Source organism: Acidovorax sp. GW835-FHT14G06 (genome assembly GCF_058793595.1).
Genome location: NZ_JBXAGA010000002.1, coordinates 112,444 through 165,927 on the forward strand (window position 1 = coordinate 112,444; position 53,484 = coordinate 165,927).

Below are 53,484 nucleotides of genomic sequence, written 5' to 3' on the forward strand. Positions count from 1 at the left end.
CCCGATGGCCGCGCGGATGAGCCGCAGCGTGGGGTGGCCCACGGCAGCCGTCATGCGGCGCACCTGGCGGTTGCGGCCTTCGCGGATGATGAGTTCGATCCAGGTGGTGGGGATGGCCTTGCGCTCGCGGATGGGCGGGGTGCGGTCCCACACCGCAGGGGCGGGCTCCAGCAACCGTGCGCGGGCGGGCAGGGTGGGGCCGTCGTTCAGCACCACGCCACTGCGCAGCGCGGCCAGCGCGGCCTCATTGGGAATGCCCTCCACCTGCACCCAGTAGGTCTTCTCCATCTTGAAGCGCGGGTCGGCAATGCGGGCCTGTTGCTTGCCGTCGTTGGTCAGCAGCAGCAGCCCTTCGCTGTCGGCGTCCAGCCGCCCGGCCACGTACACGCCGGGCAGGTCGATGTAGTCCTTCAGCCCCTGCCACTTGCCCTCGGGCGTGAACTGGCTCAGCACGCCGTAGGGCTTGTTGAAACGGATCAGGCGCGGGGTCATGGGGCTGGTTTCAAACAAAAAGGGCCGGATGCGCTAGTGCAATATGCACTGGGTGCTATCAATTGCATAGTAATGAAGCCCTGCGCCATCAGGCCGGCACGAACAGCGCCGGGTCCACCATGGTGCGGTTCAGCATCACGCCCCAGTGCAGGTGCGGGCCGGTCACGCGGCCGGTGGCGCCCACCTTGCAGAACTCGTCGCCCGCCTGCAGCACATCGCCCACGCGCACCTCCATGCTGCTCAGGTGGCAGTACATGGTGAGCAGGCCCTGCCCGTGGTCCAGCCACACCGTGCCGCCGTTGAAGAAGTAGTCGCCCACGTCTATCACCCGGCCCGGCAGCGGCGCCACGATGGGCGTGCCCGTGGCAGCGGCAATGTCCATGCCGCTGTGCGGGTTGCGCGGCTGGCCGTTGAACACGCGGCGCAGCCCGAACGAGCTGGACCGCCGCCCAGGCACGGGCACGCGCATGCGCAGCGATGCCAGCGCCACGCCGGCGGGCTGCTCGGTGAAGGTGGCTATCACCTGCGCGTGGTGGTCGCGCTCGCGCTCGTAGCGGGCCTGGTCCTCGGGCGAGAGGTCCACCGTGCGGGGCGACACCTTCAGGTGCTGCTCCTTGTACTGCTTGGGGGCCACGCTGTAGTGCACCAGGCGCGGGCTGCCGCTGCCCTCGGGCAGCACGCTGATAAAGGCGTCACCCGGCGCTGCCGCCAGCGGTATGCCCACGATGGCCGTCCAATCGATGGCATCGCCCACCACCCGCAGCGGCACATCCACCTCGCCCTGGCGCACCTGCGCCCCCGGCCGCGTGGCCGACGGGCCCAGCGAAAGCCGTGCCACGCCGCCCGGCACCTGCAGCGCCTGGGGCCACACCGTGGGCGAGGGTGGCACAGGCTTGGCATGCAAAGGGGCCACCAGGGCAGGCTGCACGAGCAGGCCCGCCGTGCCGATCAAGGCGCTGCGGCGGGTGATGGAGGGGGCGGGGCGGGCGGGAGCAGGGCGGGCAGATTCAGACACGGCAGAGGAAGGCATGAACAAAAACAAAGGGACTGCGCAAGGGGCTGGTGCGCGCGCAAAGCGCCCCGCTGTCGCGGCCGACAAGGGCGATTGTGCCCCCGGTGTTGGCGGCGTCCGCCTACATCGCGCCTGCATGTCGGCACCTACCATCGCGCCATGTCACCCGCCGCCCCTCGCCGCCGTTCCACCATGCTCACTGTCTTGCTCACGGCCCTGGCCACGGGGGCCCTTGTCTTGTTGGCACTCAACTTCACGGCGGGCGAGAAAAAAGTGCAGCAACAGCTGCCGCGCCTGTACAGCGCCGCCCACCCGCAGTTCGAGCGCGCCCTGGGCAGCCTGCTGGGCCCGGGCATCGTGGGCGGCAATGCGGTGACGGAGCTGCTCAACGGCGACCAGATATTTCCGCCCATGCTGGCCGCGATCAAATCCGCCCAAAAAAGCGTCACCTTCGAAACCTACATTTACTGGTCGGGCGACATCGGCAAGCAGTTTGCCGACGCCCTGAGCGAGCGCGCCCGCGCCGGTGTGCCCGTGCATGTGCTGCTCGACTGGGTGGGCAGCGCCAAGATGGAAGAAAGCTACCTGGCCGAGATGAAGGCGGCCGGGGTGTTGATCGAAAAGTTCCACAAACCCCATTGGTACAACCTGGCCCGCCTGAACAACCGCACCCACCGCAAGCTGCTGGTGGTGGACGGGCAGGTGGGCTTTACCGGCGGCGTGGGCATTGCGCCCGCGTGGACGGGCCACGCGCAAGACCCCGACCACTGGCGCGACTCGCATTACCTGGTGCGCGGCCCCGCCGTGGCGCAGATGCAGGCCACGTTTCTGGACAACTGGCTCAAGGTCACCGGCAAGGTGCTGCATGGCGAGGCGTACTTTCCGGCCATCGCACCGGCGGGTGGGCAGAAGGCGCAGATGTTTTCCAGCTCGCCATCGAGTGGCAGCGAGAGCATGCAGCTCATGTACCACCTGGCCATCACAGCGGCCGAGCGCAGCATCGACCTGTCGGTGGCCTACTTTGTGCCCGACGACCTGACCCGCAAGCTGCTGATGGATGCGCTGGCACGCGGCGTGCGCGTGCGCCTGGTCACCCCCGGCGAGCACACCGACACCGAGACCGTGAAGGCCGCATCCCGTGCCACCTGGGGCGAGCTGCTGCAGGCCGGGGCCGAGATCTACGAATACGGGCCCACCATGTACCACTGCAAGGTCATGATCGTGGACCAGTTGCTGGTGTCGGTGGGCTCCACCAATTTTGACAACCGCTCGTTCCGCCTGAACGACGAGGCCAACCTGAACGTGTACGACGCTGCCTTTGCACAGCGCCAGACGCAGGTGTTTGAAGACGACATCCGGCGGTCACGCCGCGTGACCTACGAGGCCTGGCGGGACCGCCCGCTGCGCGAAAAAGTACACGAGACCTTGACCGGTTGGATGCGGTCGCAGCTGTGACGATGTTTGAATGAAATCAGCCGCTGGTGCCAGTGAACAATGCGCCAGGCGCTATCAAAAGTGTAGTTTCAGGTAGTGAATGCGCGGCGGCGGTTGCGGTGCGCCGCCGGGGCAGTTTTTGCCCTGGTGGGCATCTCCGCCGTGCTTGTGGATCAGTGCGTCACGAACTCGTAGGTCACGGCTTCGCTGTCCACCATGTCGAGGATGTCGTCCAGCACGTCTTCGTCTTCGGTGCTGGCCCACAGGTCTTCGGGGTCTGTGGCAAACAGGGGTTCGATGGCGATGTCCATGAACTTGCCATCGGGCAGCTTGATGACCGGCGTGCCCTCAGAGGTATCGACCAGCTCCCAGTTGTCGGGCACGGTCATTTCGAGCTGGATGGTGACGTTGAGTTTTTTCATGGCGAATCCTTGTTGCAGAACCGGTCAGGGTAACCCAGTTTGGTGCCAGATGGATGTCTGGCGCCGAACGGATATGCCTAATGCGCTATAAAAATTAGAGCATCCGAAGAATTTGTGGCTGCAGGCGCTCATGCCTGCGCCGGGCGAACTCCGTGCTCTCGCGTCTGGCATGGGCTTTGCGTCATGCAGGGCGCAACGTGTCGCGATGCGGACCGTGGGCCGCCGATGTGCCCTTGTACTGCGCGCCGTTTGTTGTAACGTGTCTGACCCAAGCCCCTGTGCGTCCGCATTTGCTGCGGGCCACGGAAATGCCTGTTCTTGTCCCATCTTCTGAGCTACTGGAGAACCTGCCCATGATCATCAAGAAAACCCTGGCCCTGGCCGCAGCCGCCGCCGTGGTCGCCAGCCTCGCCTTCAGCCCGGCCGCGCAGGCGGGCCCCCGGCTCGACAAGATCATGGAGGCCAAGGTCATCCGCGTGGGCACGCCCGGCGACTACCGCCCGTTTGCCATCAAGACGGACGCGGGCTACAGCGGCCATGACATCGATGTGATCGAAACCATGGCCAAGGAGCTGGGCGTGAAGATCGAATACGTGCCCACCACCTGGCCCAACCTGGTGAAGGACCTGCAGGGCGACAAGTTTGACGTGGCCGTGGGCGGCATCACCCGCAACGTCAACCGCATGCGCATTTTTGACATGCTGCCCGGCTACGCCCCGTTCGGCAAAGTGGCCCTGGTGCGCGCGGCCGACAAGGCCAAATACACCAGCGTGGACGCCATGAACCAGCCCACCGTGCGCGTCATCAAGAACCCCGGCGGCACCAACGAAACCTATGTGCTGGCCAACCTTAAGGCCGCCCAGGTCAGCACGCACGACAAGAACGCCGAGATCCCCGCGCTGATCGCCGAGGGCAAGGGCGACGTGATGATCACCGAGACGTATGAAGCCCTGCACTACGCCAAGGCCGACCCGCGCCTGCACGCCGCGTTTGTGGACGCACCGCTCACGCCCAAGAACTACCTGGGCTTCATGCTGCCCACCGACGACGCCGACTACGTGCGCGTGATGGGCTTTGTGTGGGGCCTGGTGGACAGCCGGGGCACCATCAAGCAAGCCGATGACAAGTGGTTGAAGTGATGGCTTTGAAGTAACGTGGGCCTGGCGCGGGGCAGTGGGTTACTCGCCCGGAATCTCCGGCTCCACCAGCAGCGCCAGCAACTGCAGCGACTCCTGCCAGCCCAGGTAGCACATCTCGGTCGGGATCACGGCCGGGATGCCCGCCTGCACGATGGACACCTCGGTGCCCGTCATCACCTTCTTGAACTGGATGGTGGTGCGCATCTCGCCGGGCAGGTTGGGGTCGTCGAACCGGTCGGTGTGCACGATGCGCTCGCCCGGCACCAGCTCCACATACTCGCCGCCAAACGCGTGCGTGCCGCCGCTGCTCAGGTTGGTGAACTGCATGCGGTAGCTGCCGCCTACGCGTGCATCCAGGCTCAGTACCCGGCCGGTGAAGCCATGGGGCGGCAGCCATTTGCACATGGCATCGGCATCCAGAAACGCGCGGTAGATGCGCTCGGCTGGGGCGCGCAGCACGCGGTGCAGGGTGACGGTGCCGGTAGTGGTGGTCATTCGGGGGCTCCTTGAGGGTGGACATCAGGGGGGATGAAAGCGTGAACCGCCGAACGATATCGCTCATTCAACGTGTTCATACCCCTACGACGAACGGGCCTGCGCGTTTTCGACAACCTGCCGTTGCCACGGCAACTTTTTGTCTCAGGCTGCCACCGTGCGCACCGCAAAGCTCTCACTGCCCTGCGCCCAGGCCAGCAGCTGGTCGATGTTGGGGTGCTTGCCCGGAAAGGCGCGCGCATCCGCCACATGCTCCGCATACCACTCCAGCCCCAGGCTGGCGGCTGCAGGCGTGATCTGCCCGCCATACAGGGCCGCCAGTGCGGCATACACCACCAGCGACCCGGTCTGGCCGGGCTTGTTCTCGATGGTGGCCAGCACCTGGCCGTCTGCGCCCAGCAGTTGCAGGGCGGCGAGGTGGCTGGCGGAGGGGAGTTGCTTGAGGCGGTCTGCGAAGTTCATGGCGGTCAAATTCAAGTGAAATGAGCCGCATGCGCCAGAAGATCATGCGCGAGCAGCTATAAAAATGTGAGTAACGGAATCAGCGGGGTGGAATCTTAAAGGATGCGCGAAGGGGTCAAGACTTTGAACAGGCTCTGACTTTTGAACACACGCTCACGCCTGCCACACCCCAAACCCGGCCGAGCGCAGGTCGATGCCGATCTCGATCTCCCGGTCCACGGCCTCCTCGTAGGTCATGGGGTTGAAGCCCTCGTACAGGTCTGGCAGCAGCCGCAGGCCGTACTGCGTCACAAACCGGTTGGCCTGGATGCCCGCCTTGTGCTTGTCAAACCGCACATCCGGGTCCAGCCCCGTCATGCCCACGTACACGCAGGGCTTGCCGTCGATGTAGCCGGGGTTGCACTTGCGAAAGCGCGGCTCCAGCAGCACGTCTTTGGAGAGCTCGACCACGTAGACGTGGTGGTGGGGCTTGCGGCGGCGCATGGGGGCTGGTGGGGTGGGGCGGTGTGGGGTTGGGCAGCTTTACGCAGTCCGTCTGGTGGCCTACTCGTCGTCCTCATCCGCCAGCCCGTCATCCCGCAGGCGCCGGTCCAGCTTGCCGCGCAGCGCATCGGTGTCTTGCAGGAACTGGTCCACCGGCACCGCAGGGGCCACGCGCAGGGCGGGCGGGAACAGGCTGCTCATGTACAGCTCGTTGCCCAGCCGCATGCGGTTGAGCCACTGCGCGCCCAGCCACGACGGCACGCCCAGCAGCACCACAGCCGCCATGGCCCAGGCCAGGCCCACGCGGCGGCGGGGCAGCACGGTGGCCAGGTGGGTGTACAGCGCGCCGGCCAGCACCAGCACCATCAACACTGGGGCAAACCGCGACAGCGACTCCAGCGAGAACGTGAACGCCGTCAGATAGCTCAGCAGCTGCACTGCGTCGGCCACCAGCACTGCGGTGCACGCGATGCGCACGTGGCGCCAGAACCGCAGCTGGCTGCCAAACAGCTTGTTGGCCACGGACCACAGACCCGCCCAGGCCCCCACCACCGCCAGCGTGGTCAGCAGCAACAGGGGCAGCGACTTCAGGTATTGCGCGGCGTCGCGGGCCTCCAGCCACGACTCTCCCAGCCCGGCCAGCAGCACCAGCACCGCCAGCGCGGCCGTGGTGCCCACCGTGCGCCACGGAAACTGCGGCAGCGCCTGCTCCTCGGCGATGGGCGCATCGGCCAGGCGCAGGTGGATGTGGGTGTGGCCCAGGTCGATGGGCATGCCATCGGGCCAGTCAAAGCGTTCGCCCTGGGCATGCTGCTTGCGCTGCAGGCGTGCGCCGTTGCGTGTCTCCAGCACCTCGACCTGCACGATGCGGGGCTCTTCCACCGCGCGGTCAATGCGCAGGTGCCGGGGCGCCACAAACGGGTCGTCCAGCACCAGGTCGCAGTCCAGCGCGCGGCCCACCGTCACGGGCCAGCGGGTGATGGGCGCACGCGCCAGCAGCGCGCCGTGGCGGTCAAACGCCTCGATCAGCCCCAGGGTGGTGGTGGTTGGCATCGCGCTCATGGTGCTGCCTCCCAGCGAAAAGCCTTGAGGTAGTGGCTGGCCAGCTTCATGCCGTTGTCAAACGCAATGCCTTGCACATCCAGGCGGCCCAGCACGCCCCGTGTGGGCTGGTTGACCGAGGTGGCCAGCACCGTCATGTTGTACAGGCCGGTCAGCTTGCGGTAGGCCGACAGGCACACCACCGCACGCAGCGGCACGGTGCCGGGGTCCACAAACCGCTCGGTGCACTCGGCCGCCGTCTGGTGGCGGTTGCCGCGCACGGGCAGGCGCTCGTTGGCAAAGCTTTGCGAGTACATGCGGGCAAACCGGGCGGCGCCCAGCGTGGGGGCGTTGTAGGCCTCGTAAGACAGGCGCACTGCGCCGGTGCTGAAGTCACCCGCCACCACATCGCTGTCGGCCTGGCACTGCGTGCGCTCCAGGTTCAGACCCGGGAAGGCCGGGTCACGCCCCGATCCCCAGCACCGCGCCAGCGCATCGTCGGGCACGGGCAGGCGGTAGTTGCCATGGCGCTGCTCGCGAAACGGCGCTTTCAAGAACCGGTCCGTCAGCAGTTGCTGGTGCTCCATCAGCTGCCGGGTCATCTCGGCATGCGCGGCCTGCGTGATGGGCTGGGCATTGGCTGCGCGTTGCACCAGCGCCTGCGCAAACTCGGCCGGTATCAAGAAGCTCACCTGCTCGCCGTCGAGCCGCTTGGCTACGTTGACGCCCAACACCCGGCCTGCGTCGTCCACTGCGGGGCCACCGCTCATGCCGGGGTTGAGCGCGCCGCCAAAAAAGATGCGCGGGTAAAAGCTGCGCTTGACCAGCCCGTTGTAGGTGCCCTCGGTCACCGCAAAGCCGATGTCCAGCGGGTTGCCCAGCGAGTAGATGCGCTCGCCCTGCGCCAGCGCGTCGGTGGAGGGCCGAAAGCTCAGCACCGGCGTAGCGGCCGTGCGCCCCTTGGCGCGCAGCACGGCCAGGTCGCGCTGCACGTCAAACGCCAGCAGCTCCACCTCGCCCTCCTGCCCCTCCATCGTCACGTACACGCCCCGGTAGCGCTCGGGCTCCAGCGCGAGCTGGCTGGCCACGTGAAAGTTGGTGACGATCAGCCCATCGGCCGACACAAAAAAGCCCGAGCCAATCGACGCCTGCGTGTTGGCGTTGCGCAGCAGCGTGCGGATCTGCACCAGCTTGTCGCGCGACAGCTCATAAATGCGCCGCGCATCGCGCGACAGCAGGGCCGCATCGGCGGCTGTGGGTGCGGCGGCTGCAGCGCCCCCCGGTGTGGGTGTTGTGCCATCCACAGGGGCACTGCCTGCCGGGCGCGTGGCCGGGGTGTTGGCAGTTGCGGGTTGGGGGGCGGGCTGTGCGTGCGCCAGCGCACACAGCAGCAAAAGCAGCGACGAGGTCGCCAGCCGCAAGGGCCGAATCAAAGGGAGGGGCATCGCGGTATTCTATGAACGCCCTGCGACAAGCCGTTTGACGTTCTCCTTTCCGTCGGCCCCGTTTGCAACCATTCACCCGCCACTCCATCCCACGCACCCATGCAACCCACCCACACCTATCCCATCGGCACGCCCGGCCAACCCTGGGGCGCCGCAGAGCGCGACCAGTGGCGCGCACGCCAGGTGCGCCAGCGCAGCTACGCCGAAGACGTGCTCACGGCCATCGAGGCGCTGCGGGGCCGGTTTGACGTGGAGATGTATGGCGACGTGATTTATGCCGATGCCCAGCACCCGGCAGAGCGCTTTCCCCTGCGGGCCCTGCGCAGCCGCGATTGGCAGCCCGGCCTGCCCACCGTGCTGGTGACCGGCGGGGTGCACGGCTACGAGACGAGTGGTGTGCACGGCGCGCTGCGGTTTGTGGACACGCAGGCCGAGCGCTTTGCAGGCCGCGTCAACCTGCTGGTGGTGCCGTGTGTGAGCCCCTGGGCGTACGAGCGGTTTCAGCGCTGGAACTTTGACGCCATCGACCCCAACCGGTCGTTCCGCGAAGGCTCACCCGCGCAGGAGTCCGCCGCGCTCATGCGCCTGGTGGCACCGCTGCACGGACAGTTTGCCGCCCACATCGACCTGCACGAAACCACCGACACCGACGAATCCGAATACCGCCCCGCCGTGGCCGCGCGCGACGGCAAGGTGTTCGAGCCCGGCAGCATCCCCGACGGCTTTTACCTGGTGGACGACACCGACAACCCGCAGCCCGCCTTCCAGCAAGCCATCATCGAGGCCGTCAGCCGCGTCACGCACATTGCGCCAGCGGACGAGAAGAACGAAATTATCGGCACGCCCGTGGTGGCGCCGGGCGTCATCCACTACCCGATGAAGCAGTGGGGCCTGTGCGCGGGCATCAGCGGCGCGCGCTACACCACCACAACGGAGGTCTACCCCGACAGCGCCCGCGCCACGCCCGAGCAGTGCATTGAGGCGCAGGTGGCGGCGGCCTGTGCGGCGGTGGAGTTTGTGCTGGCCGACGCGCAACTCTGAGGGTTGCGGCCCTGTGCGGCGCGGCTTCGTATTTTTTGGTGCTTTCTTGGCGCTCGTTACCCAGCGCTTCCCAACGCGCCCAGCAGCCGGGCACTCACCTCGGCCTCATTGAGCGCCGCGAACGCCATGTTGTGCTGCTCCGTCAGCGGCCCATGGCCCGGCTCCATGCGGCCTGCGGCGTCGTAGCCCATGGCCTTGAACTTCCAGACCCCGCCCAGCTTCTTGAGCGAGCCCACATGCGCACCCGTGGCCGTGTGTACGGCCATCACATCGGCGTTGACAGGCAGCAATTGCAGCGGCTCCGCCAGCGGGCCGGGCGGCACGGGGCGGTAGGTGGGGGTGAAGGTGGGCGGCAGGGGTGGGGTAGTGAGCATGGCAGTGTGTAGCGCAAACGGGGTAGCGCTTGCAGCCGGGTAGATCACCCCGTGTACGGCGTGCAGCGTGTTGTGGGTGCTTTTTCGGTCGATACAAGGCTCAGCTCTGTACCCCGTGGGAGACTAGGGGCGGTTTGCATGGATCATGCCATTTGCCTCTAGCGCTTATCTTTATCTATCTCCTGCGGCCTAGTGCAGGCGGTGGCTGCTGGCTGGTGCCGGGCCGCAGGCTGGACCGCCCTCAATCCTTGAGGCTCACCCCCAGGTTGTCCATTTTTTTTGCAAACGAGTCCCTGCGTTTTACGGCCTTTGCAGCCGTTTCCGTCGCGGCTTGGACTGCCTTGGGGCCCTTGTTCGCAGCCGCTTTGATCAATCCGAGCTTGTGAGCGGCATCTGCCTGCGCCCGTTTGAAGGTGGCGATAAGTTCAGCATGGGCAACGGATGAATTCACAGGGACTTTCCTATCAATCAGCGTCCTCACCCTTGAAGGGTGACATTGGTGCGAAGCAAGGCGGTCCTTAATTCGCGAGTAGCAGGTTTTGAAATATCCACCTTTTGAACAGCCAGGTCGAACGGTGAACCCGGCCTGATGCTGGTTGGCAGTATCTTTTTTGTGGGATTCTTGGCGGGGTACGTGCCCTGACCTGGACACATGCGAACGGAAAACCCGAATTCTTCGAGCGCACCTTTTGCATACAACTCTGCCAGTTGTTGAAACGTCACGAAGGTTGAACGTTTAACGTCTTTGAATCCTGGCTGGCTGATGTCACGAACGATCTCGAATTTACCAAGCGAATCTCGCTGTGTATCGGTAAACGGATGCAGCAAGAAAGTCTGACGAACTCCATTCTTTTTGGACACCAGGGTGTGCTCGACGGCGATATCGGTTAGCAGCATATTTTTTCCTCGCTTTTCAAGCTGCAGCTTACACAGCAGCATCATTCGCCATTCCACCCAAAGTCGCAGACCGTGTTTTCCAACCAAGCCACTGGGGAGCGAATACCGCTCGAGATGCGAAGTGCTTGACCATGGCAAACCTCACTCAGAGGGCGGGGGCTTTAACTGAGTGGCAGCAAATGACAGATCCATATTGCACTGTGGCAGACCGCTTCGGGTCGAAAGCTGTTGTCGGTCCAATAGAAAACGGCCAGCAAATATAAAAATCTGCTGGCCTTTTTTCAAACAGGAGGTAATCACTTCCCCCAGGAATCCTTCAACCCCACGGCCAAGTTAAACACCGGCTTCCCTGCTTTGTGGTCAATGCGATCCGCCACAAAGTACCCATGCCGCTCAAACTGGAACTTGTCATCCGGTTGGGCATTGGCCAATGACGGCTCCACGATGGCAGTAACCACCTTCAGGCTGTTCGGGTTCAGGCTTTCAATAAAGTCCTTGCCACCCGCATCGGGATGCGCGTCCAGGAACAGGCGGTCGTACATGCGCACTTCGGCGTTCACGCCGTCTGCCACGCCCACCCAGGTGATGGCGGCTTTCACTTTCACGCTGTCGGCGCCGGGGGTGCCGCTCTTGGTGTCGGGCACCACGGTGGCCAGCACTTCGGTGATGTTGCCGTCGGCGTCTTTGTTGGCGCCCGTGCATTCGATGACGTAGCCGCCCTTCAGGCGCACCTTGTTGCCGGGGAACAAACGCTTGTAGCCCTTGGGGGGCACTTCTTCGAAGTCTTCGCGTTCGATCCAGACTTCCTTGCCGATGGTGAAGTGGCGCACGGGTGACTCTGTTCCTTCGGGCGGGTGGGGCAGGGCGGGCAGGCTGCAGGGCTCCAGGTGGCCTGCGCCCATCACGTCGTCCCAGTTGGTCAGCACCAGCTTGACGGGGTTCAGCACGGCCATGCCGCGGTGGGCTTTCAGCTCCAGGTCTTCGCGCAGGCAGCCTTCCAGGGTGCTGTAGTCGATCCAGCTGTCGGACTTGGTCACGCCGATGCGCTCGGCAAAGGTCTGGATGGCGGCGGGGGTGTAGCCACGGCGGCGCAAGCCCACGATGGTGGGCATGCGGGGGTCGTCCCAGCCGCTGACCTTGTGGTCGTACACCAGCTGGGCCAGCTTGCGTTTGCTGGTGATGACGTAGGTGAGGTTCAGGCGCGCAAACTCATACTGGCGGGGGGGCGGGCTGGCCAGCAGGTTGCCTTCGGTCAAACGCTCCAGCAGCCAGTCGTAGAAGGGGCGCTGGTCTTCAAACTCCAGTGTGCACAGGCTGTGGGTGATCTGCTCCAGCGCGTCCTCGATGGGGTGCGCGTAGGTGTACATGGGGTAGATGCACCAGGTGTCGCCCGTGTTGTGGTGCGTGGCGCGGCGGATGCGGTAGATGGCCGGGTCGCGCATGTTGATGTTGGGGCTGGCCATGTCGATCTTGGCGCGCAGCACCATCGATCCGTCTTCGTGCTGGCCGTCCTTCATCTCGCGGAAGATGCGCAGGTTCTCTGCCGGGGTGCGGCTGCGGAAGGGGCTGTCCACGCCAGGCTTGTTGAAGTCGCCCCGGTTCACGCGCATTTGTTCGGCAGTTTGCTCGTCTACGTAGGCGTGGCCAGCTTCGATCAGGTATTCAGCCGCGCGGTACATGAAGTCGAAGTAGTCGCTGGCCTGGTAGGGGGCGGCGTCGGGTGCGCCGTTCCAGTCAAAGCCCAGCCATTTCACCGCGTCGATGATGCTGTTGACGTATTCGGTGTCTTCCTTCTCGGGGTTGGTGTCGTCAAAGCGCAGGTGGCAGATGCCGCCGTAGTCGCGCGCCAGGCCAAAGTTGATGCAGATGCTCTTGGCGTGGCCCACGTGCAGGTAGCCGTTGGGTTCGGGCGGGAAGCGGGTGCGGATCTTGGCGGGGTCGGGCTCGCCCTGGGCGTGGTGGGCGGCGTCGCCGGGGGTACCTGCCCAGCGGCGGGTGGCGTAGGTGCCTTTTTCCAGGTCATGCTCGATGATCTGGCGCAAAAAGTTGCTGGGCTTGACGGTTTCAGGGGCCGCAGAAGTTGCAGTGGCGGCGGTATTGGCGGGGGAGGGGGTGCTCATCCAGCCATTTTAGGCGGCGGTTTCGTGACGGTTTACGCATTAAAACGAGCACGTGTACGTTCAGACACAACGTAAAGACGGTTTTATGCCATCCTTTTAGGTACTTGGTGCGTTGTGTACCGGTGAGGTGCGTCCTTTTGGCTGGGCGCCCTCATTCACTAGGAGATTTCCATGACGAAAACCCGTTCTGTTTCTACTGCGGCCGCTGTGGCGGGTGTGGCGCTGGCCCTGTTGGCCGGTGCTGGCTCCGCCCAGGCCCGTGATGTCAATTGGTCTGTGGGCATTGGCGTGCCCGGCGTGGTGGTGGGGGCCAGCAATGGCTACTATGCCCCTGCCCCGGTATACGTGGCACCGCCCCCACCGGTGTACTACGCGCCCCCTCCACGCCCTGTGTATTACAACGCCCCGCCGGTGTACTACACGCCACCCCCACCGGTGTATTACGGCGGTTATGGCTACGGCCATCGCCACCACGGACACGGCCACGGTCGCCACTGGGACCGTTGATCAGCCCCGGCGGCTGGTCTGTCACCAACCTCTTGGGCGCGAGTCGCTCACAGGCAGCGTTGCACAGGCTGCCTTTTACAGCGGTCCCTCGGGGCCGCTTTTTTATTGGGGCGGCCCCTTGCGCTGCGGCGCCGCATAATCCCGCACTCTGGCCTGCCAGCGTGGCAGGCGCATTGCCCCGGAGACCTTGTCTGTGACTGCCAATAAAACCGTTTTTGTCCTCAATGGCCCCAACCTGAACCTGCTGGGCACGCGCGAGCCCGCCGTATATGGTGCAGCCACCCTGGCCGATGTGGAAAAGCTCTGCACCGACGCCTGCGACCGCTACGGTTTTGCGCTGCGTTTTCACCAAAGCAACCACGAAGGCGCGCTGGTGGACTGGATTCACGAGGCGGGCCGCCTGCATGCGGCGGGCGAGCTGGCGGGTGTGGTCATCAACGCCGGGGCCTACACCCACACCAGCATTGCGCTGCACGACGCCATCAAGGGCACAGGCATCACGCTGATCGAGCTGCACATCAGCAACGTGCATGCGCGCGAGGCCTACCGCCACCATTCGTACATGGCAGCAGCCGCCAAGGCGGTGATGTGTGGCTTTGGCGTGCTGGGCTATGGCCTGGCGATTGAGGGGCTGGCGCAGTTGCTGGCCCAGCAGCCTGGGGCCTGAGCACAGGCGCGCGCGGTTCGCACCTCATGGTCCCGCTGCCCCTGCAAGTCTCCGAGGACGAGGTCGAAATCACCGCCATGCGCGCGCAGGGCGCGGGCGGACAAAACGTCAACAAGGTTTCCAGCGCCGTCCATCTGCGCTTTGATGTGTCTGCATCTTCGCTGCCCGAAGGCGTGAAGGAGCGCTTGCTGGCCCTGCGTGACACCCGCATCACGCAAGACGGTGTGGTGGTCATCAAGGCACAGCAGTACCGCAGCCAGGAGCAAAACCGCAACGATGCGCTGGAGCGCCTGAATGCGCTGGTCAACAGCGTGGCCGCGCCGCCCCGCGTGCGCCGGGCCACCAAGCCCACCTATGGGTCCAAACAGCGGCGCTTGCAAAGCAAGACGCAGCGGGGCGAGACCAAGGCGCTGCGGGGCCGGGTGCGCGACGGCTCCTGAGGCTTGAGCGTCGGGAGGGGCGTGCAGGTGTTGCCCACCGCGCGCCAACGGCCTGTCAATGTTTGATTGGCATCATCCATAGAACAATCTGTCTGCCATGCAGGGCTTGGTATCACGGGCCATCAGTCCTACATTCATGGTGTCCCTTGTTGGAGTTGTCATGTCTGCGTCTGCCCAAGCCCCCGCCGCTGTCTCTGCTGTAGTCCCCGCGCTGTTTGTGTCGCATGGTGCGCCATTGTTTGCACTGGACGCTGGCACCACCGGCCCTGCGCTCACGCAATGGGGCCAGAGCCTGAAGGCTCAATACCCCGGCCTGCGCGGTGTGGTGGTGATGTCCCCGCACTGGATGGCGCGGACCGCCCAGGTCATGACCGGGCCGCAGCCCTCCACCTGGCACGACTTTGGCGGGTTTCCGCCCGCGCTTTACCAGCTGCAATACCCCGCCTCGGGCTCGCCCGCGTTGGCGCAAGAGGTACTGGGCCTGCTGCAGGCGGCCGGTGTGGCGGCCCAGGGCGATGCGGCCCGTCCCTTCGACCATGGCGCCTGGGTGCCGCTGATGCATTTGTTCCCGCAGGCCGACGTGCCTGTGGTGCAGGTGGCCCTGCCCGTGGGCGCGGGCCCGGCCGATGTGTATGCACTGGGTGCCGCGCTGCGCAGTCTGCGCAGCCACGGCGTGCTGGTGGTGGGGTCGGGCAGCATGACGCACAACCTGGCCGAGTTTTTTGGCGGCGAGCGCGCGCCCGCTCCCTATGTGCTGGAGTTCAGCCGCTGGATCGAGGACGCACTGGCCCGTGGTGACATGGCAGCACTGCTCAACTACCGCAGCCAGGCGCCTCACGCCCACCGCGCGCATCCGACCGAAGACCACTTTTTGCCGATCTTCTTTGCATTGGGTGCAGCAGGCGACGACCTGCACGCAAACTACTTGAGCCGCGAGGTGATGTACAGCATGCTGTCGATGGACGCCTTTGCCCTGGAGCCGGTGCACTGACCTCCATTTGGCGTGCCAATTTTTGCCCTGAAACTGACTGAGGTGCACATATATGCTTACCTTGCCGCTCACTTTTTTGCAGCGCCCCGCTGCCGCCACCACGCCTCGCCCCTGGCTGCTGGTGCTGATGCATGGCGTGGGCAGCAACGAGCAGGACCTGTTCAGCCTGGCGCCGCAGATCCCTGACCGGTTCCATGTGCTGAGCCTGCGGGCGCCGTTTCGCATGGGGCCGGGTTCGCACGCGTGGTTTGATTTTTCTATCGAACCTGGCGGCGAGCGCACCATCAACGAAGAGCAGGAGGCGCAAAGCCGCGCCCTGGTGGCCCAGGCGGTCGAGTCTGCCGCCGAGCAGCTGGGCATTCCGCCCGAGCGGGTGGTGGTGGGCGGCTTCAGCCAGGGCGGCATCATGGCGCTGTCGCTGTTGCTCACCCGGCCCGCGTTGATGCATGCAGGCCTCGTGTGGCACAGCCGCCTGCTGCCGCAGGTGGTGCCGCTCACCGCACCTGCAGATGCGCTGCGCGGCAAGCAACTGTGGCTGAGCCACGGTACCCACGACAATGTGATCCCGCTGGCCAACGCCCAGGCCATCGCCCACCACATGGCGCCACTGCCGGTGACGGTGACGTACCGCGAGTTCCCCAGCGCGCACGAAATTCGCCCGTCCGAGTTGGCGGCTACGGTGACCTGGCTGGAATCGCTGTCCACCACGCCGACGGCGTTTTAAACAGGTCTTTTGTGGTCGGGCCAACCCGATGCTGGCTACATCGCGTTACCAGGTCGTGGGCGTGTGGCGATCCAATCGGGCAAGTCGCCCTTGGGGGACTGGCAGGGAACGCCTGACGCTGTAGAGGCTCGGACAAGGGTTGTTCCTGTGTTGAAGGAGAGCCCATGCCCGATCAAGACACTGCAGAATTCCGCCCCGCACCAGAGCGCACTTCCCCCGCACTCTGGGTGGTGCTGGTCACGCTGGTATGCACCGTGGCGGCTGGGGTTGCATGGTGGTTCTGGCTGCGGCCCGTGGCACCTGTGATAGCGCCGCCCCCTGTGGTTACGGCCCCTGCAGCACCCGCTGCGCCGTCTACCGCCCCCGAGGCGTCGGGGCAGCAGAACCCTGTGGATGCGCTGGCGCCGCCCGATACCGCATTGCCTGCGCTGGCCGAGTCCGACCCTCGGGTTGCAGAGCTGTTGGCCGACCTGCTGGGCCGCGACAAGCTTGCGGTGTTTCTGCAGACCGATGGTTTCGTCCGCCGTGTGGTGGCCACCGTGGACAACCTGGGCCGCGCCCATGCGCCATCGCGCATGTGGCCCGTGCAGCCCACGGCGCAGCGGTTTGCAGTGGACGGCACTGGCAATGCGCCCACCACCATCGCTGCCGCCAACGCCGCGCGCTACGGCGCCTTTTTGACGTTTGCCGAGGCGGTGCCGATGGAGCCCGCCGTGGCGCTTTATGCGCGGCTGTACCCGCTGTTTCAGCAAGCGTACGAAGAACTGGGCTACCCCCGGCACTACTTCAACGACCGCCTGGTGGCGGTGCTGGACCAGCTGCTGCTGGCGCCCGAGCCTGCAGGCCCGTTGCAGGTCAAGCTCACGCCCGTGAACACCGAAGTGCCCAACCTGCGGCCCTGGGTGCGCTACGAGTTTGTGGACCCCGCGCTGGAGGCGCTGCCCAGCGGTCAGAAGATCCTGCTGCGCATGGGCCCCGCCAACGAGGCGCGTGCCAAGGCGCTGATCCGCGAGCTGCGCAAGCGCCTGGCCACGAGCGGCGTGGCGCGCAAGTAGCGTGCGCTGCGCTGCTTGCCGCAGCGTGCATGCTCAGGCGCAGGGCAAAGGCAGGGCGGTCTTGTAGCGCACCTGCTTGAGTGCAAAGCTCGACCGGATCTTCTCGACGCCCGGAATGGGCGACAGCTGCTCCAGAATGAAACGCTCCAGCGCCCCAATGTCGGCAAGCGCTACGCGGATCAGGTAGTCGCTGTCGCCGCTCATCAGGTAGCACTCCATCACCTCATCGTGCTCGGCAATGCGGCGTTCAAAATCGGCCAGGGCTTCCTTGCTTTGCGCCTTGAGGCTTATGCTGATGAACACATTCAGGCCCAGCCCCAGCGCCGCCGCATTGGCCAGCGCCACATAGCGACTGATGACGCCTGCTGCCTCCAGTGCCTTCACCCGCGCCAGGCAGGGCGAGGGCGACAGGTGCACGCGCCGCGCCAGTTCCACGTTGGACAAAGATCCATCGGCCTGCAGCTCGGCCAGAATGCGCAAATCGAGGGTATCCAGTTTCATATGCCGCAGTTTATGGTTTTGGCGGCATAAAGTGCTATAGGCACACGTCGCGAAAGGCAAAACGGCAACTCATTTGGAGCCAGCCTCGCTACAGTGGCCTCCATGAACGCCCTCACACCCCACGCCCTGTTGCAACAAGCCACCGGCGCCCCCCTGGACGCCGACCCCGAAGAAACCGCCGAGTGGCGCGATGCCTTCCTGGCGCTGGTCGCTACCGAAGGCCCCGAGCGGGCGCGGCACATGCTGCAGGAGCTGGTGCGGGTGGCGCGCGCGCAGCGCATCGGCTGGCACCCCGACCTGAACACGCCGTATGTGAACACGGTGGCCGTGCAAGACCAGCCTGTGTTCCCCGGCGACCTGGCGGTGGAAGAGCGCGTGGCCTCCATCGTGCGCTGGAACGCGCTGGCCATGGTGGTGCGCGCCAACCAGGCCTATGGTGAGCTGGGCGGCCACATCGCCAGCTATGCCAGCGCGGCGGATCTGTTCGAGAGCGGCTTCAACCATTTCTTTCGTGCCCGTGAAGGCCTGGGCGAAGGGCAGCACCGGGGCGATCTGGTGTTCTTCCAGCCGCACAGCGCGCCGGGCGTGTATGCGCGGGCGTTCCTCGAAGGCCGCCTGTCCGAGCAGGACCTGATGCACTACCGGCAGGAACTGACGGCGCCGGGTGCAGGCGCGCAGGGCCTGTCGAGCTACCCGCACCCCTGGTTGATGCCCGACTTCTGGCAGTTCCCCACGGGCTCGATGGGCATCGGCCCTATCAGCAGCATCTACCACGCGCGCTTCATGCGCTACCTCACGCACCGGAACCTGCTCAACTGCGAGGGCCGCAAGGTCTGGGGCGTGTTCGGTGATGGCGAGATGGACGAGCCCGAGAGCATGAGCGCCCTGACCCTGGCCGCGCGCGAGGGCCTAGACAACCTGGTCTGGGTGGTCAACTGCAACCTGCAGCGCTTGGACGGCCCCGTGCGCGGCAACGGCCGCATCATCGACGAGCTGGAGCGCCTGTTCGCCGGCGCGGGCTGGAACGTGGTGAAGCTCGTGTGGGGCAGCGACTGGGACGGCCTGTTCGCCCGCGACCTGACCGGCGCGCTGGTGCGCACGCTCGAAGGCACGGTGGACGGCCAGATGCAAACCTTCGCGGCCAAGGATGGCCGTTTCAACCGCGACAACTTCTTCGGCCAGAACCCCGAGCTGGCCGCCCTGGCGCAAGGCATGACGGACGAGCAGATTGATCGCTTGAAGCGCGGCGGGCACGACCTGGTGAAGATCCACGCTGCCTACGCCGCCGCTGCCGCCCACAAGGGCCAGCCCACGGTGATCCTGGCCCACACCAAGAAGGGCTACGGCATGGGCACCGCCGGCCAGGGCAAGATGACCACGCACAGCCAGAAGAAGCTGGACGAGACCGACCTCATCGAGTTTCGCAATCGCTTCAACCTGCCGCTCAGCGACGAGCAGGCCACCAGCCTGGCCTTCTTCAAGCCCGCCGAAGACAGCTCGGAGATGCGCTACCTGCGCAGCCACCGCGACGCACTGGGCGGCTACCTGCCACGCCGCGACACCACCTGCGACGCGCTGCCGTTGCCCGCCATCGAAAGCTACGCGCAGTTCGCGCTGCAGGCCGATGGCAAGGAGATGAGCACCACCATGGCCTTCGTGCGCATGCTGGGCACGTTGCTCAAAGACGCCACGCTGGGCCCGCGCATCGTGCCCATCGTGGCCGACGAGGCGCGCACCTTCGGCATGGCCAATCTGTTCAAGCAGGTAGGCATCTACAGCAGCGTGGGCCAGCGTTATGCGCCCGAGGACATCGGCTCGGTGCTGAGCTACCGCGAGGCGCTGGACGGCCAGATCCTGGAAGAAGGCATCAGCGAGGCCGGTGCCATCGCCAGCTGGACGGCTGCTGCGACGAGCTACAGCGTGCACGGCCTGGCCATGCTGCCGTTTTATATCTATTACTCGATGTTCGGCTTCCAGCGCGTGGGCGACGCCATTTGGGCTGCGGCGGACCAGCGTGCGCGGGGCTTCCTCTTGGGCGCGACCTCGGGCCGCACCACACTGGGCGGCGAGGGCCTGCAGCACCAGGACGGCAGCAGCCACCTGGTGGCCGCCACTATTCCCAACTGCAAGGCCTACGACCCAGCCTACGCGGGAGAAATGGCCGTCATCATCGACGCCGGTATGCGCGAGATGGTGACCGAGCAGCGTGACGTCTTCTACTACGTCACGCTGATGAACGAGAACTACGCACAGCCCGACTTGCCCGCCGGTGCGGCAGAGGGTGTGCTGCGTGGTTGCTATGTTTTCAGGAGCTATTCAGGCAATATGCACCGGCGCGACAGCGCGATTTCGTCCAAAAGCGTCACCCTGATGGGCTCCGGCGCCATCCTCACCGAGGTGGTCAAGGCCGCAGAACAACTCGCCAGCGAAGGCCTGGATGTGACCGTGCTCAGCGTCACCAGCTGGAGCGAGCTGGCCCGCGACGGCGTGGCTTGCGAACAGCGCGCGCTGGCAGGTGAAGAAGGGGTTGACCCCGGTACCCCCTGGCTTGCTGCCCAACTGGCAGCCACCAGTGGGCCCGTGGTGGCCGCCACCGACTACGTGCGCGCCGTGCCCGAGACGGTGCGCGCCTTCATCCCCGAGGGCCGCAAGTATGTGACCCTGGGCACGGATGGATTTGGACGCAGCGACACGCGGGCTGCGCTGCGCCAATTTTTTGGGGTGGATGCCGCACACATCGCCCGTGTGGCGCGGGCCGGGCTGCGGTAGCAGCGGTCCAGGCAGCATCCCGCAAGCGCAACAGAAAAGCCCCCGGACGCCGTGCCATCGCATAGCGTCCGGGGGCTTTCGACTTCCTCTCTCCTCCGTCAGGGGAGCTTGACCTGCAGCACCGCGTTCGGGACGGTGATGTACATCATCGAATCGCGAATGCCTATGCCCATCGGTCGGTTGATGATGCCAGGCAGATCGCCCGCAGCAAAGCCCTGGCGCCATGCCTGCCCCACGGGAGTGGTGACCCGGCCGTCGGGGGTGATCTTGCGGATGACATGGTTAATGGGGTCGGTGACATACACATTGCCATTTTTGTCTGTGGCGAGGCTGGCAGTCGGCTGGTTGCTTCCGAACTCATGGTTCACAGTGAACACAGCGGCTGCACCCGAGCCATCCGCATATCCTTGCGCGGCAGCGGGGTTGCCTGCCAGGGTGGTCACCGTCCCGGTCGAGGTGATTTTGCGGATGGTGGGGCCTATCTTGGTTTTATCCTGGAAGAGCCCATCGACCACGTAGAGGTTGCCCGCTGCGTCGATGGTCATGTTGCCCAGCACTGAAAACTGCGCCGCTGTGCCTTGCCCATCCAGGTGCCCCACTGTACCCACACTGCCCGCGAAGAGGGTAGCCTTTCCCTTGGCGTCGATCTTGAAAATGGCGCCCTTCAAGGTGGATACAAAGATGTTGCCGACGCTGTCTGCAACGATGCCTGAGGCAGCGCTGCTGAAGAGTGTCGGGACTTTGTCCAGCGCAGGAGTGAGGTCCGTCAATAGGGTGGCTTCGCAATTCCTTGTTTTCAGGATGCGTCCTTCCTGGATGGTGTAGAGGTTGCCCGCGCTATCGGTCGCCAGGGGCGCGAAGAAGCTGGACAAGACCTCGTCGCCCATCCCTGTGACCGCTGTGCAATGCCCGTCTGGTTTGCCCAGTGTGCGCACCAGGCCATCCGTCTGTACTGTGCGGATGGTGCGATTGAGGTTGTCTCGCACATATAACGTACCCGCAGGGTTGAAGGCGAGTGAGCTTGGCGTGTCGAAGCGCGCAGTGCCGCCCTGGCCATCGCTGCTCCCTGCGGCAGACGGAAGCCCGGCGACCACGGTAGATGCGCCTTGCACGGTATAGCTGCGAAGCTGCGAATAGTGGTTCGATTGACTATTGCCGATGCCGACCTCGGCCACCAGGAACTGGCCCCCGGCCTTGGCCACCATCTGGGAAGCTGTGCACAGGGTGCCGGGCACAAGATTTGTTGGGATGCTGCAGGATGAGGCGCGCACCAGCGTCGTGGCGCTACCGTCAGAGCCAATCTGGCGGATGGCAGGGCGTCCGTTGTTGTCCAGAACGAACAGGCGATCCGCCGGGTCAAAGCTGATGGCCTGGAGATCGCCGAACTGGGCCACAGAGGCGGGGCCATCCGTGCTGCCCTCGTTGCGGGGGGCCACGGTGCCCGACAGCACGCTGGCCTGGCCATCTGCCGCGTATTTTCGGATCACATGGTCGTTGGGGTCGGCTGCGTAGAGGGTTCCAGCCGAATCGGTTGCCAGGAGCACAGGGTGGTACCACTCGACAGCTGGACCCGAAACGTATCCCAGCGATGGGTACTGACTGGCCTTGCTGGTGAGCGTGCTCACTGTACCGGTTGCTGTGATTTTGCGAATAGGATTGGCCACGGACATGGCAGTCTGTGGTGACCGCTTGATTTCTGATACGTACACCGTTCCCGACTTGTCCACTGCGATGCTGGTAGGTTCGCACAACGTGGCGGCGCTGCCCACGCCATTGTCGTTGCCACACACGCCTGCCCGACCCGCGAGGGTGGTCACGGCTCCCGATGCGCTGATCTTGCGCACCAAGTGGTTCCTGGCATCGGCCACATAGGTATTGCCTGCTGCATCTACAGCGACTGCCTGCGGATTGTGGAACCTTGCGGATGAACCTGCGCCGTCGGCGTAGTTCGGGGATTGACTGCCGGGGGCCACCCCGACCCCGCTGCCGGCCAGGGTGCTGAGTTGTTCGTGGTTGGTGCTGAGTTTTCGGATGCGGGCGTTGCCGATGTCTGCAATGATCACTTCGCCCGTACTGGTCAGTGCCATCCCCCCTGGGCTACCGATGCGTGCGGTGGTGCTGGTGGGCCCATCCTGATTGCCAGGCCCGTCAGTATTGCCAGCAAGGAATGAGAGCGTGGTAGTTGGCGCTGGTGCGGGTGGAGGGGGCGCAGGTGTTTCAGCCGAGCCGCCAGAGCCTCCTCCGCAGGCGGTGAGCATCGGGGCAACGAGTGCGGCCAGTAGGCTGATGCGTCGCATTCGTTCATTGAATGCAGTGTTTGACATGAATCTCCCTCGGAACGGTGTTGGTTGTTGCGCATGGGTTGCGACGCAACGAGTTTATGTAGGCGGCATGTACTTTTACTGAGTGGTAACTCACTGTTACCGTGCAGAAAGACATGCGCACCGACATGCTCTGCCTGAATCACCGCAGCCCGCTTGTCGGCGAATTTCGGTACGGTCTGGCAAGGCGGCGTGGTAACTGCCGCAGTGGGTTCACGAAGCCTCGCCGGGCACCATGCCCTGCACAAGCACTCCAAGCGCTTCGCGCGCCTGTCGAGTGGCTGCTTCGCCTGGCCACTGTGCAACGGCATCGGTGGAGGCATCCGCACTGACATCTGCATCGGGGTGCTGGCCCAGCAGGTGCCCGCCTTGCAGCAGCGCCAGGCTGTGGACCATAGCCCAGTATCCATGGGCTAGTGCGCGTGGGTTGCCTGTGCGGAAACTTCCGTGCTGCTGGCCCTCGGCCACCAGGGTCTGCAGGTCATTGAACAGATCGGCCGCCACGGCCAGCAGGCGCGGTGGCGCGGTGGCCCGGGCTGCCGCGCCGAACATATGGGCCAGTTGCCGGGGGTGCTGGCGCCCGAATTGCACATAGGCGAGGCCGCTGGCCAGCAGTCGGTCTGGGCTGCCCTGGGCGGTCGCTACCGCCTCGCGGCTGGCCTGGCGCAGGGCCTGGAAGCCTTGTTCGGCCATGGCGTCCAGCAGGGCCTGCTTGTCGGCAAAGTGGCGGTAGGCCGCCGTGTGCGACACACCCACCGCCTTGGCAATCTCGCGCATCGACAGGCCGTGGAGTCCGGCGCCCTCCAGCTGCCTCAGCGCCTGCTGGATCGCCTGTGGTGGCCGCGCCTGCACAAGCTGGCGGGGCTGGGGCTGGCGGCGCTGCTGGTGTGTGTGGTGGTGGCCAACGTCCATGTGGCGCAGCAGGGCCAGCAGGTGCATGGCCTGCCGTTTGGTGCCTGGTATTACTGGGTGCGGCCTTTACTGCAGCCGGTGTCCATTTTATCGGCGTTGTATTGTTCGGGCGTCTGGGTGGGGCTTGTACGGGAGGCTGTGGCCGCCGGTGGGGGAGAGGGACGTTAGGTCCATCTCTCCACATCAGGTGAAGTCGGATACGGGGTGGCGAACGAAGCTCTAATGTGACGGTTTTTTGCTACATATTTTGTAGCTATCAGTGAATATTTGATAGTGACAAAGTCTGTTTAAGCTCTGATTTTTTTCACCATGCGCTTGTCCACCTGGTCACCGCGCGGCCCCACCTGTCTCCCCTGGGGTCGAACACATTGCCCAGCCTGTAACAGCTTCCTAGAATGGGCTGTAACCGAGCAACTGCTGGAGGGCGCCATGGCACATGTCAGCTGGGACAACAACCTGCCTACCACCTGGACTGCGATGGTGGACGGCCAGGCTATCTGCGCCGTCAAGCGCAAGGACATTGGGGGGTGGACAGCCGCCTGGGCAGATGATCGCCTGTGGCCGGCGCCCGCCCATTTGCCCAAGGCGATGCCCCAATCCACGCGGTTTTTTAGTAGCCTAGAAGAGGCCCAGGCGGCGGTGGAACAAGCCCTGTCGGCGTGACAGCTTTTCCATGCGCATGGGCTGGGTGGCCGCCTATCACCTTTCCACCAAGGCGCAAAACCGTGCTAGGTCCACGTTGCCGCCGCTGACGCGGACGCCCACGCGCTGGCCCTTGAGCTCGCTCTGCATCGCCCGCGCCGCAGCAGAAACCAAGCAACCGGTGGGCTCTACCACCAGCCTCATGCGCTGGGAAGATAAGAGCGCATGGCATCCACCAGCTGCTCGTCCGTCACCGTAAGGATGTCGTCCACATCGCGGCGGATGATGGCGAAGGTGATGTGGCCCAGGTACTGGGTTTGCGCACCATCGGCAATGGTGGTTGGGGTGTCGATGTGCACGATGGAGCCGCTGCGGAACGACTGCTGTCCATCGTTGCCCGCTGCAGGCTCCACGCCATAGAGTTTGGTCTGGGGCGAGAGTGCGCGCGTGGCCAGGGCCGAGCCTGACAGCAACCCGCCGCCGCCCAGGCACGCAAAGAATGCATCGAGCGGGCCCACCTCCTCGAACAGCTCCTTGGCAGCCGTGCCCCGGCCGGCCAGCACATCGGCATGGTCGTAGTGCGGGATCAGCTGGATGCCATTTTGCTGCGCTAGGTCGGGGGTGATCTGCTCGCGGTCTTATGGGTAGCGGTCGTAGAACACCACGGTAGCACCGTGGCCCTGCCTGGCCGCCACCTTGGTGGCTGGCGCGTCTTGCGGCATGACGATGGTGGCCGGGATGCCCATCTCGCGCGCGGCAAGCGCAATGCCCTGTGCGTGGTTGCCTGAGGAGAACGCTATCACCCGGGCCTCGCGCTGCGGGACGTTGGGGGCTGAGGGGCGAAGAAAGGCGTGCGGGCGTCTGTCCAATTTGTCCAAAATTAGACGAAATATCAAAATAATGCGATGAAGTGCAAACCCTACGGCCAGCCGAGGGCTGCACGTTTGTCAAGGCAGCAGAGGCTGCATTGCGCGAGCTTGCCTGGCGATGCTGCTGGAGGTAGAGAGCTGCGCAGCCATTTTCTTAAATGGCCGTGCGCTCACTGCTGGGTTGTGCAGGGGCCAGCTGGGTGGGCTGGCGAATACGAATGAAGAGGGCCGAGTCAGGCTCGGCTACATCCGTATGGCCGAAGACCTGTAAGTGCCCATGTGTGAACGATGGCGCGTCCGCACATGAAGGGGGCGAAGTTGCTTCAGACGCATTGCATTGCTGCTTTGCGTCTCGTCAGCCTCATCGTCAGGGCAGTCCGACCTGCAGCACCGCGTTCGGCACGGAGATGTACATCGTGGAGTTGCGCACTGCAATCCCCGCAGGGCGGTTGATGATGCCTGGCAAAGCACCCGCGGCATATCCGTACTGCCACACTTGGCCCACCGGCGTGGTGACCTGGCCGTCGGTGGCAATCTTGCGGATCACGCTGTTGATGGGGTCGGTGACATACACGTTGCCTTTGTTGTCCACGGCGAGGCTGGCTGTTTCTCCGGACGAGATGCCTCCCACCGTGAACAACGCGGCAGCAGCGGCGCCATCGGCGTAGCCAGACGCAGCGTTGGGGTTGCCCGCCAGGGTGCTGACCAGTCCGGAAGGTGTGATCTTGCGGATGGTGGGGCCCACCTTGACGGTGACGTCAGACAGGCCATCGACCACATAGAGGTTATCGGCCGCATCGATCGTCATATAGCCTGGTGCTGCAAATTTTGCCGCCGCGCCCTGCCCGTCTGCGTGCCCCGCCGGCGTCACACTGCCCGCAAACAGCGTGGCTTCTCCCTTAGTGTCGATCTTGAAAATAGCGCCCTTGAGGGTGGACACATAGACATTGCCCTTGCTGTCCGCCGCAATACCCGATGCGTTGTTGGGCATAAAGACGTAGGTGGACGTTGTCAGCAGCGGTTTCAGGTCCGCCAGGAGCGTGACTTGGCAATCCCTCATCTTGAGGACGCGCTCTTCATTGACGGTGTAAAGGTTCCCGGCGCGGTCAGTGGCCAGCGGGCCATTGTTGAATCTCAGCGATCCGCTGTTCGGGCCCGATAGAGCCAAGAATTCGCTGGCCATGCCGGTGACCGCCGTGCAATGCCCGTCTGGCTTGCCCAGGGTGCGTACCAGGCCGTCTGCCTGCGCCGTGCGGATGGCGCCGTTGCCGTTGTCACGCACATATAGAGCCCCCGAGGGATTGAAGGCCAGCGCACCGGGCCTGTCGAACCGCGCGCCGCTGCCCTGCCCGTCGTCTGCGCCCTCGGCGGAGGGCATTCCGGCAACCACGGTGGAAGTGCCTTGCGGCGTGTAGCTGCGCAACTGCGCGTACTTGTAGGAGCCGCCGTAGAAGCCATACTCGGCCACGAGGAAATCGCCATTGGCTTTGACCGCCATCTGGTTTGCAGTACACAGTGTCCCGGGTTGACCTACAGCTAGGCCATTTTGTGTAGTGCAAGACCGAGCGCGAACAAGGGTCGTTGCAGTCCCATCGTTGCCAATCCGCCGGATGGTCGGGTAGCCAGAATTGTCGAGGCCAAGAACGTGCAGGCGGTCTGCCGCGTCGAATGCCATGGCGCGGAAGGTGCGGAACTGTGCGGCAGAGGCCGTGCCATCCGCATCCCCTTCATTGTTCGGAGATGGCGTGCCGGACACCACGGTGGCTTGGCCGTCGGCTGAATACTTGCGGATCACGTGATCGTTGGGGTCTGCTGCATAGAGCGTTCCCGCCGAGTCCACCGCCAAATGCACGGGGTCAAAGTTGTAGCTTGTGCTCCAAATCATTGAATACGCCGTAGGGTACAGGCTGGCTTTGCTGACAAACGTGCTCACTTCGCCAGCCGATGTAATTTTGCGGATGGGATTGGCCGTCGTGGAGCCCTGTGAGACATACACGTTCCCAACCTTGTCCACGGCGATGCTGGTGGGGGCGCAGAAGGTCGCGGCTTCGCCCGTGCCGTTCTGGGTCCCGCACACCCCTGCTTTCCCGGCCAGGGTTGTGACGGTTCCTGATGCGCTGATTTTGCGCACCAGGTGGTTCGCTGTATCCGCCACATAGGTGTTCCCTGCTGCGTCCACAGCCACGGCCTTGGGGTAGGAGAACCGTGCTGCAGAGCCGCTTCCGTCCGCATAGTTGGTGAGGGCAGAAGTCTCCATCTTCCCGCCGCCCGCCAAGGTGCTGACCTGTTCCTGGTCAGCGCTGAGCTTGCGTATCCGGTGACCGTCTGCAATGACGACTTCGCCTGCGCCGGTCACCGCCATTCCACCAAGGCCGAGGCTGAAGCGCGCGACGGTGAGTGCTGCACCATCCTGGCTACCCGCCCCGTTGGTATTGCCCGCAAGGAGGGATATTGTGGCTGTCGGGGCTGGGGAAGGTGGGGCGGGCGTCGGTGTCTCGGCGGAGCCGCCAGAGCCCCCGCCACAGGCAGTAAGCGCGGGGACAACCAATGCGGCCAGCAGGCCGATACGTCGCAGTCTTTCGTTGGATGCAATGTCTGACATGAAACTCCCTTGGATGAAAAAAGTAGCCGTTGTGCACAGCGTGTGGCGCGAAGAGTCTATGTGGCGTGCGCTACAACTGCCAAGTAACTTTTGGTTACTGCGGCGTGGGTGCAGAGACCAACTTGGTTCCATCAGGGAGTGTTTTATGCGCCGCTTGAGTCAGCGCAAAGGCGGGCGAAAAAACGCATCCAGCACCGGCATCAACCCGGGAAAATCCTGGGCAAGCCGTTCGCGGTTCACAAAGTACGCCTCGCAGGCTACGGCAAAGAACTCGGAGGGCGAGGTGGCGCCGTACGCGTCCAGCCAGGGGCGTTCGGCGCCGAAGCGCTCTGCAAGGATGACGCGTTCACGGAACTGCTCGTAAGCAGGTTCCCAGGCTGCCCACCACGCTTCGTATGCTGCGCGGCCGGTGCGTGTGCCCATGAAGCCTGCAGGCAAGGGTGGGCAGCCGTTGGGCTGGCCGTTTTTCATGTCTAGTTTGTGCGCAAACTCGTGCACCACCACGTTGTGGCCGCGCGCCGTGTTTTCGGTGGCGTTGGCTACGTGCTGCCAGCTGAGCATGATGGGGCCGCGCTCCATGGCTTCGCCCAGCAGTACCTGGGTGTGTTCGTGAACCACACCCGCTTCGTCCATCGTCTGGCGGCGTGCGACGGCTTCGCCGGGGTGCAGCACGATGCCCACAAAATCGTCGTACCAGTCGAGCGCCTTGGCCGGGTCGCCCCAATGCAGCAGGGGCAGGCAGGCCTGCGCGGCAATATCGATGGCCATGTCGTCGGTCACCGTGAGCCCATGGGCGCCATGGAATTCCTTGTGGTGCAAAAACAGTGCGCTCAAAACGCGCAGTTTGGCCTGATCGTGCAGCGACAGCGCGGCCAGGAACGGGTAGCGCTGGATGGTCTGCAGCCACAACGTGGCAGAGATGTCGGGCACGGGGGTCACGGTGGCGCGAACGTGGCGCCAGAGGCGGTTGAGCAAGGGGGGCATGGCGATCGGGCTGCGGGAGGCGGGCCCGCTCAGTTCATGACCGCTGTTACTTGGGGGCCAGGGGCAGCCGTTCCAAGCCCGCGCTGGACAAACGCAGTGTTTCCAGCCGCGGGGGCAATGCGGCGGCGTCCCAGTCGCTCAGCACCACGCGTTGCAGACCCGGAGCCAGCACATGGTCGGCTGGCCGGTGGGTGTGGCCGTGGATGAGGGTGTGGGCGCCTGCGGCCTGCATCCAGGCGATGGCGGCGGGGCTGTCCACATCGGCGTACGTGGCCCCCGATTGCTTGCGCGCCTCGCTTTCCTGGCGGATACCGCGCGCCTGCACGCGGCGCGCGGCCAGAGGCTGGGTCAGAAACTGCTGCTGCCAGGCGGCGCTGCGGGCCTGCAGGCGAAAACGCTGGTAGTCCACATCGTCCAGGCACAGCAGGTCGCCGTGGCTCAGGACATACCGCTGGCCGCCAAAGACCAGGACTGTGGGGTCTGCCAGGCCGGTGATGCCGCACCCAGCCAGGAAGGCAGGGCCCGCCAGGAAGTCGCGGTTGCCATGCATGAAGTACACCGGCAGGCGCCGCGCGGCGGCCCGAAGGAGGGCGCAGCCCTTGGCCTCGAAACTGCCAGGTTCGCCCATGGCATCGTCGCCCACCCACACCTCGAACAGGTCGCCCAGGATAAAGAGGGCGTCTGCCGTGGTGCCTTCCAGATACTGCTGGAATGCGGCCACCGTGGCGGGCTCGCTGGCCTGCAGGTGCAGGTCTGAAATGAAATCGACCGTGCGCCAATGCGAGGGAGCGACAAGCTCCTCGAACCGGGGCACGGTCGGGGTCACGGGGGTGGCTGGGTGGTTCATCCCTTGCGCTGCGGCCTGCAATGGGCGGCCGACATGGGCGTGGCCTCAGCGGGGCGCGCAGCGCCACAGGGGGATGCCATGCTCAGAGGGCGACGGCCTTCTCGATGATCACGTCTTCCTTCGGCACGTCGTCATGGAAGCCCTTGCGGCCCGTCTTCACGGCCTTGATCTTGTCCACCACGTCGGTGCCCGACACAACCTTGCCGAACACGGCATAGCCCCAGCCCTGGGCCGAAGGTGCGGTGTGGTTCAGGAAGCCGTTGTCGGCCACGTTGATGAAGAACTGGGCGGTGGCCGAGTGCGGGTCGCTGGTGCGGGCCATGGCCACGGTGTAGTTGGCGTTCTTCAGGCCATTGTTGGCCTCGTTTTCGATGGGCGCATCGGTGCCCTTTTGGGTCATGCCGGGCTCAAAGCCGCCGCCTTGCACCATGAAGCCGGGGATCACGCGGTGGAAGATGGTGTTGTTGTAGTGGCCCTTGTTCACGTAGGCCAGGAAGTTCTCGACCGACTTGGGTGCCTTGGCGGCGTCGAGTTCGAGGGTGATGACACCGTAGCCGGTGATGTGCAGTTCGACTTGGGGATTGCTCATGGCTTTGCTTCTTTCAAAAAATGGTCTGCTTCACTTCACCACAGTGGCGGAGTTGATGGTGATGGGTGTGGTAGGCACGTTCTGGTAGGGGCCCTTGTTGCCGGTGGCCACGGCCTTGATCTTGTCCACCACGGCGGTGCCTTCGACCACCTTGCCGAACACGGCGTAGCCGTGGCCGTCGGGGTTGGGGGCGTTGAGCATGCCGTTGTCCTTCACGTTGATGAAGAACTGCGAGGTGGCCGAGTTGGGATCGCCGGTGCGGGCCATGGCGATGGTGTAGGTGTCGTTCTTGAGGCCGTTCTTGGCTTCGAGCGTGATGGGGGCCTTGGTGGGCTTTTGCTGCATGTCGGGGGTGAAGCCGCCGCCCTGGATCATGAAGCCGTCGATGACGCGGTGGAAGATCGTGCCGTCGTAGTGCTTGCTGTTCACATAGGCCAGGAAGTTCTCGACCGTCTTGGGGGCCTTGGCGGCGTCAAGCTGCACGACGATGTCGCCCATCGACGTGGCCAGCTTGACCTTGGGGGCATCTTGGGCCTGCACGGGTGCTACTGTAAACATAGCAGCCAGGGCAATACTTGCCAGCGCTACCGTCGAATTTCTTCTGGAAATCATCCAATCACTCCTTCGAAAAAGATCTGCCATTGTTGGCCGCGGCGCGTCCAGTACTGGCGCTTGACCGGGCCTGTGCGGGCACCTTCGGCGACTTCGCCGAACGTTACCACCATGGTGTCGGCCGAGTCCGTCCACCGCAGGTAAGACTTGTCCTTGAGCTGGAGTTCCCGGCCGTTGAGGGCGCGGGCCTCGGCCTGCAGCACCTGGGTCCATTCCTCCAGCGGCTTCTTGCGGTAGCTCTGGAAGTCGGGCGCATAAAAGCCCAGCAGGCGCTTCATGTCTCCCTCGGTCTTGGCGGTGCGCCAGGCGTTGAGTACCGCTTCGAACGATTTGCGGTCGGCCGCCACGCTGTGGGGCTGCACCCATTGCAACTGGCGTGCAATGACCACGGGGGTGGAGCGGGGCTCCACCGTGCGCAGGATGCGTTCGAGGTCGGGGTTGGCCAGCACGAGGCAACCGTCGGTCGCCAGTGGCGCGCGCGAGAATTGGTCGGGCGGCGTGCCATGCAGCCAGATGCCGCTGCCCGTCTTGCCCCGGCTCTGGTCCAGGGGGTTGGGATAGTTGATGGGCAGGGCGCCCGCGCCGTAGAAGTCCTTGAGTTTGGCAGGGTCCAGGCGGCTGGTGATGAAGTACACGCCCAGTGGGGTGCGCTGGTCGCCCTCGACCTCTTTTTCGATGCCGAGCTTGCCCACCGAGGCGTAATAGTCGGCCACCAGCCGCAGTCCCTGGGCAGTGTTTTCAAAGAGGTACAGGCGCGAGCGCGAGGTGTCCACCGCGATCGCGTGGCGCGAGCGCGGCGACAGCTCCAGGAACTGCGCGGGGATGGCATTGGCAGGCGGGCGGCTGCGTTGTGCATCCACGCGCTGGCGCGACTCGGTGCGCAGCTCGGCCAATGCCGCAGCAGCCTGGATGCTGCGGGCCGAGTCGGGTTCGGGGGCGACATCGCCCAGATGCCGCAAGGGGCGCGTACGCGACATCAGCAAGTCGCCCACCGCCAGTTGCGCCAGCTGGAAGTTGGGGTAGTCACGCGCCAGGCTTTCGGCCTGGGCCAGCGCCTCGCGACCCCGGCCCTCGGCCACCAGCTTGTAGACCGCCATGAGGCGCGCTTCCGCCTGGCCGTCGCGCAGCTCAGCAGGTGTGGGCGCCACCGGGGGTGTGGTGGATGCCGCATGCGCAGCAGCCGCCCGGCGGGCCTTGGCACCCTGCGGCAGGGCTGGCGTGGCCAACGAGAGGCCCAGCAGCAACAGCACCGCCGATGCTGCCCTGCGGCCTGCGTTGGTCAGGGGCACAAACATGCAAACCATCTATCAGCTGACTGTCAGGGCAAAAAAAAAGCCCGCGCGGAAGGCGCAGGCGCCGCATCGGGGGCCATGGTTAACCGCCTGTGGATTCGCGAACGATGGTCCAGCGGCCGTTGTTATTGACGAGGTCCAACGTCTTGCGGCTGCTCACGTTGAGCGAGTCGGCACTGTATGCCTGGCGAAACCGGGCCGTGGCCTTGTCACCTTGTACGGACACGGTGATGTCAGAAAGCTTCACGCTGATCTTGGATTTGCCGACGATGCGCGCCTCGCGTTCCTTCTCCCAGGCAGCGCGGCCTTGGCGACCAGGTGGATCGAACGACTTGTCGTACGCGCCCAGGTACCCCTTCATGTCCTTGGACGACCAGGCCGCAGCCCAGGCCTGTACGGCGGAGGTAACGGCCTGGGTGGACGCGTCGCTGGCAGCTGCAGGAGCGGGGGCAGGTGCCGGAGCCGTTGCAGCGGGAGCGGGGCTGACAGTTGGAGCTGGAGCGGCGGCAGGCGCTGGCGCTGCAGCTGCTGGCGCAGCGGCGGGCGCTGGAGCGGGTGCAGGGCGCTGGGTTACCACCACGGCGGGTGCGGGCGCTGCGGCGGCAGGGCGACCGGTTTTGCTGCCGGGTTCGTTGGAGAACAATTCGCGGATCAGCGCCAGCTTGGGCTTGACGGAGTTGGCGTTGTTGGCATCCAGTTGCAGCGCCTTGTTGTAGGCCTGGCTGGCCAGCTTGGCGTAGATGTCGCCCAGGTTTTCCTGCGCGGTGGCGTAGCTGGGGTTGGTGCGGATCGCCATTTCCAGCGCCGTGCGGGCCTTGTCCAGCTGGTTCTGGTTGGCGTACAGCACAGCCAGGTTGTTGTAGGGCTCGGGCAGCTCTGGGTACTCTTCGGTGAGCTTGGTGAAGGTTGCGATGGCGTCGGCCTGCTTGCCCGAGTCGGTCTGGGCCACGCCACGCAAGAAGCGCAGTTGCGGGTCGCGTGGGTTGGCGGCCAGGCGCTGGTCGGCCTTGGCCAGCGCCTCGGACGCCTTGCCAGCCTTGAGCAACTGGGTGATGTCGGCATAGTCGTCCGCGTGGACCACGCCCGTGCCCATCAGGGCGGTCAGTGCCAGAAGGCGCAGTAGGCGTGGGAGTGTGCGTCGGACTTGCTTCATGGGGGTACAAAGGAGTTGGGCGGCAGCCAGCCCGGGCGGGGGCTTATACTGCGGCGGATTGTAGCTGAGGGGGGTTGTCATGACGGTACGCTGTTGCCGCTGGTGATTTTGCTGGACGCCCCTTGCCGGGCCACCCCCTGCCAAGGGCTGAGTTCCGCTGCTGCCGGGTGAATTTCTCTCTCTCACCCACCCATCTAGTGTCCCGTTACTGAAATCCCATGAGTTTGCGCATCTACAACACGCTGTCGCGTGCATTGGAGGACTTTTCCCCGCTCGAACCTGGCCATGTGCGCATGTATGTGTGCGGCATGACCATTTATGACCTGTGCCATATCGGCCACGCGCGCATGATGATGGCGTTTGATGTGGTGCAGCGCTGGCTCAAGGCCAGCGGCCTGCGCGTGACCTACGTGCGCAACATCACCGACATCGACGACAAGATCATCAAGCGTGCGCTGGAGCGTGGCATCACCATCCGCCAGCTCACCGACGAGATGATTGCCGCCATGCACCAGGACATCGGCCTGCTGGGCATCGAGCCGCCGTCGGTCGAGCCCCGCGCTACCGAATATGTGCCCCAGATGCTCTCGCTCATCGGCCAGCTGGAAGGCAAGGGCCTTGCCTACCGGGCGAGCAACGGCGATGTGAACTACTCCGTGCGCAAGTTCGATGGCTACGGCAAGCTTTCGGGCAAGTCCCTTGATGAACTGCGCGCCGGAGAGCGTGTGGCCGTGCTCGATGGCAAGGAAGACCCGCTGGACTTTGTGCTGTGGAAGTCCGCCAAGCCCGAGGAGCCGCCAGAAGCAAAATGGGACAGCGCTTTTGGAGCAGGCCGCCCTGGCTGGCACATTGAATGTTCGGCCATGAGCTGCGCCACGCTCGGCGAGACCTTCGACATCCACGGCGGCGGCGCAGACCTGCAGTTCCCCCACCACGAGAACGAGATCGCCCAGAGCGAAGGTGCCACGGGCAAGCCCCTGGCCAAGTTCTGGGTGCACAACGGCTTTGTGCGCGTGGACAACGAGAAGATGTCCAAGAGCCTGGGCAACTTTTTCACCATCCGCGACGTGCTCAAGACTTATGACGCGGAAACGGTGCGCTTTTTCATCGTGCGGGCCCACTACCGCAGCGCGCTGAACTATAGCGATGCCCACCTGGATGACGCGCGCCAGGCGCTCAAGCGGCTGTACACCGCTCTGAGCCTGGTGACTCCGGCCGACGTGGCGTCTATCGACTGGACCAACCCTTTTGCGGCCCGCTTCAAGGCCGCGATGGACGAGGACTTCGGCACGCCGGAGGCTGTGGCGGTGCTGTTTGACCTGGCCAGCGAGGTCAACAAGACCCGCTCGGTCGAGCTGGCGGGGTTGCTCCAGGCGCTGGGTGGCTGCCTAGGGATCTTGCAGGGCGACCCCAGGGCCTTCCTGCAGGCCGGTGCTTCTGGCATGGCGGAGACCGACATTCAGGCGCAGATTGCAGCCCGGGCCGCAGCCAAGGCCGCCAAGAACTTTGCCGAGGCCGACCGCATCCGCAATGCCTTGCTGGCCCAGGGCATCGTGCTCAAGGACTCCGCTGCGGGCACGACCTGGGAAGCTGCACAGTGAGCCATTTTTTGATGTCATATGTGCTCGCGACGCAGGTAGGATAAGCTGTGGCAGCTTCTAAAAAGATAGCGGGTGACGCTGTGGCGCCGTCGCTGGTGCTGGCCACGCCCGACTACTGGGCCGAGGCCTGCAAGCACCTGATCAAAAAAGACCGGGTGATGAAGCGCCTGATCCCCCAGTTTGGCGATGCCGCGCTGCAAACCAAAGGCGACCCCTTCATCACACTGGCGCGTTCCATCGTGGGACAGCAGGTGTCAGTCGCTTCAGCACAGGCCGTATGGGAGCGTTTTGTGGCGCTGCTGCCGCGCGGCATGAAGCCCGCCAGCGTGCTCAAGCTCAAGATCGACGATATGCGGGCCGCTGGCCTGTCTGCCCGCAAGGTGGACTACCTGGTGGACCTGGCCATGCACTTTGAGGGTGGCAAGCTGCACGTCAAGGACTGGGCCGCCATGGACGACGAGGCCATCATTGCCGAGCTGGTGGCCATCCGTGGCATTGGCCGCTGGACGGCCGAGATGTTTTTGATCTTCTATTTGATGCGGCCCAATGTTTTGCCCCTCGATGACGTTGGGTTGATCAGTGGCATCAGCCAGAATTACTTCTCTGGCGACCCTGTGAGCCGCAGCGACGCCCGTGAGGTGGCCGAGGCCTGGAAGCCCTGGTGCAGCGTCGCGACTTGGTATATTTGGCGGTCTCTGGACCCCCTGCCTGTAACCTATTGACACCACTGCAGGCACGCCGGTTACAGTGCGTGCCATTCGTGGCAGCCCCGCCGGGTGCGATCCCCAAGGAGAAAAACGTTGGCGAAAAAGACCTTTCTGGATTTCGAGCAGCCCATTGCCGAGCTAGAGTCCAAAATTGAAGAACTGCGCTACGTGCAGACCGAAAGTGCCGTCGATATCTCGGAAGAGATCGACCAGCTGAGCAAGAAGAGCCAGCAGCTCACCAAGGACATCTACAGCGAGCTGAGCCCCTGGCAGATCACCAAGATCGCCCGCCACCCCGAGCGCCCTTACACGCTCGACTACGTGCGCGACATCTTCACCGACTTTGTCGAGCTGCATGGCGACCGCCACTATGCCGACGATCTGTCCATCGTGGGTGGCCTGGCACGCTTCAACGGCCACGCCTGCATGGTACTGGGCCATCAGAAGGGCCGTGACACGAAGGAGCGCGCCATGCGCAACTTCGGCATGAGCAAGCCCGAGGGCTATCGCAAGGCACTGCGCCTGATGAAGACGGCCGAAAAATTCAAGCTGCCCGTGTTCACCTTTGTGGACACGCCCGGCGCCTACCCAGGCATCGACGCCGAAGAGCGGGGCCAGTCCGAGGCCATCGGCCGCAACATCTTCGAGATGGCACAGCTCGAAGTGCCCATCATCACCACCATCATTGGTGAAGGCGGCTCCGGCGGCGCATTGGCCATCAGCGTGGCCGATCAGGTCGTGATGCTGCAGTACGCCATCTACTCGGTCATCAGCCCCGAAGGCTGCGCCTCCATCCTCTGGAAGACCAGCGAGAAGGCCCAGGAAGCGGCGGATGCCCTGGGAATCACCGCCCACCGTCTCAAGGCCCTGGGCCTGGTGGACAAGATCGTGAGCGAGCCCGTGGGCGGTGCTCACCGCGACCACAAACAGATGGCAGCCTTTCTCAAGCGCGCTTTGGGTGATGCCTTCCGCCAGGTGGCAGACCTCAAGACCAAAGACTTGCTGGACCGCCGCTACGAGCGCCTGCAGAGCTACGGCCGGTTCAGCGACACCAAGGCGGACGCCCGCTAAGCCTGCTGAACCCTCAAAGGGCGGTCCTGCTCCGCTCTTGCTGGCACCGCGAGCACCGGCCTGGTGCTCCTCCAATGGCCCTTCGGGGCCGTTGTTGTTTTTCTGGCCGAATCCTTGCAGGGGCGCACAAACCCCCACTGGCGCACAGACTGCTACCGGATGTAACATGCCTCAACACCGCCTGCGCGGGCGGTTCAAGGGGGCTTCATGTCGCTTCTGAAGACGCTCAAGGGCCAGATCCTGGTCCTCTCTGCTACCTGCATGGTGGCTGCCCTGATGGTGTTGACGTTGGTCAACTACTTTTCGGCGCGTGCACAGGCCCAGGTCTCGCTGGCCGAAGAGGGCATGGCGACTGCCAAAAGCCATGCAGAAACCATTGAGGAGTGGGCCCGTGCCAAGGCCACGATCATCGCGGCCTCCGTCGCCGCCTTCGAAGATCCCGAACCTGCCAAGTCTTTGGCCATGCTGCGCGAAGCGGGCAAGTTCAGCACGGCGTACTTTGGCTACGCGGACAAGAAGTACGTGTTTTCAGAGACTCGCAACCTGCCCGCCGACTATGACCCCACTGCGCGTCCCTGGTACAAGCAGGCCGCGCAGGCCGGAACATCGGTGGTCACGCCACCTTATATCTCGGCATCCGACCAGAAGCTGGTGGTGACTTTTGCGACCCCGGTAGGAGCGGGTGCGTCACTCAAAGGCGTGGCCGCTGGCGATGTCTACATGGAGTCGGTGGTTGCCAACGTGGCTTCCATCCAGCCCACGCCGCAGAGCTTCGGGTTTCTGGTGTCTGCAGACGGCAAGATCATTGCCCACCGCGACCAGGCGTTGACCCTCAAGCCCATTGCAGATTTGTCCAAAGACCTCGCGGTCGAAAAGCTGCTGGCAGCATCCAAGGACAAAAGCCTGTTGCAGGCGGACATCGCGTCGCGCAGCCGGTTGCTCAGCGTGGTGCCCATCGCGGGCACCTCGTGGATGCTGGTGGTGGCCCTGGATGAAAGCGAGGCCATGGCGCCTATCCGGGCCATGCTGGCCACATCGCTGATCTCCAGCGTTTTGGTGTTGGTGGTGGCCGTGGGGCTGCTGGGCGTGGTTCTGACGCGGCGCCTGCGTCAGCTCACGCTGGTGCGTGACGCGATGCATGAAATCGGCGCCGGTGATGGCGACCTGTCGCGCCGCATCGACGCCCAAGGTGAGGACGAGCTGGCCCAGATCGCTGGCAGCTTCAACAGCTTTGCGGGCAAGCTCTCCGGAGTGCTCGCACAGATCCGGGACGCCAGCAGCTCGGTACGCGTGGCCGCCGAAGAGATCGCGACCGGCAACCAGGACCTGAGCGGGCGTACCGAAATCACGGCATCCAGCCTGCAGCAGACATCGGCCTCCATGCAGCAGCTGACCGAGACGGTGCGGCACAACGCAGATTCGGCACGCCAGGCCAACCAGTTGGTAGCCCAGGCGTCCAGCGTGGCGCAACATGGCGGGCAGGTGGTGGGCAATGTGGTGACCACCATGGACCAGATCAATGCGGCTTCGCGCAAGATCAACGACATCATCGGCGTCATCGATGGCATCGCCTTCCAAACCAACATCCTCGCGCTCAATGCTGCGGTGGAAGCCGCCCGTGCGGGCGAGCAGGGCAGGGGCTTTGCGGTGGTGGCGGGCGAAGTACGCAGCCTGGCGCAGCGCAGCGCCGAGGCGGCGCGCGAGATCAAGACTCTGATCAATACATCGGTAGAGCAGGTGGAAAACGGCTCGCGTCTGGTGCATGATGCGGGCACTACCATGACCGACATCGTGACCTCGGTGCAACGCGTGACGGACATCATGGCCGAGATCACGGCGTCCACTAATGAGCAGAGCACCAGTATCAACGAGGTGGGACAAGCCGTGGCCCAACTCGACCAGATGACCCAGCAGAACGCAGCGCTGGTGGAGGAGAGCGCTGCAGCTGCGCAGAGCCTCAAGGACCAATCGGTGCGGCTGTCGGAGGTGGTGGGTACCTTCCGTCTGTCCACCGACTCCGCCCACGCTGCGCCACGGCTGTCCCCGCCGGGCGGTTGAGCGGTAGGGGGGGCTTAGCGCCACGGCGCCCTCAACGCGCCTTGCGGCCAGAGTCTGGGCCGCCGTGATAATCGGCGCCCATGTGCCGTCGTTTCCCAACTGTTCCCCGCGCCCTCTGGGCATGTCAGGCGCATGTGACTGGGCTAGGTGCGGGGTCTGAAGGGTGGATGCCATGACGCAATCGATGGACGCTGCGCTGCGGGCCTTTGCGCCCGCGTTGCCGGTGGCGGTGGCGTTGAGCGGGGGCGCAGACTCGACCGCGTTGCTGTTGGCCTGTGCACATCGCTGGCCTGGGCGGGTGCTGGCCATCCACGTGCACCATGGGCTGCAGGCGGCAGCCGATGGTTTCGAGCAGCATTGTGTAGCCCTGTGCAGCGAGCTGAGCGTGCCTTTGCGCGTGAAGCGGCTGGACGCGCGTCCCGCGCCCGGCCAGAGCCCCGAGGACGCCGCTCGGCAAGCCAGATACCAGGCTTTGACCGCAGTGGCGCTAGAGGATCATGCCTTGGGTGCTATTCAATCCATAGCAATTGCACAGCATGCCGATGACCAGGCTGAAACTCTGTTGCTCGCCTTGTCGCGCGGAGCGGGTGTGGCCGGTCTGGCAGCCATGCCCGCTCAGTGGGAGCGTGCGGGCCTGGTCTGGCACCGCCCCCTGCTGCGTGTGGCAGGGGCGGACGTACGTCACTGGTTGAAGGCACAGGGTCAGACCTGGGTGGACGACCCCACCAACTCCGATGAGCGCTTCACGCGCAACCGCATCCGGGCGCAGCTGCTGCCTGCGCTGGATGCCGCATTCCCGTCCTTTCGCGATACCTTTGCACGCTCGGCCGCCAATGCGGCCCAGGCCGCAGAACTGCTGCACGAGATGGCGCAGCAGGACCTGTCCTTGGTGGGTGTCCCCCCTGGGATCAAGGCCCTGCAGGGGTTCACCCGTGCGCGCCAGGCCAACGTGCTGCGCCACTGGCTGCGCCATGTCCACCACACCACCCCGGCGGCGGCGCAGCTGGGTGAGCTGCTGGACCAGATCCGGGCATGCACCACACGGGGTCACCACATCCGCATCAAGGTAGGTAGCGGCTTTGTGGTGCGGTCGGGTCCCACGCTTGATTGGCTCAGGCCTTAGCGCCCAGGTACTTGCTTTCTCGCTTGCCGGGAAGGCAAACATGGGAACCAACCACTGTATCCTGCACGTCTGCCAATTGCGGAGGTCGCCAGCTCCATGAGCTTGGCGCGCCCAACAGGGGGCCGGTGTCCGTCGCCGTCCGGCGGCACTCGGCTGTTCCGCGTGCTGAGCGAAAAGACATCCGCATCCAGATGGCCCCCATATTCGAAACCAAGAACTGGGTGGCCATCGGCGAAAAGTATCCGGAGCTGGTAGCGCCAGACCTGAACAAGGCCTACCGGCTAGACCCGCAAGCAGCCACAACCGCCGGAACCATCACTGAAATAAGGCATAATAGCTGGATTGGAAACGTGACCGAGTGGCCGAAGGTGCTCCCCTGCTAAGGGAGTATGGGGTGTAGAGCCTCATCGAGGGTTCGAATCCCTCCGTTTCCGCCAGACGCAAAAGCCCTAAGTAGTTGATCTGCTTAGGGCTTTTCTCTTTGTGGCGCCGAATCGCTCGGAGCTGAACCTAGTTTGAACCTAAATCGCCTTTTTGACGGGCGCGGCGATGGCTTGGTTCACAGCGGCTAGGTTCGATCCTTTGTCAGCGTTCGGGATCCACTTGGCATAGTCGCGCATCATCACCTGCACGCTGTGGCCGTGCTGATTTGCTACCCACACCGGATTGGCGCCAGCCATCAAAGCAAGGGTCACGCTGGTGTCCCGGCATTCCTTCGGCGGACGGTAGCGCACCTGGCTCGACCGCAGGCTGCGTGTCCACACCTGCAGCTGCTTTTGCTCATCGACGTACGCGCGGCTGGTGGCCGGGTTGTAGAAAACCTCCTTGCCCATCGCCTGAGTGCGGGCCCGCTGGCGCTGCAGTGCGCCCAGTGCGCGGGCGTTGAGCTCCACCTCCCGCTCGACGTACGTTTTCGTGCGCTCTTTGTCCTGGCCCATGACCCGGGAGCGGTGCACCAGCACGCGTCCTGTGCGCAGCTCTACGTCCTCCCATAAGAGCGCGATCTGCTCGCTGGCACGCAGGCCGGCGAACATGCTGAACTCGAAATAGTCATGGAACTCGTCGCCCCATTGGCGGAGGATGGTGGTCAGGATCTCTTCGACTTCCTGCGGGCTGAATGGGTCGGGCTTGGACTTCTGCGTCTTCAGGTTGTCGATGCCGTCCGTGGGGTTGGCGATGGTACTGGGCGGCTTGCACACCAAATCGAACACCCCCCGCAAGGGGATCATGATGTTGTTCTGCGTCTTGCGGCTCAGGGCCTTGTGCACCTTTCCGGTTTCCTCATCGAAGCGGTCCTGGGCCAAAAGTGCCAGGCGCTCCAGCACCATACGGTGGGTGATCTGCTCGGGCCGCATGGCGCCGAAAACCGACAGCCAATAGGCTTTCATGTGGCGCTTGTAGATATTGAGCGTGGAGAACTCCACCGACCGGGCCGCCAGCAAGTACCAGGTCTCAGCCCAGGCGGTCAGCGTGCGCTGCTCCTCCTCGCTGGCAGGCTGCAGCTTTTCGGCGTGCCGGTAGTCGGGAAAGTGGTCCTTGAACTTGAAGGTGCCTCGGTCGATCTCCTGCAGCACCTTCTCGCGAATCCGTGCCGCGTGCTTCAGGTTCGACGCTGTGGGCTTCAGGTCCAGCGTGGGGGCAATCTGTTTGCCCTGCCACATGAAGCGCACCTCTATGCGGTCGCGGTTTGGGCGGACTCCGCCTGTTTCTGGCCTTCGACCCATTTTTCAAATCCTTGCATGTCGATAAAGATGCAGCCGTCTGGGGCTCTACGGTACTGTCTGCCCTCGGCCCAGACTCCACGATGAATCTTCGTTTCCACGGCGCGAGCCGTGTACCCAGTCTCCTCACAGAACTTGGGTATGCGAACGTAGCGCGCGGTCATGGTCCTGCACCTCCTGCATGTTCACCATCAACCTGATGCACCTGCATGGCCTGCAGCTTCCGGATGGCGTTCACCTTGCGCAGCGCGCGCTTCGAGTGCAGGAGCCGCAGGCGCTCGCTCTCGATCTGCTCAGCAGTGAACTGGCCATCCTCACGGTGAAGTTCCCGGGTTGCCCTGAACAGGTCGCTCTGAGCCTGCACTGCGTGCCACAACGCCACCGTGTCGGCCTTGGTCAGGCTGGTGTCGGTCTGCTTCATGCTTCGCCCCGTTGCCATCGAGTTCACGACGATTCGCACTGGTTCATAGAACAGGGGCGCCATGCTGCTAACGTGTTCCCGAGTCAGGCCCAGAAGGTGGACAACATGGCCATCCTCCAACTGCACGGTAATGCGCGGCGTGTCAGGCGTGATCGTGGCCATGTCGTCCGGACCAATGCTGCCCATGCTGCACAGGGTGCCGCTCAGTGTCAGGGTGGTATCGGTCGGTTTCATGCTCCACCTCCAGGCGCGGGAAGCGCTTCGAAGATCGTCCCTCGCTGTTGCTGCGTGACCTTCACATAGTCCACCTGCACCTTGGCCAAGTTGACGAAGGCCGTGGATACCTCGGCAATCGTCTTTGCCCGGGCGATGTCCATGGGGTTCGACTTGTCCCGCAGGTCAACCAGCGTCTGCACCAGCAGGTCGCGCACAGTGTCTACTGCGCTTCCTCCTTCTGGCGCCGGTTGATGACCTGGGTGATCTGCCCCTTCAGCTGCAAGATCTGGCGCAACTCGGGCGGGAGGTTGTTCACGCTCACCCTGAGCATGTGCTCCTCCCGGGAGAACAGCGCCAGGTTGTCCAGCGTCCGAGGCTTGCTGTTGTCGATTGCCATCACCACTTTGTCCGGAGGGACTGGGCCGTGTGCCGACTCCCACAACAGCACATCCACTCTCTTCCAATCCTCGTACCGGTTCCCCGTCTCCGCCACCTTGCGCTGAAGCACTCCATGCCTCATCCGCTCCGTTCCCAGTGGGTGGCGTGTCTCGTACCTCGACTTGAGGAGCTGCTGAGACCTGGGCACTGGCACCAGATGCACCAGCAGGGTCTTTGGATTCAGGTCCTGAACCAGTACCATCTCCGGCGGCACAGGCCCGTTGATGGCCTCCCACTCGATTACGTCCACGCGCTTCCAGTCCTTCTTCGGGTTGCCCGTGTCCGTTACCTTGCGGACCAGATACCCGCGATCCATCCTCTCGGATCCGATTGGCCGCCAGTTCGCTGGAACCTGCCGCTTCAGCCCCAAGCGCGCGGCCAACTCCCTGATCGCTTTCTCCGACCGTCCCGGGAGTTGCTGCATCAGCGACTTCACTGACACAGTGGGCAGCAGCTGGCGCACAAGCTCGATCTCCGGATCCGTCCATTCCATTGCTCTCTCCGCCGCGCGGTGGGATGCGCTCAGTTCTGAGCGCATCGAATGCGGGTGCTAGCCCCTGGTGGTCGAAATGCGCTTTTGCTTCACTATTGATAGCATCCGGCGCTTTCTCTGTATGCGCTAGCAGTGCTGCATATGCTGGTGGCCGGATGCGTCTTCTTGTGGGTCTATGCACTGACTTCAATGCGGCCACCAGCTTCGCTCCAGTGCCGTCGTCGCCATCATCAAGCCCACGCATTGATGGCAGTCCCACTGGCCCCTTGCGATACACATCGCCGTCCGGGTCATAGGTGAGCATGTCGTGATCGAGCGCGGCCATCAGCTGCGTGTGCACGTTGCGGCTGTCGCCGGGGTGTACGAACTTGGCCACGATGTCATCGAGGGTCAGTTCTTCATCTGGGTTGCGGGCCAGGAAGCCCAGCACCAGGCCTGCCAAGCTGTCGGGGTTTGGGCGGTAGGTCATGTGCGAGCCTCCGTTGCCGATGCGCCCAGAAACTGCATCCCGCCCACCACCGGAAACGGCCAGCATGCTGACGCGCGAGCCTCCAGAGCTTCGATGGAATCGCGGCGCTCGGGGCTCAGGTTCAGGCGGATCTCGAATACGGCACCCTCGGAGCTCTTCTTGGCAATGATGTACTTGCGGCCAGGGCCGCGACCTGTGGGGCTCCCCTTACCGACCTTGGTGCCGTCTGGGTTGTATGTGCACATGCCGCGCCCATTTCCGGTCTGCCCAGGCAGTTGCTCAGCCAGCACCAGGCCGGCAGAGACAAGGCGGTCAGCCGTGCCGGTGTAGACGGCTTGGTAGTGGTCCAGGTGGCGGAAGACGCCAGGGTGAATCTCGATGCGGTTGCGCATGTTCAAAACCTCCCCTTGAAGCTGTTCCGCAACTCGGCCAGTGTGGCCATGGGCGCCTCGCCGTGAAGCTGCGCTGCGTGATAGACGATCTCCGCAAGCACGATGATGCGGGCCATGATTCCATGGGCCACTGGTTGGTCTTCGGAGCTGCCGAACTTCTCTGCGACGATTTGCATTGCCTCGGCCAAGCACTGGATCTCGTAACAGGCAGTGCGCGCGCACTCTCGCATTTCTGCTTTCTGCGCGGACGCTTCCGCGGCTTCCCCTGGAGCTGGTGGCCGTGGCGCCCCGGGGTCGCAGCAGTCTTCTCCATGTACATCGCACCCGGTGATCCAGTTCAGATGCGCGGCTGCCTGATCGAGCAACGCTTTCCGCTGCTGGCTTTCTCCGTCACCCGGAACCAGTCGTGCGGCGCGAATGAGCGCTGCGATATTGAATGCAACTCGATCTATTTCTTCGCCCTTGGGTGGCTCGATCATGGCCTTGTCTGCCAAGCTGTGAGCAATGTCGAGCAGGCGGTCTGAATCGCCGCTCCACTTGTGATCCTCGTCGGTCATATAGGCTTCGTTCAGAAGCGTTTCCACTTGACCGAATGCAGCCTGAATAGTCTCAGGCGTGAAATCGTCCCCTGGGGGTGTGGTTGGAGCGGCTGTGGTCGCGGGTGCTTTCTGGGCACCACTCGGACGATGCTTTGCGCGGATTTGGGGCGCGACTGCGTTCATGCTGCACCAGCCTTTCCGAGGTCCGCGAAGTTGGGGCCGAAGTTCCAGTCGTCATGTCCGCCCAGAATTGCCGCGCCTGCGGCCTCGTCTACCATGCCTCCGCAATGACGCGTGAGGGCCTGCGCGGCATTTACGAGCCCAGAGAGCGCGAAGGATGCTGGCTCATCTTGTGCCAGCTTCAGGATATTGTTGATGGCGGAGAGGTTGCTTGCCGCCACTTCCAGCACGCACAGCAACTGCTTTCGCGTGAGAGCATTCGGGCCCGTTATTTCAGATTCCTCCTCCACCCGCCGGATGGGGGGGGCAGGCCGATCTCGGAACTGGCGTGCGCCCGCCTCTATGAAGGCGGCCGCAGTCCCAGGCTGCTGAAGCTTGTTGGTCAATGCAGCAAGTGAGGCGCTGGTGGCTGGTAGACCGAGGTATGCGTCCTGCAGTTCTCGGGCAAATTGAAATGCTTCGCCGACCAGCAGCCGCACGCAGTACATCATCGGAGCGTTGCTCGTGTCCTGGCTTGCCCCAATCTCGGCCATCGCGAGGTGCAAATGTGAGTGGATCAACAGCACCAGGTCGTGAACGGTGGGCGGCGGGCCATCTTCAGTCCACTCTTTCTCAATGCTGTGTAGATCCCAAGCGTGGCTCTCGGCATCGCTGATGTGGCTGAAGCCGATCACACGGTCAACGCCGAAGGGCCCATCGACGATCGGCATCAGGAGACTACAGATCTGGCTTCCGATCGCGATGGCCCGGTAATCATCTTCTGACAGTGGGGGCCTGGCTTGCTTCTGGGCAGCAGGGGCAGGGGCGGCCGCTGCTTTACCGCGTGCTGGGGCCTTGGTTGCGCGCTCAGGCGCGACTGCTGTAGCATTCGACATGTTCTGGTTCCTGGGAATGGTTCTGGATCAAGAAGCCCTGATGCGCTCTCACCTGCATCGGGGCTTCGCCTTTTTTGGTCGGTTGCCCGAAAAGTGCAACCGGTGCTGCGGGGCGGGCCAGCGATGGACTTGGTCACAGCAGCGCTCCTTGTGGCTCGGGGGCCGCAGCCTTCTTCGTGTGCTTGCGTGGCGCCTTAGGCAGCGGTTTTGCTGCGTCAGGATGCTCGGCAAAGTACGCTGCGAGCAGCGGCACCACTGCGGCCGACCAGACGGACTGATAGCCTTGATGTCCGTTGTGCTGGTTCGTGTACGAGCGCATTTCGCCGTACTCGGCGCCCTTCGCGGTGACCACGTAGTCGCGCTCGCCTTCCTCCTGAAACCCAAGGGCAATCAAGGCGAGGTTGATATGGCTGGCCTTGAGGCCTTCGATTTCCAGGCGCTTGGCCAGGAACGTCGGGTTGAGCTGGAATGCAACCTCCGGAGGCGTGGCGGGCAGCGCGCTACGCAACTCGGAAACGGGTAGGCCTGTATCGCGCTCCACGATGGCCAGGAAGGCAGACGCTGCAGCCTCTGGACGCACTCCGGGTACGCGGGCAATCTCGCGAGTGACGAAGGCCAGGGCTTTCACCCGGTCTGATGTCGGAGTGCTTCGGACGCGCGCCGGCTTGGTGCCAGCCGGCGGCGGAAGCGCTGCGGCTTCCTTGGCGCGGAAGTAGCCGTTGACCACGTTGCGCTGAACCTGCCATGCCAAGTCGTCGCCGAATGGCTTGACCAGCATCGTGTAGCCCTGCTCCGTCATCAGGATGACTTTGCCTGGCGTGCCGCCCTGTGGGCGCTCGATACCAAGCGTACGGATTACGTCCGGCTGGTCAAGTTCATGGAAGTCGGCGCCCTCGACCAAGCGGTGGCGATGGTCGTTAAAGGTCCGGCGCGCAGTGCCCTCCGGGCGCTGGTGCACAGCATCAACCTGCCCGAGCGTGGCGACGCGCTGACCCTGGTACTCGATCACCTGCAGGTCGGTGTCGTTGATGGTGACGATGTTGCTCATTGGCTTGCCCCTTCCAGGTTGCCGGGCGTTCCCTCGGGCTTGCGCGACTTGCGGAGCAGGCCTCGGATCACGCCGAACGTGTACTCGGTCGCGTCTTCACGCGGCAGCTGCACGAAGTTCTCCATGATCGACTGGGCCATGGCGAGAGCCACCTCGTCGGCCGTCGAGCCTTCGCAGTGTTCGATCCAATAGTCGTGCGCGGCATCCTCGCCGGTCTCGAAATTGCCGCCCGTGGTGTCCAGCGTGAGCTGGGGCTCTACGGTACTGGTGGTGATGACTTTCACTGCTGGGGTCCTTTCTGCGCTGCTGCGCGTTCAACTGCACGAACGATGAAGCTGTTGAGGCTGATGTGCTGGGCCTGGGCTTTCTCTTTGGCCTTGTCGTGCAGCACCTGCGGAATCCGCAATGTGATGCGCTCGTGTTGCACCTTCTGCTGGGTCATGAGGCTTCCTCGGTTAGACACTGTTTTGGTGTCTTTATTGGATTGTGAATGTGACACGGTTTTGGTGTCAATAGGTTGTGACACTGTTTTGGTGGAAAATTCGCGCATGGAAGATGAAGACCGCTACACCCGAATCACGCTGCGAATCCCCAAGGACCTGCATCGCAGCTTGAGTGAGGCCGCCGACGAAACCTCCAAAAGCTTGAATGCCGAGATCGTTGCTAGGCTTCAGGGCTCTTTCCGAGGTAAGTGGGACGGGCTCGGTGAGCAAATGGACCTTTTTCTGATGGCTGTTCAGAACAGGTCGGAGTTGCTTGGACTCCGGGCGGACATGATCAGGGGTAGGCTGGACACGTTGCGCGCGCGTATGCAGGCAATTTCCGCGGAGTCCGAACTCCTGATTCGAAACGCCACGACTGATGCGGACTTTGATGCGGCCAAAAACAAGGCGGACGAACTCAACGGTGTTCAACAAGAGTCGCGCGCCCTTGGTGATGAGCTTGCAATTCTTCAAAAGGAGCGGCAACAACTGTTCGCGCAACTGGCAAGTCTCCAATCTGCGGCGACAAAAAAGCTGGCGCAAGTTGAGCCGGCCCTCGCTGCCTACATGGCCCGCGCAGGCGCTGCACCCGAGTCCGACTGAAAGACGGGGTTCCTGCCGACGCAGTTTTGCAGCGCCGCCAGCAAGCCCAAGTCCTGACACCGTCGGCTCAAAACTGAGCTGACGATCCGTGGTGTAAATCACCATGGTTGCCATCACTCCACCTCCTTCGGCCAGCGCTTGAGGCGCTTCAGCGTCTTGCTGATGGGCAGCACGATGTAGTCGAGCCCGCCGGCCGTTGCTGGGCCAGACAGATCCGCCGCTGGCTGCTGGTTGCCTGGCTTGCGTGTATAGGCCGCTATGGCGTTGGTGGTGAGGTAGTCCAGCATCACACAGCCCTCCCAGCCAGGCGCTCCATCAGCGGGCGCTCCCGGTACTCGCCAAACACGCCGCCGAAGAACTCGTTTGCGCCGTCGTGGAGCATGCGGTCCATCTTCGGGCTGGTGGTCATGGCGCGCAGAACTGCCATGTCTGCGCACCACTTCAGCGGCCTCGTGGAGATGCTGTCGTCCTTGGCGGCGCTGTTTTCCAGGTTGAGCGCAACGATGAGGTTCAGGGCCTTCTGGCCATACTTGTGCACGCGGTCTGAATCCCGATCACGCCGACCGCAGTTGATGGCCTCGAAGATCTGTTCGCGGCAGCCCTTCTGGTCGATTGCTGCGCACAAGTGGAACAGGTAGTTCCCGGCCTCGATTTCCATCGACTCAGCCTGCAATATGACCTCACCCAGATTCGCAACGATGGTGGCCGCCCGCGCCGCCTCAGGAGTGCCCGGACGAAGTCGCTGCAGCAGGCGCTTGCTTTCCTGCAGCTCATGCCTGGATTCAGCCAAGACCAGGACAGTGCGGCGCGCGATCTGGCGCAGGTACACCAGCTGCTTGATGAGCTGGTCAGCGGTCTCGGAGCCGGTGAGTGCGAGGTTCATGATTCAAGTTTGTGGGTGAATTGATTGATGCGGGTGGTCGATATCGGCACGAAAACGACCGATATCCCCATGTCTCAGCCAGAAAAAGCGCGCGATCTGCTGCGCCAGAGCAAGCCGGCCGCCCAGGTGGCTGACTCAAGCGGGCCAGCGCCAGCAGTGCGGCGCATGCTGGCCAGGCGGCAGAAGAGGGTGATCTGTTTCATGTGCATCCTTTCGATTGCTGATGGTCCCGCCGTCAGGTGAGACAGAAAAAGGGGGTAATGCGGCGCGACCGGATTTAGAGGCCGTGCCCGCGCCATTCCTCGTCGTGCTCGGCGATGGCTTTGCGGGTCATGTGGCCGTAGTCAGGGGCGTCCTTGATCAGTCGGTTGGGTGCGTTGGTGCCCACCAGGGCGCGGCAGTTACGGGCGCTTCGGCGGTGGGTCTGGGCCTGCATGGTTTCCTTGCCTGTGTGCGGATCAACGGGCAGGGCCGCAGCGGCCTGTTCGTACAGGTTGGCGGCCATGCCCCATTGAAGGGCCCCCTGGGCGTTCTTGGCCGCTTTGGCCAGCAGCTCAGCGTCCGTGCTGGCTGTACGCGCTTTGCTGGCGCTGAGGATCGAGGGGAGGGCGCTCACGCGACGGCCTCCCCAGCCAGGGCGGCGACTTCGCTGTGGCCATCGTTGCCCAGGTAGATCACCCGGGCTGCGGTCTTGGAGTGGCCCACGCTGAGGCGGTCGCTGCGCTTGGCCAAGTCCTCGCGCACCAGTTGGCCTACGGTACGGCCCCAGGTCGATTCCGAGGTGTAGATCTCGAGCAGACGACCGGCCTTGAAGTCGGCGGCTGTGGGCACAAAAGCCATGCCGAAGCGTCGGGCCACGCTGGCGCAAGCCTTGCCGATCATCTCGGCGGAATGACTGCGATTGCAGAACACGAAGTCGGCACCGAAGCGCACGACTTGGCCGTCCAGCAGGGCGAAGGTGCAGCCCTTGTAGTCCTGCTGGCCATCGAAGTAGGCACCGCTGAAGCGCTTTGCCACGGCCTCAACCTGGGCTGTGTTGGGGCCATCGGTCCAGCCGATGTTGATGGAGGCGCCGCCGCTGTAGGTGCTGGAGCGCACCGTGAATTTCACCCCCTTGAAGGCCTCCTTCAGGGCTTGGCGGATCAGCTTGGCGGTATCAGCGCAGGAAACGTGCTTCGACATTTTTCACTCCAGAGCCCGGGGCGGGCGATGGAATGAAATGTAGCAATTGCTACTTGTTCGTGCAATAGCAATTGCTATCCACGCCAGATATTTTTATGACCCGTTGGTCAGTAATGATGCAAGGCGGATCAATTGCTACAGTTTCCGCCCATTCCAGGCCCAAATTACACGACCAAGGATGTCGATGACATGGTCGCCGTTGAGCACATCCACCGTCTTCACCGTCGGGTTGTCGCTGCTGATTTCGAGAGCCTTGTCCATGCGCTGGCGCACACGCTTGATATAGAGGCGGTCATTGGCCGCCATGACATACACGCCGTCGATCACCTTCGGATCTTTGATCCCGGTATCCACCAGCAGGATGTCGCCGTCCTCAAAAGTCGGGCTCATGCTGTCGCCGTAGGCGTGGATGAAGCGCAGCGCCGCAACATTCGTCGGCTGTAGCCGACGCGCCACCCATTGCTCTGACAGCGCAATATGCCCCACCAGCACATCGTCATGCTGGATCTCTGTTCCCGGGCCCATGCTGCCAGAGTTGGCAAGAAGAGGGACGTGAACCGCAGGCACACCAGGCGCCGGGGAGGGGGTCAACGCTGAAACTGGCTGGGTGGCGGCTGCGCTCTGATCAAACCAACCGACGTATCCGGGCAGCGCGTGCACGGCCTGGACTGTCTTTTCCGTGACTGGGCGCTCCCCACGCAGCATCTGGCCGACGAATGCTCCGTCCTTGTAACCCAGCTTCCTTCCGGCGCTGGCTTTGCCTCCTTCTCGTTCGACCATTGCCTGAAGTCGGCCAACGCGCCAATCCTGAATGTTGTGTGTGCTCATGTTGATACGGTAGCGGAAGCTACTATAGCGATGGCTACTTGTTTGTCGGTAGCAATTGCTATAGAGTGCTGGGTCTATGAAGCTATCTGAATACCTGGCACGGCCAGATGCCCTGAGCGTCTCGGACCTTCGCGTGCAAATTGGGGCCCGTAGCGATGCGCAGATTCGGCAGTGGCAACACGGGTACGCCAAGCGCAAACCTGGCCCCGCCTACTGCCGGGCGATTGAAACCGCTACAGGCGGGGCAGTTACTCGCCGCGACCTTCGGCCGAATGACTGGCACCGCATCTGGCCGGAATTGGCCGTGGATGCCAGCGCAGCGCACGAGGTTGCTCATGCTTGATCTCAATTCACAAGCCACGCATTCCGCGCGCGCCTGGCCGCGCCTTGTCGCGCGCCGCGTCCATCTGTACCCGGCTCGCCTTGCAGGCGATGCGCAACTCCCCCGCCACCCACGCCAGATGCAGCTGCGATGTGGTCATGGTCTGCACCCGCTGGCCAGTGACCGGGTCGGTGTTCACGGACATCGCAGTGCGGCTGCTGGAGTGGAAGGGGGCGGTGGTGGTGTTCATGTCGGCGGTCCTGTTGGTTGCGATTCAGCGATGGATGGACTGTCCTTTTTTTGCCCCAAAAAAGCACCCCTCAGATCCCCTCACTTTGAGGGCGGCTGAGGGGGTGTACGAAAAACCACTTTGAAATCAATAACTTAAACCACTCCGACCATGAAAACAATCTACGACGACGAATACGAGGCATTGGCCCAAATGATCGCGAACAGCGACAAGACGGCGAAGGAACTGGCCGTGTATCTGTTCCCGCACATGAAGCTCGAATCCGCCCATTCCCGTCTGCGCGCCTGCCTCAATCCCGACAAGGACGAGCGCCTCACGTTCGGCCAGATCATCGCTGCCATGCGCTTCTGCGGGACCTTTGACCCCCTGATGTACGCCTGCGATGAAACCCTGCACGCCCGCCCGGACCGCAAGTCGGCCGAAGACCAGGCTGCTCGCATTGCGGATGTGATCGACGGCGCCACCGCCACATTGAACACCGCATTGAAGGCCCTGGCGCACTTGCAGCAAACCCAGGGCGGGGGTATTCCTGTTCTTAAGGCCGTGGCCTGAGTTTTGACGCCACGGCTAGGGTAGCTCCCGAAAAGCAGACTCACCACCTGCCTGCCGCTGGTTTCATTGTGGTGTGAGGAAGGGTGATCCCATGTCCCAATCGAAGTCACACCAGCGCTGGATTGTTACTGCTGCTGGCGCATGGAGGCGCGTCTGATGAGCAGACGCGGAGATCCTCCGAAGAAAGATCCTCGTGGGCAGCATATGCGGCTCTACAAGGACACCTTTGAGTCACACGCCTGGGCATGCCTCAGCGGTGGGGCCAGAGACGCGTATTTGGCCCTGCTGTTGCAGAAGGGCAGCACGAATAACGGCGACCTATCTCTTCCGATCACGGTTGCGCGCAGATACGGCATCAAGAGCGAGGCTACGTTGGCCAAGGCCCTGCGAGAGCTGTGCTCCGTTGGTCTTCTGGCGATATCTCGCAGAGGCGGCAGCACAAAAGACGGGCGCCGCCAAGTGAACCTATATCGCTTCACCGACTACGAGGTTTTTGAGAACCCTTCGAAAAACATCGAGGCCTGCAAGCCCACCAACGAATGGAAGTTGATCAAGACGCTTGCGATGGGGCGCCAAGCGATTCAGCGCGGCGAAGAGGAGGCCGCAGCCCGTGCCGCAGAAAAAAAAGTCCTACTTCAAAAAATGAAGGGAACCACTTCAAAAACTGAAGTGGTCGAGCCAAAAACCACTTCAAAAAATGAAGTGTGGACTGTCGCACCACTTCAAAAAATGAAGCTGGCTCATGGCCCGCCAATCCACGTAAAGCCTTGTGCAGCAACGGTTTGAAGCCTATTGCTCAAAAAACAAGCAAGGCCGCACCAGACTTCATTTTTTGAAGGACTAAGTACTTATTGCCATCCCAGCACCCAAAAAAGGACCACACATGACCGCCAGCCAGAGCCGACCACATGACCGCCAGCCAGAGCCTTGGACTGGCGACTTCTTGCCCGACGTGAACATTGAGCTCGCGGACAGCGGCTTGATTGAGCTTGAACAGCAACAGGGTTGCCAGGACCCTGTGACTGTGGCGATCCACCCCTCGCAGGTGCTGTACATCGCGCAGAAGGCCGGTTTGTTGCCTGGGATGACTCAGGATCAGGCCGCGGCCCGCGAGGCCCTACAAAGCCGCATCCGTGAGCTTGAACGTGACCAGCGGCGTCTGCGCTTGACCTTGTTGGCCTGTTCGGACCGCACAGAGCAGCTTTATCAGGATCTGGTGGCGCAGCACGAACGCGGTCATGAGGATCTGCGCCTGGAGGTAGCAAAAACCGCAGCCCTTGCTGACATCCTGGATCTCGCAAAGGCTGACTTCGAAGACGAGTTCGGTGTGGTTGCTCGCCAGGAAGACGGGAGCCGGGTCTACCTACTCTCAACGAACAAGCAGGAGGCTGCAACGGACCGCTCGAAGCCCCCCGTTCTTCCTGAAACACCCCCAAAAACGGGGGAGCCTCAGGACCTCTTCAACAGCCATGGGCAGGGCTGATGCAGGTGCCGGCTACAAACCTGCGCAGAACCAGCCGGGCAACCCAGCGAGAACCCCGGGAGAACCCACTGGGTTATTCAAGGGGCCCGAAAACGGGACCTGTCCCGAAAACGGGACCTGTCCCAAAAACGGCACCGGTTCCGAAATTGGGACTGTTGCGGGGAGGCATCTGGTCCGTGTCCCCAGGGACATTCACGGGACAGGGGCAGGGAC

The 53,484-nt window shown here is 63.7% G+C and carries 61 protein-coding genes, 1 tRNA gene and 1 pseudogene (1 of these 63 only partly in view); 23 read left to right on the top strand and 40 right to left on the bottom strand.

Annotated elements, in window-relative coordinates; translation table 11 throughout:
• Positions 1-492: the 5' portion of a pseudouridine synthase gene (locus AC1Q64_RS02960; protein ID WP_444825215.1), read on the bottom strand. The gene continues 45 nt to the left of window position 1, outside the view; 492 of the gene's 537 nt are visible here — the first part of the coding sequence; its start codon is at positions 490-492; its stop codon lies off the left edge, out of view.
• Positions 493-580: 88 nt separating this feature from the next.
• Positions 581-1,522 carry a peptidoglycan DD-metalloendopeptidase family protein gene (locus AC1Q64_RS02965; protein WP_492250396.1) on the bottom strand — a complete coding sequence of 314 codons (942 nt, stop codon included), beginning with the start codon at positions 1,520-1,522 and terminating at the stop codon, positions 581-583.
• Positions 1,523-1,696: 174 nt separating this feature from the next.
• Here AC1Q64_RS02965 and AC1Q64_RS02970 point away from each other — a divergent pair, with 174 nt between their 5' ends.
• The gene (locus AC1Q64_RS02970; RefSeq protein ID WP_492250678.1) at positions 1,697-2,959 is read left to right on the top strand and encodes a phospholipase D-like domain-containing protein; all 1,263 of its coding nucleotides are present in this window, start codon (positions 1,697-1,699) and stop codon (positions 2,957-2,959) included.
• A 152-nt stretch (positions 2,960-3,111) separates the two neighbouring features.
• Here the strand turns inward: AC1Q64_RS02970 and AC1Q64_RS02975 are convergent, their stop codons facing one another.
• The gene (locus tag AC1Q64_RS02975) at positions 3,112-3,360 is read right to left on the bottom strand and encodes a hypothetical protein (protein ID WP_056064732.1); all 249 of its coding nucleotides are present in this window, start codon (positions 3,358-3,360) and stop codon (positions 3,112-3,114) included.
• A gap of 353 nt (positions 3,361-3,713) precedes the next feature.
• Here AC1Q64_RS02975 and AC1Q64_RS02980 point away from each other — a divergent pair, with 353 nt between their 5' ends.
• Positions 3,714-4,499 (top strand): transporter substrate-binding domain-containing protein, encoded by a 786-nt coding sequence (locus AC1Q64_RS02980; RefSeq protein ID WP_492250397.1) that lies wholly within the window; start codon positions 3,714-3,716, stop codon positions 4,497-4,499.
• 39 nt (positions 4,500-4,538) lie between these two features.
• Here the strand turns inward: AC1Q64_RS02980 and AC1Q64_RS02985 are convergent, their stop codons facing one another.
• From AC1Q64_RS02985 to AC1Q64_RS03005, 5 genes are all read right to left on the bottom strand, one after another.
• Positions 4,539-4,994 carry an SRPBCC family protein gene (locus AC1Q64_RS02985; protein ID WP_492250398.1) on the bottom strand — a complete coding sequence of 152 codons (456 nt, stop codon included), beginning with the start codon at positions 4,992-4,994 and terminating at the stop codon, positions 4,539-4,541.
• A 144-nt stretch (positions 4,995-5,138) separates the two neighbouring features.
• Positions 5,139-5,456 carry a DUF2322 family protein gene (locus AC1Q64_RS02990; protein ID WP_492250399.1) on the bottom strand — a complete coding sequence of 106 codons (318 nt, stop codon included), beginning with the start codon at positions 5,454-5,456 and terminating at the stop codon, positions 5,139-5,141.
• Between the two features lie 153 nt (positions 5,457-5,609).
• Complete coding sequence (locus AC1Q64_RS02995) at positions 5,610-5,939, bottom strand: hypothetical protein (RefSeq protein WP_015014990.1); 330 nt, start codon at positions 5,937-5,939, stop codon at positions 5,610-5,612.
• Positions 5,940-5,999: 60 nt separating this feature from the next.
• Positions 6,000-7,001, bottom strand: a complete 1,002-nt coding sequence (locus AC1Q64_RS03000) for an FHA domain-containing protein (RefSeq protein ID WP_492250400.1) — start codon at positions 6,999-7,001, stop codon at positions 6,000-6,002.
• Positions 6,998-8,425: a S1 family peptidase gene (locus AC1Q64_RS03005; protein ID WP_492250401.1), complete on the bottom strand. Its 1,428-nt coding sequence runs from the start codon at positions 8,423-8,425 to the stop codon at positions 6,998-7,000. The genes AC1Q64_RS03000 and AC1Q64_RS03005 overlap by 4 nt, the downstream gene beginning before the upstream one ends.
• A 99-nt stretch (positions 8,426-8,524) precedes the next feature.
• Between AC1Q64_RS03005 and AC1Q64_RS03010 the strand changes: the two genes are divergently transcribed.
• A complete protein-coding gene (locus AC1Q64_RS03010) occupies positions 8,525-9,466 on the top strand; it encodes a M14 family metallopeptidase (RefSeq protein ID WP_492250402.1) in 942 nt (313 codons plus the stop codon).
• Between the two features lie 56 nt (positions 9,467-9,522).
• Here AC1Q64_RS03010 and AC1Q64_RS03015 read toward each other — a convergent pair whose 3' ends face one another.
• From AC1Q64_RS03015 to AC1Q64_RS03030, 4 genes are all read right to left on the bottom strand, one after another.
• Positions 9,523-9,840 (bottom strand): hypothetical protein, encoded by a 318-nt coding sequence (locus tag AC1Q64_RS03015; protein ID WP_492250403.1) that lies wholly within the window; start codon positions 9,838-9,840, stop codon positions 9,523-9,525.
• A gap of 241 nt (positions 9,841-10,081) precedes the next feature.
• Positions 10,082-10,291 carry a hypothetical protein gene (locus AC1Q64_RS03020; RefSeq protein ID WP_291436429.1) on the bottom strand — a complete coding sequence of 70 codons (210 nt, stop codon included), beginning with the start codon at positions 10,289-10,291 and terminating at the stop codon, positions 10,082-10,084.
• A gap of 26 nt (positions 10,292-10,317) precedes the next feature.
• Positions 10,318-10,782 carry a hypothetical protein gene (locus AC1Q64_RS03025; RefSeq protein WP_291436427.1) on the bottom strand — a complete coding sequence of 155 codons (465 nt, stop codon included), beginning with the start codon at positions 10,780-10,782 and terminating at the stop codon, positions 10,318-10,320.
• A 251-nt stretch (positions 10,783-11,033) separates the two neighbouring features.
• Positions 11,034-12,857 carry a glutamine--tRNA ligase/YqeY domain fusion protein gene (locus AC1Q64_RS03030; protein ID WP_492250404.1) on the bottom strand — a complete coding sequence of 608 codons (1,824 nt, stop codon included), beginning with the start codon at positions 12,855-12,857 and terminating at the stop codon, positions 11,034-11,036.
• Positions 12,858-13,028: 171 nt separating this feature from the next.
• On the opposite strand from AC1Q64_RS03030, the gene AC1Q64_RS03035 reads away from it, so the two are divergent.
• The 6 genes from AC1Q64_RS03035 to AC1Q64_RS03060 all read left to right on the top strand — a co-directional run bounded on the left by AC1Q64_RS03035 (position 13,029) and on the right by AC1Q64_RS03060 (position 17,241).
• Positions 13,029-13,364 carry a hypothetical protein gene (locus tag AC1Q64_RS03035; protein WP_492250405.1) on the top strand — a complete coding sequence of 112 codons (336 nt, stop codon included), beginning with the start codon at positions 13,029-13,031 and terminating at the stop codon, positions 13,362-13,364.
• Positions 13,365-13,557: 193 nt separating this feature from the next.
• Positions 13,558-14,031, top strand: coding sequence for a type II 3-dehydroquinate dehydratase (aroQ, locus tag AC1Q64_RS03040; protein WP_492250406.1), 474 nt, complete (start codon positions 13,558-13,560; stop codon positions 14,029-14,031).
• A gap of 26 nt (positions 14,032-14,057) precedes the next feature.
• Positions 14,058-14,471: an alternative ribosome rescue aminoacyl-tRNA hydrolase ArfB gene (gene arfB / locus AC1Q64_RS03045; protein ID WP_492250407.1), complete on the top strand. Its 414-nt coding sequence runs from the start codon at positions 14,058-14,060 to the stop codon at positions 14,469-14,471.
• Between the two features lie 160 nt (positions 14,472-14,631).
• Positions 14,632-15,462, top strand: a complete 831-nt coding sequence (locus tag AC1Q64_RS03050) for a DODA-type extradiol aromatic ring-opening family dioxygenase (protein WP_291436418.1) — start codon at positions 14,632-14,634, stop codon at positions 15,460-15,462.
• A 52-nt stretch (positions 15,463-15,514) separates the two neighbouring features.
• The gene (locus AC1Q64_RS03055) at positions 15,515-16,186 is read left to right on the top strand and encodes an alpha/beta hydrolase (protein ID WP_291436415.1); all 672 of its coding nucleotides are present in this window, start codon (positions 15,515-15,517) and stop codon (positions 16,184-16,186) included.
• A 164-nt stretch (positions 16,187-16,350) separates the two neighbouring features.
• Entirely contained in the window at positions 16,351-17,241 is an 891-nt protein-coding gene (locus tag AC1Q64_RS03060) for a DUF3014 domain-containing protein (protein WP_492250408.1), read from the top strand.
• Positions 17,242-17,274: 33 nt separating this feature from the next.
• Here AC1Q64_RS03060 and AC1Q64_RS03065 read toward each other — a convergent pair whose 3' ends face one another.
• Positions 17,275-17,742, bottom strand: a complete 468-nt coding sequence (locus AC1Q64_RS03065; protein ID WP_492250409.1) for an Lrp/AsnC family transcriptional regulator — start codon at positions 17,740-17,742, stop codon at positions 17,275-17,277.
• A 102-nt stretch (positions 17,743-17,844) separates the two neighbouring features.
• Between AC1Q64_RS03065 and mdeB the strand changes: the two genes are divergently transcribed.
• On the top strand, positions 17,845-20,511 hold the full coding sequence (gene mdeB / locus AC1Q64_RS03070; protein ID WP_492250410.1) for an alpha-ketoglutarate dehydrogenase: 2,667 nt from the start codon (positions 17,845-17,847) through the stop codon (positions 20,509-20,511).
• A 98-nt stretch (positions 20,512-20,609) separates the two neighbouring features.
• Here the strand turns inward: mdeB and AC1Q64_RS03075 are convergent, their stop codons facing one another.
• Together AC1Q64_RS03075 and AC1Q64_RS03080 are read right to left on the bottom strand one after the other, a co-directional pair.
• Positions 20,610-22,598, bottom strand: coding sequence for an NHL repeat-containing protein (locus AC1Q64_RS03075; protein WP_492250411.1), 1,989 nt, complete (start codon positions 22,596-22,598; stop codon positions 20,610-20,612).
• Positions 22,599-23,045: 447 nt separating this feature from the next.
• Complete coding sequence (locus AC1Q64_RS03080) at positions 23,046-23,771, bottom strand: TetR/AcrR family transcriptional regulator (protein ID WP_492250412.1); 726 nt, start codon at positions 23,769-23,771, stop codon at positions 23,046-23,048.
• Between the two features lie 402 nt (positions 23,772-24,173).
• On the opposite strand from AC1Q64_RS03080, the gene AC1Q64_RS03085 reads away from it, so the two are divergent.
• On the top strand, positions 24,174-24,407 hold the full coding sequence (locus AC1Q64_RS03085; protein ID WP_291436401.1) for a hypothetical protein: 234 nt from the start codon (positions 24,174-24,176) through the stop codon (positions 24,405-24,407).
• A gap of 36 nt (positions 24,408-24,443) precedes the next feature.
• On the opposite strand, the pseudogene AC1Q64_RS03090 reads toward AC1Q64_RS03085, so the two are convergent.
• The 8 genes and pseudogenes from AC1Q64_RS03090 to AC1Q64_RS03125 form a co-directional block, all read right to left on the bottom strand.
• Positions 24,444-25,204, bottom strand: a pseudogene (locus AC1Q64_RS03090) (pyridoxal-phosphate dependent enzyme); the annotation flags it as partial.
• 418 nt (positions 25,205-25,622) lie between these two features.
• The gene (locus AC1Q64_RS03095) at positions 25,623-27,857 is read right to left on the bottom strand and encodes an NHL domain-containing protein (protein WP_492250413.1); all 2,235 of its coding nucleotides are present in this window, start codon (positions 27,855-27,857) and stop codon (positions 25,623-25,625) included.
• A 159-nt stretch (positions 27,858-28,016) separates the two neighbouring features.
• Positions 28,017-28,841: a M90 family metallopeptidase gene (locus tag AC1Q64_RS03100; RefSeq protein WP_492250414.1), complete on the bottom strand. Its 825-nt coding sequence runs from the start codon at positions 28,839-28,841 to the stop codon at positions 28,017-28,019.
• Between the two features lie 46 nt (positions 28,842-28,887).
• On the bottom strand, positions 28,888-29,688 hold the full coding sequence (locus AC1Q64_RS03105) for a UDP-2,3-diacylglucosamine diphosphatase (protein WP_492250415.1): 801 nt from the start codon (positions 29,686-29,688) through the stop codon (positions 28,888-28,890).
• Positions 29,689-29,770: 82 nt separating this feature from the next.
• Positions 29,771-30,277, bottom strand: a complete 507-nt coding sequence (locus tag AC1Q64_RS03110; protein ID WP_121419538.1) for a peptidylprolyl isomerase — start codon at positions 30,275-30,277, stop codon at positions 29,771-29,773.
• Positions 30,278-30,307: 30 nt separating this feature from the next.
• Positions 30,308-30,889, bottom strand: a complete 582-nt coding sequence (locus AC1Q64_RS03115; RefSeq protein WP_492250416.1) for a peptidylprolyl isomerase — start codon at positions 30,887-30,889, stop codon at positions 30,308-30,310.
• Positions 30,886-32,193, bottom strand: coding sequence for a L,D-transpeptidase family protein (locus AC1Q64_RS03120; protein WP_492250417.1), 1,308 nt, complete (start codon positions 32,191-32,193; stop codon positions 30,886-30,888). Before AC1Q64_RS03120 ends, AC1Q64_RS03115 begins: the two co-directional genes overlap by 4 nt.
• Positions 32,194-32,263: 70 nt before the next feature.
• Positions 32,264-33,334, bottom strand: coding sequence for a YybH family protein (locus AC1Q64_RS03125; RefSeq protein ID WP_492250418.1), 1,071 nt, complete (start codon positions 33,332-33,334; stop codon positions 32,264-32,266).
• A 218-nt stretch (positions 33,335-33,552) separates the two neighbouring features.
• On the opposite strand from AC1Q64_RS03125, the gene cysS reads away from it, so the two are divergent.
• From cysS to AC1Q64_RS03160, 7 genes are all read left to right on the top strand, one after another.
• Complete coding sequence (gene cysS, locus AC1Q64_RS03130) at positions 33,553-34,935, top strand: cysteine--tRNA ligase (protein ID WP_492250419.1); 1,383 nt, start codon at positions 33,553-33,555, stop codon at positions 34,933-34,935.
• 47 nt (positions 34,936-34,982) lie between these two features.
• Entirely contained in the window at positions 34,983-35,657 is a 675-nt protein-coding gene (locus AC1Q64_RS03135; protein ID WP_492250420.1) for a DNA-3-methyladenine glycosylase family protein, read from the top strand.
• A gap of 78 nt (positions 35,658-35,735) precedes the next feature.
• The gene (locus tag AC1Q64_RS03140) at positions 35,736-36,713 is read left to right on the top strand and encodes an acetyl-CoA carboxylase carboxyltransferase subunit alpha (protein ID WP_056064651.1); all 978 of its coding nucleotides are present in this window, start codon (positions 35,736-35,738) and stop codon (positions 36,711-36,713) included.
• A 207-nt stretch (positions 36,714-36,920) separates the two neighbouring features.
• Positions 36,921-38,771: a methyl-accepting chemotaxis protein gene (locus tag AC1Q64_RS03145; RefSeq protein ID WP_492250421.1), complete on the top strand. Its 1,851-nt coding sequence runs from the start codon at positions 36,921-36,923 to the stop codon at positions 38,769-38,771.
• A gap of 172 nt (positions 38,772-38,943) precedes the next feature.
• On the top strand, positions 38,944-39,894 hold the full coding sequence (gene tilS, locus AC1Q64_RS03150; RefSeq protein WP_291438341.1) for a tRNA lysidine(34) synthetase TilS: 951 nt from the start codon (positions 38,944-38,946) through the stop codon (positions 39,892-39,894).
• A gap of 125 nt (positions 39,895-40,019) precedes the next feature.
• A complete protein-coding gene (locus AC1Q64_RS03155) occupies positions 40,020-40,277 on the top strand; it encodes a hypothetical protein (RefSeq protein ID WP_492250422.1) in 258 nt (85 codons plus the stop codon).
• Positions 40,239-40,331: transfer RNA gene (locus tag AC1Q64_RS03160), tRNA-Ser, on the top strand. Before AC1Q64_RS03155 ends, AC1Q64_RS03160 begins: the two co-directional genes overlap by 39 nt.
• Before the next feature lie 84 nt (positions 40,332-40,415).
• Here AC1Q64_RS03160 and AC1Q64_RS03165 read toward each other — a convergent pair.
• From AC1Q64_RS03165 to AC1Q64_RS03215, 11 genes are all read right to left on the bottom strand, one after another.
• Positions 40,416-41,555 carry an Arm DNA-binding domain-containing protein gene (locus tag AC1Q64_RS03165; protein WP_492250423.1) on the bottom strand — a complete coding sequence of 380 codons (1,140 nt, stop codon included), beginning with the start codon at positions 41,553-41,555 and terminating at the stop codon, positions 40,416-40,418.
• An 11-nt stretch (positions 41,556-41,566) separates the two neighbouring features.
• Positions 41,567-41,779 (bottom strand): excisionase family protein, encoded by a 213-nt coding sequence (gene xisR / locus AC1Q64_RS03170; protein WP_492250424.1) that lies wholly within the window; start codon positions 41,777-41,779, stop codon positions 41,567-41,569.
• Positions 41,776-42,270, bottom strand: coding sequence for a hypothetical protein (locus tag AC1Q64_RS03175; RefSeq protein ID WP_492250425.1), 495 nt, complete (start codon positions 42,268-42,270; stop codon positions 41,776-41,778). The genes xisR and AC1Q64_RS03175 overlap by 4 nt, the downstream gene beginning before the upstream one ends.
• Entirely contained in the window at positions 42,267-42,467 is a 201-nt protein-coding gene (locus tag AC1Q64_RS03180; RefSeq protein WP_492250426.1) for a hypothetical protein, read from the bottom strand. The genes AC1Q64_RS03175 and AC1Q64_RS03180 overlap by 4 nt, the downstream gene beginning before the upstream one ends.
• Before the next feature lie 5 nt (positions 42,468-42,472).
• Positions 42,473-43,183 carry an HNH endonuclease family protein gene (locus tag AC1Q64_RS03185; protein WP_492250427.1) on the bottom strand — a complete coding sequence of 237 codons (711 nt, stop codon included), beginning with the start codon at positions 43,181-43,183 and terminating at the stop codon, positions 42,473-42,475.
• A gap of 465 nt (positions 43,184-43,648) precedes the next feature.
• On the bottom strand, positions 43,649-44,044 hold the full coding sequence (locus AC1Q64_RS03190) for a hypothetical protein (protein WP_492250428.1): 396 nt from the start codon (positions 44,042-44,044) through the stop codon (positions 43,649-43,651).
• Positions 44,045-44,046: 2 nt separating this feature from the next.
• The gene (locus AC1Q64_RS03195; protein WP_492250429.1) at positions 44,047-44,628 is read right to left on the bottom strand and encodes a hypothetical protein; all 582 of its coding nucleotides are present in this window, start codon (positions 44,626-44,628) and stop codon (positions 44,047-44,049) included.
• Between the two features lie 134 nt (positions 44,629-44,762).
• Positions 44,763-45,473 (bottom strand): hypothetical protein, encoded by a 711-nt coding sequence (locus AC1Q64_RS03200; RefSeq protein WP_492250430.1) that lies wholly within the window; start codon positions 45,471-45,473, stop codon positions 44,763-44,765.
• 298 nt (positions 45,474-45,771) lie between these two features.
• Complete coding sequence (locus AC1Q64_RS03205) at positions 45,772-46,686, bottom strand: ORF6N domain-containing protein (protein WP_492250431.1); 915 nt, start codon at positions 46,684-46,686, stop codon at positions 45,772-45,774.
• Positions 46,683-46,970, bottom strand: coding sequence for a hypothetical protein (locus AC1Q64_RS03210; RefSeq protein WP_492250432.1), 288 nt, complete (start codon positions 46,968-46,970; stop codon positions 46,683-46,685). The genes AC1Q64_RS03205 and AC1Q64_RS03210 overlap by 4 nt, the downstream gene beginning before the upstream one ends.
• Complete coding sequence (locus AC1Q64_RS03215; RefSeq protein WP_492250433.1) at positions 46,967-47,128, bottom strand: YlcI/YnfO family protein; 162 nt, start codon at positions 47,126-47,128, stop codon at positions 46,967-46,969. Before AC1Q64_RS03215 ends, AC1Q64_RS03210 begins: the two co-directional genes overlap by 4 nt.
• 106 nt (positions 47,129-47,234) lie before the next feature.
• Between AC1Q64_RS03215 and AC1Q64_RS03220 the strand changes: the two genes are divergently transcribed.
• Positions 47,235-47,771, top strand: coding sequence for a toxin-antitoxin system HicB family antitoxin (locus AC1Q64_RS03220; protein ID WP_492250434.1), 537 nt, complete (start codon positions 47,235-47,237; stop codon positions 47,769-47,771).
• Between the two features lie 113 nt (positions 47,772-47,884).
• On the opposite strand, the gene AC1Q64_RS03225 is transcribed toward AC1Q64_RS03220, so the two are convergent.
• The 5 genes from AC1Q64_RS03225 to AC1Q64_RS03245 form a co-directional block, all read right to left on the bottom strand.
• A complete protein-coding gene (locus AC1Q64_RS03225) occupies positions 47,885-48,058 on the bottom strand; it encodes a hypothetical protein (protein WP_492250435.1) in 174 nt (57 codons plus the stop codon).
• A complete protein-coding gene (locus tag AC1Q64_RS03230) occupies positions 48,058-48,654 on the bottom strand; it encodes a hypothetical protein (RefSeq protein WP_492250436.1) in 597 nt (198 codons plus the stop codon). The genes AC1Q64_RS03225 and AC1Q64_RS03230 overlap by 1 nt, the downstream gene beginning before the upstream one ends.
• 277 nt (positions 48,655-48,931) lie before the next feature.
• On the bottom strand, positions 48,932-49,270 hold the full coding sequence (locus AC1Q64_RS03235) for a hypothetical protein (protein WP_492250437.1): 339 nt from the start codon (positions 49,268-49,270) through the stop codon (positions 48,932-48,934).
• Entirely contained in the window at positions 49,267-49,836 is a 570-nt protein-coding gene (locus tag AC1Q64_RS03240) for an LPD29 domain-containing protein (protein ID WP_492250438.1), read from the bottom strand. The genes AC1Q64_RS03235 and AC1Q64_RS03240 overlap by 4 nt, the downstream gene beginning before the upstream one ends.
• Before the next feature lie 135 nt (positions 49,837-49,971).
• The gene (locus AC1Q64_RS03245) at positions 49,972-50,664 is read right to left on the bottom strand and encodes a S24 family peptidase (RefSeq protein ID WP_492250439.1); all 693 of its coding nucleotides are present in this window, start codon (positions 50,662-50,664) and stop codon (positions 49,972-49,974) included.
• A gap of 76 nt (positions 50,665-50,740) precedes the next feature.
• Between AC1Q64_RS03245 and AC1Q64_RS03250 the strand changes: the two genes are divergently transcribed.
• Positions 50,741-51,007, top strand: a complete 267-nt coding sequence (locus AC1Q64_RS03250; protein ID WP_291436152.1) for a transcriptional regulator — start codon at positions 50,741-50,743, stop codon at positions 51,005-51,007.
• 7 nt (positions 51,008-51,014) lie between these two features.
• On the opposite strand, the gene AC1Q64_RS03255 is transcribed toward AC1Q64_RS03250, so the two are convergent.
• Positions 51,015-51,236, bottom strand: coding sequence for a hypothetical protein (locus AC1Q64_RS03255; RefSeq protein WP_291436150.1), 222 nt, complete (start codon positions 51,234-51,236; stop codon positions 51,015-51,017).
• 150 nt (positions 51,237-51,386) lie between these two features.
• Here AC1Q64_RS03255 and AC1Q64_RS03260 point away from each other — a divergent pair, with 150 nt between their 5' ends.
• The 3 genes from AC1Q64_RS03260 (at position 51,387) to AC1Q64_RS03270 (ending at position 53,271) form a co-directional block, all read left to right on the top strand.
• On the top strand, positions 51,387-51,788 hold the full coding sequence (locus tag AC1Q64_RS03260) for a hypothetical protein (protein WP_492250440.1): 402 nt from the start codon (positions 51,387-51,389) through the stop codon (positions 51,786-51,788).
• Between the two features lie 276 nt (positions 51,789-52,064).
• Entirely contained in the window at positions 52,065-52,574 is a 510-nt protein-coding gene (locus tag AC1Q64_RS03265; protein WP_492250441.1) for a hypothetical protein, read from the top strand.
• 97 nt (positions 52,575-52,671) lie between these two features.
• Positions 52,672-53,271, top strand: a complete 600-nt coding sequence (locus AC1Q64_RS03270; protein WP_492250442.1) for a hypothetical protein — start codon at positions 52,672-52,674, stop codon at positions 53,269-53,271.
• Positions 53,272-53,484 lie beyond the last annotated feature (213 nt).

Excerpts from the sequence above, each read along its gene's own strand:
- AC1Q64_RS02965 (WP_492250396.1), bottom strand. The coding sequence starts at position 1,522 with ATGCCTTCCTCTGCCGTGTCTGAATCTGCCCGCCCTGCTCCCGCCCGC.
- AC1Q64_RS02970 (WP_492250678.1), top strand. The coding sequence starts at position 1,697 with ATGCTCACTGTCTTGCTCACGGCCCTGGCCACGGGGGCCCTTGTCTTG.
- AC1Q64_RS02975 (WP_056064732.1), bottom strand. The coding sequence starts at position 3,360 with ATGAAAAAACTCAACGTCACCATCCAGCTCGAAATGACCGTGCCCGAC.
- AC1Q64_RS02980 (WP_492250397.1), top strand. The coding sequence starts at position 3,714 with ATGATCATCAAGAAAACCCTGGCCCTGGCCGCAGCCGCCGCCGTGGTC.
- AC1Q64_RS02985 (WP_492250398.1), bottom strand. The coding sequence starts at position 4,994 with ATGACCACCACTACCGGCACCGTCACCCTGCACCGCGTGCTGCGCGCC.
- AC1Q64_RS02990 (WP_492250399.1), bottom strand. The coding sequence starts at position 5,456 with ATGAACTTCGCAGACCGCCTCAAGCAACTCCCCTCCGCCAGCCACCTC.
- AC1Q64_RS02995 (WP_015014990.1), bottom strand. The coding sequence starts at position 5,939 with ATGCGCCGCCGCAAGCCCCACCACCACGTCTACGTGGTCGAGCTCTCC.
- AC1Q64_RS03000 (WP_492250400.1), bottom strand. The coding sequence starts at position 7,001 with ATGAGCGCGATGCCAACCACCACCACCCTGGGGCTGATCGAGGCGTTT.
- AC1Q64_RS03005 (WP_492250401.1), bottom strand. The coding sequence starts at position 8,425 with ATGCCCCTCCCTTTGATTCGGCCCTTGCGGCTGGCGACCTCGTCGCTG.
- AC1Q64_RS03010 (WP_492250402.1), top strand. The coding sequence starts at position 8,525 with ATGCAACCCACCCACACCTATCCCATCGGCACGCCCGGCCAACCCTGG.
- AC1Q64_RS03015 (WP_492250403.1), bottom strand. The coding sequence starts at position 9,840 with ATGCTCACTACCCCACCCCTGCCGCCCACCTTCACCCCCACCTACCGC.
- AC1Q64_RS03025 (WP_291436427.1), bottom strand. The coding sequence starts at position 10,782 with ATGATGCTGCTGTGTAAGCTGCAGCTTGAAAAGCGAGGAAAAAATATG.
- AC1Q64_RS03030 (WP_492250404.1), bottom strand. The coding sequence starts at position 12,857 with ATGAGCACCCCCTCCCCCGCCAATACCGCCGCCACTGCAACTTCTGCG.
- AC1Q64_RS03035 (WP_492250405.1), top strand. The coding sequence starts at position 13,029 with ATGACGAAAACCCGTTCTGTTTCTACTGCGGCCGCTGTGGCGGGTGTG.
- arfB (WP_492250407.1), top strand. The coding sequence starts at position 14,058 with ATGGTCCCGCTGCCCCTGCAAGTCTCCGAGGACGAGGTCGAAATCACC.
- AC1Q64_RS03050 (WP_291436418.1), top strand. The coding sequence starts at position 14,632 with ATGTCTGCGTCTGCCCAAGCCCCCGCCGCTGTCTCTGCTGTAGTCCCC.
- AC1Q64_RS03055 (WP_291436415.1), top strand. The coding sequence starts at position 15,515 with ATGCTTACCTTGCCGCTCACTTTTTTGCAGCGCCCCGCTGCCGCCACC.
- AC1Q64_RS03060 (WP_492250408.1), top strand. The coding sequence starts at position 16,351 with ATGCCCGATCAAGACACTGCAGAATTCCGCCCCGCACCAGAGCGCACT.
- AC1Q64_RS03065 (WP_492250409.1), bottom strand. The coding sequence starts at position 17,742 with ATGAAACTGGATACCCTCGATTTGCGCATTCTGGCCGAGCTGCAGGCC.
- mdeB (WP_492250410.1), top strand. The coding sequence starts at position 17,845 with ATGAACGCCCTCACACCCCACGCCCTGTTGCAACAAGCCACCGGCGCC.
- AC1Q64_RS03075 (WP_492250411.1), bottom strand. The coding sequence starts at position 22,598 with ATGGCACTGACCAGTACGGGCGAAGTGATCATTGCAGACATCGGCAAC.
- AC1Q64_RS03080 (WP_492250412.1), bottom strand. The coding sequence starts at position 23,771 with ATGCACCTGCTGGCCCTGCTGCGCCACATGGACGTTGGCCACCACCAC.
- AC1Q64_RS03085 (WP_291436401.1), top strand. The coding sequence starts at position 24,174 with ATGGCACATGTCAGCTGGGACAACAACCTGCCTACCACCTGGACTGCG.
- AC1Q64_RS03095 (WP_492250413.1), bottom strand. The coding sequence starts at position 27,857 with ATGTCAGACATTGCATCCAACGAAAGACTGCGACGTATCGGCCTGCTG.
- AC1Q64_RS03100 (WP_492250414.1), bottom strand. The coding sequence starts at position 28,841 with ATGCCCCCCTTGCTCAACCGCCTCTGGCGCCACGTTCGCGCCACCGTG.
- AC1Q64_RS03105 (WP_492250415.1), bottom strand. The coding sequence starts at position 29,688 with ATGAACCACCCAGCCACCCCCGTGACCCCGACCGTGCCCCGGTTCGAG.
- AC1Q64_RS03110 (WP_121419538.1), bottom strand. The coding sequence starts at position 30,277 with ATGAGCAATCCCCAAGTCGAACTGCACATCACCGGCTACGGTGTCATC.
- AC1Q64_RS03115 (WP_492250416.1), bottom strand. The coding sequence starts at position 30,889 with ATGATTTCCAGAAGAAATTCGACGGTAGCGCTGGCAAGTATTGCCCTG.
- AC1Q64_RS03120 (WP_492250417.1), bottom strand. The coding sequence starts at position 32,193 with ATGGTTTGCATGTTTGTGCCCCTGACCAACGCAGGCCGCAGGGCAGCA.
- AC1Q64_RS03125 (WP_492250418.1), bottom strand. The coding sequence starts at position 33,334 with ATGAAGCAAGTCCGACGCACACTCCCACGCCTACTGCGCCTTCTGGCA.
- cysS (WP_492250419.1), top strand. The coding sequence starts at position 33,553 with ATGAGTTTGCGCATCTACAACACGCTGTCGCGTGCATTGGAGGACTTT.
- AC1Q64_RS03145 (WP_492250421.1), top strand. The coding sequence starts at position 36,921 with ATGTCGCTTCTGAAGACGCTCAAGGGCCAGATCCTGGTCCTCTCTGCT.
- tilS (WP_291438341.1), top strand. The coding sequence starts at position 38,944 with ATGACGCAATCGATGGACGCTGCGCTGCGGGCCTTTGCGCCCGCGTTG.
- AC1Q64_RS03165 (WP_492250423.1), bottom strand. The coding sequence starts at position 41,555 with ATGTGGCAGGGCAAACAGATTGCCCCCACGCTGGACCTGAAGCCCACA.
- xisR (WP_492250424.1), bottom strand. The coding sequence starts at position 41,779 with ATGACCGCGCGCTACGTTCGCATACCCAAGTTCTGTGAGGAGACTGGG.
- AC1Q64_RS03175 (WP_492250425.1), bottom strand. The coding sequence starts at position 42,270 with ATGAAACCGACCGATACCACCCTGACACTGAGCGGCACCCTGTGCAGC.
- AC1Q64_RS03185 (WP_492250427.1), bottom strand. The coding sequence starts at position 43,183 with ATGGAATGGACGGATCCGGAGATCGAGCTTGTGCGCCAGCTGCTGCCC.
- AC1Q64_RS03190 (WP_492250428.1), bottom strand. The coding sequence starts at position 44,044 with ATGCGCAACCGCATCGAGATTCACCCTGGCGTCTTCCGCCACCTGGAC.
- AC1Q64_RS03200 (WP_492250430.1), bottom strand. The coding sequence starts at position 45,473 with ATGCCGATCGTCGATGGGCCCTTCGGCGTTGACCGTGTGATCGGCTTC.
- AC1Q64_RS03205 (WP_492250431.1), bottom strand. The coding sequence starts at position 46,686 with ATGAGCAACATCGTCACCATCAACGACACCGACCTGCAGGTGATCGAG.
- AC1Q64_RS03215 (WP_492250433.1), bottom strand. The coding sequence starts at position 47,128 with ATGACCCAGCAGAAGGTGCAACACGAGCGCATCACATTGCGGATTCCG.
- AC1Q64_RS03220 (WP_492250434.1), top strand. The coding sequence starts at position 47,235 with ATGGAAGATGAAGACCGCTACACCCGAATCACGCTGCGAATCCCCAAG.
- AC1Q64_RS03225 (WP_492250435.1), bottom strand. The coding sequence starts at position 48,058 with ATGCTGGACTACCTCACCACCAACGCCATAGCGGCCTATACACGCAAG.
- AC1Q64_RS03230 (WP_492250436.1), bottom strand. The coding sequence starts at position 48,654 with ATGAACCTCGCACTCACCGGCTCCGAGACCGCTGACCAGCTCATCAAG.
- AC1Q64_RS03240 (WP_492250438.1), bottom strand. The coding sequence starts at position 49,836 with ATGTCGAAGCACGTTTCCTGCGCTGATACCGCCAAGCTGATCCGCCAA.
- AC1Q64_RS03245 (WP_492250439.1), bottom strand. The coding sequence starts at position 50,664 with ATGAGCACACACAACATTCAGGATTGGCGCGTTGGCCGACTTCAGGCA.
- AC1Q64_RS03250 (WP_291436152.1), top strand. The coding sequence starts at position 50,741 with ATGAAGCTATCTGAATACCTGGCACGGCCAGATGCCCTGAGCGTCTCG.
- AC1Q64_RS03255 (WP_291436150.1), bottom strand. The coding sequence starts at position 51,236 with ATGAACACCACCACCGCCCCCTTCCACTCCAGCAGCCGCACTGCGATG.
- AC1Q64_RS03260 (WP_492250440.1), top strand. The coding sequence starts at position 51,387 with ATGAAAACAATCTACGACGACGAATACGAGGCATTGGCCCAAATGATC.
- AC1Q64_RS03270 (WP_492250442.1), top strand. The coding sequence starts at position 52,672 with ATGACCGCCAGCCAGAGCCGACCACATGACCGCCAGCCAGAGCCTTGG.